The sequence below is a fragment of the Mesorhizobium sp. B2-8-9 genome, from assembly GCF_006439475.1.
Lineage (GTDB): Bacteria > Pseudomonadota > Alphaproteobacteria > Rhizobiales > Rhizobiaceae > Mesorhizobium.
In genome coordinates this window covers 54,856-112,526 of the sequence record NZ_VFTQ01000002.1, presented here as the reverse complement: position 1 = coordinate 112,526, position 57,671 = coordinate 54,856, and the positions used below count along the sequence as shown (strand labels likewise).

General features: G+C 62.6%; 45 protein-coding genes (2 of these 45 only partly in view). 22 read left to right on the top strand and 23 right to left on the bottom strand.

The genetic code is table 11. The features are described 5' to 3' along the window. The 5 genes in view from FJ423_RS02845 to FJ423_RS02825 are tightly spaced (at most 53 nt apart) and all read left to right on the top strand, a layout consistent with a single transcriptional unit that may run on beyond the window. On the top strand, positions 1 to 1,084 hold the 3' portion of the coding sequence (locus FJ423_RS02845) for a DegT/DnrJ/EryC1/StrS aminotransferase family protein (protein ID WP_095768667.1). The gene continues 53 nt to the left of window position 1, outside the view; only the last 1,084 of its 1,137 coding nucleotides appear in the window; the start codon falls outside the window, past its left edge; the stop codon is at positions 1,082 to 1,084. Beyond that, positions 1,081 to 1,770 (top strand): sugar transferase, encoded by a 690-nt coding sequence (locus FJ423_RS02840; RefSeq protein ID WP_140839033.1) that lies wholly within the window; start codon positions 1,081 to 1,083, stop codon positions 1,768 to 1,770. The genes FJ423_RS02845 and FJ423_RS02840 overlap by 4 nt, the downstream gene beginning before the upstream one ends. A 53-nt stretch (positions 1,771 to 1,823) precedes the next feature. Continuing rightward, positions 1,824 to 2,828, top strand: coding sequence for an SDR family NAD(P)-dependent oxidoreductase (locus tag FJ423_RS02835; protein WP_140839031.1), 1,005 nt, complete (start codon positions 1,824 to 1,826; stop codon positions 2,826 to 2,828). 26 nt (positions 2,829 to 2,854) lie between these two features. Next, the gene (locus FJ423_RS02830; protein ID WP_246680066.1) at positions 2,855 to 4,066 is read left to right on the top strand and encodes a hypothetical protein; all 1,212 of its coding nucleotides are present in this window, start codon (positions 2,855 to 2,857) and stop codon (positions 4,064 to 4,066) included. A gap of 15 nt (positions 4,067 to 4,081) precedes the next feature. Beyond that, on the top strand, positions 4,082 to 5,344 hold the full coding sequence (locus FJ423_RS02825; protein WP_140839027.1) for a polysaccharide biosynthesis/export family protein: 1,263 nt from the start codon (positions 4,082 to 4,084) through the stop codon (positions 5,342 to 5,344). Between the two features lie 21 nt (positions 5,345 to 5,365). Here the strand turns inward: FJ423_RS02825 and FJ423_RS02820 are convergent, their stop codons facing one another. The 9 genes from FJ423_RS02820 to FJ423_RS02780 all read right to left on the bottom strand — a co-directional run bounded on the left by FJ423_RS02820 (position 5,366) and on the right by FJ423_RS02780 (position 17,957). Next, positions 5,366 to 6,721, bottom strand: coding sequence for an HlyD family type I secretion periplasmic adaptor subunit (locus FJ423_RS02820; RefSeq protein ID WP_246680065.1), 1,356 nt, complete (start codon positions 6,719 to 6,721; stop codon positions 5,366 to 5,368). A gap of 11 nt (positions 6,722 to 6,732) precedes the next feature. Then, complete coding sequence (locus FJ423_RS02815; protein WP_140839502.1) at positions 6,733 to 8,427, bottom strand: type I secretion system permease/ATPase; 1,695 nt, start codon at positions 8,425 to 8,427, stop codon at positions 6,733 to 6,735. Between the two features lie 336 nt (positions 8,428 to 8,763). Then, on the bottom strand, positions 8,764 to 9,477 hold the full coding sequence (locus tag FJ423_RS02810; RefSeq protein ID WP_140839500.1) for a class I SAM-dependent methyltransferase: 714 nt from the start codon (positions 9,475 to 9,477) through the stop codon (positions 8,764 to 8,766). Between the two features lie 44 nt (positions 9,478 to 9,521). Then, the gene (locus FJ423_RS02805; RefSeq protein ID WP_095768673.1) at positions 9,522 to 9,788 is read right to left on the bottom strand and encodes an acyl carrier protein; all 267 of its coding nucleotides are present in this window, start codon (positions 9,786 to 9,788) and stop codon (positions 9,522 to 9,524) included. A gap of 54 nt (positions 9,789 to 9,842) precedes the next feature. Beyond that, positions 9,843 to 11,396 carry an AMP-binding protein gene (locus FJ423_RS02800; protein ID WP_181174701.1) on the bottom strand — a complete coding sequence of 518 codons (1,554 nt, stop codon included), beginning with the start codon at positions 11,394 to 11,396 and terminating at the stop codon, positions 9,843 to 9,845. Next, positions 11,393 to 13,411, bottom strand: coding sequence for an asparagine synthase (glutamine-hydrolyzing) (asnB, locus tag FJ423_RS02795; RefSeq protein WP_140839025.1), 2,019 nt, complete (start codon positions 13,409 to 13,411; stop codon positions 11,393 to 11,395). Before asnB ends, FJ423_RS02800 begins: the two co-directional genes overlap by 4 nt. A gap of 2 nt (positions 13,412 to 13,413) precedes the next feature. Beyond that, a complete protein-coding gene (gene nadE, locus FJ423_RS02790) occupies positions 13,414 to 14,397 on the bottom strand; it encodes an NAD(+) synthase (RefSeq protein WP_181174700.1) in 984 nt (327 codons plus the stop codon). After that, positions 14,394 to 17,132 carry an AMP-binding protein gene (locus FJ423_RS02785; RefSeq protein WP_181174699.1) on the bottom strand — a complete coding sequence of 913 codons (2,739 nt, stop codon included), beginning with the start codon at positions 17,130 to 17,132 and terminating at the stop codon, positions 14,394 to 14,396. The genes nadE and FJ423_RS02785 overlap by 4 nt, the downstream gene beginning before the upstream one ends. 396 nt (positions 17,133 to 17,528) lie before the next feature. Then, positions 17,529 to 17,957, bottom strand: coding sequence for a hypothetical protein (locus FJ423_RS02780; RefSeq protein WP_246680063.1), 429 nt, complete (start codon positions 17,955 to 17,957; stop codon positions 17,529 to 17,531). Positions 17,958 to 18,752: 795 nt separating this feature from the next. Here FJ423_RS02780 and FJ423_RS02770 point away from each other — a divergent pair. Beyond that, positions 18,753 to 18,935: a DUF768 domain-containing protein gene (locus FJ423_RS02770; protein WP_140839021.1), complete on the top strand. Its 183-nt coding sequence runs from the start codon at positions 18,753 to 18,755 to the stop codon at positions 18,933 to 18,935. 105 nt (positions 18,936 to 19,040) lie between these two features. Here the strand turns inward: FJ423_RS02770 and FJ423_RS02765 are convergent, their stop codons facing one another. Then, positions 19,041 to 20,372 carry a UDP-glucose/GDP-mannose dehydrogenase family protein gene (locus tag FJ423_RS02765; protein WP_140839019.1) on the bottom strand — a complete coding sequence of 444 codons (1,332 nt, stop codon included), beginning with the start codon at positions 20,370 to 20,372 and terminating at the stop codon, positions 19,041 to 19,043. 1,036 nt (positions 20,373 to 21,408) lie between these two features. Next, positions 21,409 to 22,194: an SDR family oxidoreductase gene (locus FJ423_RS02760; RefSeq protein WP_140839017.1), complete on the bottom strand. Its 786-nt coding sequence runs from the start codon at positions 22,192 to 22,194 to the stop codon at positions 21,409 to 21,411. 168 nt (positions 22,195 to 22,362) lie between these two features. Between FJ423_RS02760 and uxuA the strand changes: the two genes are divergently transcribed. From uxuA to FJ423_RS02740, 4 genes are all read left to right on the top strand, one after another. Further along, positions 22,363 to 23,547, top strand: coding sequence for a mannonate dehydratase (uxuA, locus tag FJ423_RS02755; protein ID WP_140839015.1), 1,185 nt, complete (start codon positions 22,363 to 22,365; stop codon positions 23,545 to 23,547). Positions 23,548 to 23,738: 191 nt separating this feature from the next. Continuing rightward, positions 23,739 to 24,779, top strand: a complete 1,041-nt coding sequence (locus tag FJ423_RS02750; protein WP_140839013.1) for a proline racemase family protein — start codon at positions 23,739 to 23,741, stop codon at positions 24,777 to 24,779. 221 nt (positions 24,780 to 25,000) lie between these two features. Continuing rightward, on the top strand, positions 25,001 to 25,993 hold the full coding sequence (gene ftsZ / locus FJ423_RS02745) for a cell division protein FtsZ (RefSeq protein ID WP_140839011.1): 993 nt from the start codon (positions 25,001 to 25,003) through the stop codon (positions 25,991 to 25,993). Between the two features lie 273 nt (positions 25,994 to 26,266). Then, positions 26,267 to 27,328: a maleylacetate reductase gene (locus FJ423_RS02740; RefSeq protein ID WP_140839009.1), complete on the top strand. Its 1,062-nt coding sequence runs from the start codon at positions 26,267 to 26,269 to the stop codon at positions 27,326 to 27,328. Between the two features lie 34 nt (positions 27,329 to 27,362). Here FJ423_RS02740 and FJ423_RS02735 read toward each other — a convergent pair whose 3' ends face one another. Continuing rightward, positions 27,363 to 28,859: an aldehyde dehydrogenase family protein gene (locus tag FJ423_RS02735; RefSeq protein ID WP_140839007.1), complete on the bottom strand. Its 1,497-nt coding sequence runs from the start codon at positions 28,857 to 28,859 to the stop codon at positions 27,363 to 27,365. Positions 28,860 to 29,135: 276 nt separating this feature from the next. Between FJ423_RS02735 and fghA the strand changes: the two genes are divergently transcribed. Beyond that, complete coding sequence (fghA, locus tag FJ423_RS02730; RefSeq protein WP_140839005.1) at positions 29,136 to 29,969, top strand: S-formylglutathione hydrolase; 834 nt, start codon at positions 29,136 to 29,138, stop codon at positions 29,967 to 29,969. Between the two features lies 1 nt (position 29,970). Here fghA and FJ423_RS02725 read toward each other — a convergent pair whose 3' ends face one another. Further along, entirely contained in the window at positions 29,971 to 31,083 is a 1,113-nt protein-coding gene (locus FJ423_RS02725; RefSeq protein ID WP_140839490.1) for an NAD(P)/FAD-dependent oxidoreductase, read from the bottom strand. Positions 31,084 to 31,284: 201 nt separating this feature from the next. Here FJ423_RS02725 and FJ423_RS02720 point away from each other — a divergent pair, with 201 nt between their 5' ends. From FJ423_RS02720 to FJ423_RS02710, 3 genes are all read left to right on the top strand, one after another. Then, complete coding sequence (locus FJ423_RS02720) at positions 31,285 to 32,661, top strand: aspartate aminotransferase family protein (RefSeq protein ID WP_140839003.1); 1,377 nt, start codon at positions 31,285 to 31,287, stop codon at positions 32,659 to 32,661. A gap of 141 nt (positions 32,662 to 32,802) precedes the next feature. Next, positions 32,803 to 33,255 carry a DUF2231 domain-containing protein gene (locus FJ423_RS02715; protein WP_140839001.1) on the top strand — a complete coding sequence of 151 codons (453 nt, stop codon included), beginning with the start codon at positions 32,803 to 32,805 and terminating at the stop codon, positions 33,253 to 33,255. 40 nt (positions 33,256 to 33,295) lie between these two features. After that, on the top strand, positions 33,296 to 34,588 hold the full coding sequence (locus tag FJ423_RS02710; protein ID WP_246680084.1) for a sorbosone dehydrogenase family protein: 1,293 nt from the start codon (positions 33,296 to 33,298) through the stop codon (positions 34,586 to 34,588). Positions 34,589 to 34,611: 23 nt separating this feature from the next. Here the strand turns inward: FJ423_RS02710 and FJ423_RS02705 are convergent, their stop codons facing one another. The 3 genes from FJ423_RS02705 to FJ423_RS02695 form a co-directional block, all read right to left on the bottom strand. Continuing rightward, complete coding sequence (locus FJ423_RS02705) at positions 34,612 to 35,817, bottom strand: ROK family transcriptional regulator (protein ID WP_140838997.1); 1,206 nt, start codon at positions 35,815 to 35,817, stop codon at positions 34,612 to 34,614. A gap of 139 nt (positions 35,818 to 35,956) precedes the next feature. Further along, the gene (locus FJ423_RS02700; RefSeq protein WP_140838994.1) at positions 35,957 to 37,204 is read right to left on the bottom strand and encodes an FAD-dependent oxidoreductase; all 1,248 of its coding nucleotides are present in this window, start codon (positions 37,202 to 37,204) and stop codon (positions 35,957 to 35,959) included. A gap of 4 nt (positions 37,205 to 37,208) precedes the next feature. Then, positions 37,209 to 38,597 (bottom strand): PLP-dependent aminotransferase family protein, encoded by a 1,389-nt coding sequence (locus FJ423_RS02695; protein ID WP_140838992.1) that lies wholly within the window; start codon positions 38,595 to 38,597, stop codon positions 37,209 to 37,211. Positions 38,598 to 38,881: 284 nt separating this feature from the next. On the opposite strand from FJ423_RS02695, the gene FJ423_RS02690 reads away from it, so the two are divergent. The 8 genes from FJ423_RS02690 to otsB all read left to right on the top strand — a co-directional run bounded on the left by FJ423_RS02690 (position 38,882) and on the right by otsB (position 49,351). Beyond that, a complete protein-coding gene (locus FJ423_RS02690; RefSeq protein ID WP_140838990.1) occupies positions 38,882 to 40,027 on the top strand; it encodes an ABC transporter ATP-binding protein in 1,146 nt (381 codons plus the stop codon). Next, entirely contained in the window at positions 40,024 to 41,076 is a 1,053-nt protein-coding gene (locus FJ423_RS02685; RefSeq protein WP_140838988.1) for an ABC transporter substrate-binding protein, read from the top strand. The genes FJ423_RS02690 and FJ423_RS02685 overlap by 4 nt, the downstream gene beginning before the upstream one ends. Positions 41,077 to 41,085: 9 nt before the next feature. Continuing rightward, on the top strand, positions 41,086 to 42,366 hold the full coding sequence (locus FJ423_RS02680; RefSeq protein WP_140838986.1) for an ABC transporter permease: 1,281 nt from the start codon (positions 41,086 to 41,088) through the stop codon (positions 42,364 to 42,366). 3 nt (positions 42,367 to 42,369) lie between these two features. Next, positions 42,370 to 43,182, top strand: a complete 813-nt coding sequence (locus FJ423_RS02675; protein ID WP_140838984.1) for an ABC transporter permease — start codon at positions 42,370 to 42,372, stop codon at positions 43,180 to 43,182. A 78-nt stretch (positions 43,183 to 43,260) separates the two neighbouring features. Further along, entirely contained in the window at positions 43,261 to 44,319 is a 1,059-nt protein-coding gene (locus FJ423_RS02670; protein WP_140838982.1) for a glycosyltransferase family 4 protein, read from the top strand. Positions 44,320 to 44,470: 151 nt separating this feature from the next. Next, the gene (locus FJ423_RS02665; RefSeq protein WP_095769803.1) at positions 44,471 to 46,633 is read left to right on the top strand and encodes an amylo-alpha-1,6-glucosidase; all 2,163 of its coding nucleotides are present in this window, start codon (positions 44,471 to 44,473) and stop codon (positions 46,631 to 46,633) included. Between the two features lie 148 nt (positions 46,634 to 46,781). Further along, entirely contained in the window at positions 46,782 to 48,572 is a 1,791-nt protein-coding gene (locus tag FJ423_RS02660; RefSeq protein ID WP_140838980.1) for a trehalose-6-phosphate synthase, read from the top strand. After that, positions 48,569 to 49,351, top strand: a complete 783-nt coding sequence (otsB, locus tag FJ423_RS02655) for a trehalose-phosphatase (RefSeq protein WP_140838978.1) — start codon at positions 48,569 to 48,571, stop codon at positions 49,349 to 49,351. Before FJ423_RS02660 ends, otsB begins: the two co-directional genes overlap by 4 nt. 118 nt (positions 49,352 to 49,469) lie before the next feature. Here otsB and FJ423_RS02650 read toward each other — a convergent pair whose 3' ends face one another. From FJ423_RS02650 to FJ423_RS34570, 7 genes are all read right to left on the bottom strand, one after another. Beyond that, on the bottom strand, positions 49,470 to 50,579 hold the full coding sequence (locus tag FJ423_RS02650; RefSeq protein ID WP_140838976.1) for an ABC transporter ATP-binding protein: 1,110 nt from the start codon (positions 50,577 to 50,579) through the stop codon (positions 49,470 to 49,472). Continuing rightward, on the bottom strand, positions 50,576 to 51,376 hold the full coding sequence (locus tag FJ423_RS02645) for an ABC transporter permease (RefSeq protein WP_140838974.1): 801 nt from the start codon (positions 51,374 to 51,376) through the stop codon (positions 50,576 to 50,578). The genes FJ423_RS02650 and FJ423_RS02645 overlap by 4 nt, the downstream gene beginning before the upstream one ends. 1 nt (position 51,377) lies before the next feature. Next, entirely contained in the window at positions 51,378 to 52,238 is an 861-nt protein-coding gene (locus FJ423_RS02640; protein ID WP_140838972.1) for an ABC transporter permease, read from the bottom strand. 68 nt (positions 52,239 to 52,306) lie between these two features. Beyond that, the gene (locus tag FJ423_RS02635) at positions 52,307 to 53,311 is read right to left on the bottom strand and encodes an ABC transporter substrate-binding protein (RefSeq protein ID WP_140838970.1); all 1,005 of its coding nucleotides are present in this window, start codon (positions 53,309 to 53,311) and stop codon (positions 52,307 to 52,309) included. A 61-nt stretch (positions 53,312 to 53,372) separates the two neighbouring features. After that, a complete protein-coding gene (locus FJ423_RS02630) occupies positions 53,373 to 54,848 on the bottom strand; it encodes an aldehyde dehydrogenase (protein WP_140838968.1) in 1,476 nt (491 codons plus the stop codon). Beyond that, positions 54,845 to 55,897, bottom strand: a complete 1,053-nt coding sequence (locus FJ423_RS02625; protein ID WP_140838966.1) for an LLM class flavin-dependent oxidoreductase — start codon at positions 55,895 to 55,897, stop codon at positions 54,845 to 54,847. Before FJ423_RS02625 ends, FJ423_RS02630 begins: the two co-directional genes overlap by 4 nt. Positions 55,898 to 55,902: 5 nt before the next feature. After that, positions 55,903 to 57,671: the 3' portion of an alpha/beta fold hydrolase gene (locus FJ423_RS34570; RefSeq protein WP_140838963.1), read on the bottom strand. Its footprint extends 40 nt past the window's final position; only the last 1,769 of its 1,809 coding nucleotides appear in the window; the start codon falls outside the window, past its right edge; it ends in the stop codon at positions 55,903 to 55,905.

Here is a 57,671-nt window from a genome sequence, read left to right as displayed (position 1 = left end):
AAAGGTCATTGATAGCAGCTGGTTGACCATGGGCGAGCAGGTTCGATTGTTCGAAGAGTCGTTTGCCCGCATGCATGGCGCGGACGATTGCGTTGCGGTGAGTTCCTGTACCGCGGCGCTTCATCTCATTTTGCACGGACTTGGCATTGGTCCGGGCGATGAGGTGCTGGTTCCGTCGCTAACTTTCGTGGCGACCGCGAACTCAGTGCTCTATGTCGGTGCAACTCCCGTCTTTGTCGATATTGAGTCAGCCGACTTGCCGTTGATGTCGCTTGCGGAAGCCGAGGCTCGATGCACGCCGCGAACGAAGGCCATTATTCTCGTTCACTTCGCCGGGTATCTGGCCAATCGAGAACAATGGCAAAGGTTCGCTCGTGTTCGGGGACTGCACATCATTGAAGACGCGGCGCATGCTCCTGGCTTGAGAGAAGTAGGGACCTTCGGCGTTGCCGCGGCCTTCAGCTTCTACGGCAACAAGAACATGACAACCGCCGAGGGCGGCGCCGTAATCGCCCAAGACCATGAACTGCTCGAAAGGATTCGCCAAGCGCGCGGGCACGGGATGACCACCGGCACACACCAGCGGCTGAACAGCCGCACGCCGCAGTATGACGTCACCATGCTTGGGTTCAATTATCGTATGGACGAGATGCGGGCCGCAATCGGACTTGTCCAGTTAGGAAACTTGCAAGAATGGAACGAAGTAAGGCGTATCCTCGTCGTCCTTTATCGGCGACTCATTGCAATGCACTGCCCGGCAATAATCGTTCCATTCAGTGAATCGCGGCGATCGGCGCACCACATCATGCCGATACTTTTACCGCGATATGCCGACAGGCAAGCCGTTATCGACGAACTGCGCAACCAGGGAATCCAAACAACGATCCACTATCCGCCCGTGCACCGGATGACGCTGTACCGCGAGCTTTTTCCCGGGACCCAATTGCCGCGAACAGAAGACTTTGCTCAGCGGGAGCTGACGATTCCACTTCACCCGCAGATGACCTCAGCGGTGGTCGAAGCGGTTGTGGAGGCTCTGGCAACTGCGGTGAACGGCTGTACCAAAGCAGGAACGGCCGCATGAATGCGACAGATCAATCCCTCCACCGACACTACGTTGCAGTCTCGGCCCATGGGTCTGTGCGGCGTTTGATCGACATTGCCATTGCGAGCGTTGCTGCGGTCTTGTTTGCGCCACTGATGCTGCTGATCGCCATCGCCCTTCTGGCCGAGGGCGGTAGGCCGGTTTTGTTTGCACAAACCCGCTTGGGCGCCGGGGCTCAGCCTTTTCGCATGTACAAGTTCCGCAAGTTCGATGTGCGATGCGATCCCCACGGCCTCGCGCTGACGGTCGCCGACGACAAGCGCATGACAACGATAGGGCGCGTGCTCGCCGCGACAAAGTTCGATGAATTGCCGCAACTGTGGAATGTAATCATAGGCGACATGGCAATCATTGGACCGCGGCCGGAGAGCCTGGCGTTCGCCGACTGTTTCCACGGCGGCGCCGAGGCTGTTTTGCAGTACAAGCCTGGGTTACTCGGTCCGAGCCAGGTTCTCTTCCGCAACGAAGCGAATTTCTATCCGAAGTTCACGGATCCGGTGCAGTACTATCGCGAGACCCTGTTTCCCGCCAAGGCCATGATCGACCTTTCCTATTATCCGCAGCGAACTCTGGTGGCTGACGCCGTCTGGATGGCTCGCGGTTTTCTAGCCGTTGTCGGCCGGGTACCGCCGTCGCCGATCGCGACTAAAGCGCATTCGGGCTGACACTCCGGTGAGTGTCACCGTCAGAGTGGACATGGCAAGAGGGACGATTGGTCATGGACTACAAAGGCAAAAAGGTACTGGTCACGGGCGCCGATGGATTTATCGGATCGCATCTCACCGAGGCGCTGGTCCGCAATGGAGCGGATGTCACAGCATTGGCGCTCTACAATTCGTTCGACAGTCACGGCTGGCTTGACGATTTGCCGGACAACATCCGAGCCCACCTGAAATCCGTGCGTGGCGACGTGCGCGACAGCGCGTTCCTGAACAGGATCATGCGCGGCCAAGCTGTGGTTTTCCATCTGGCTGCTCTCATCGCGATTCCATATTCGTATGCGGCTGCCCAGTCATACGTGGAAACCAATGTCATGGGCACGATGAATGTTCTCGAGGCAGCGCGTCAGTGGGACACGGAACGCGTCGTGCACACCTCGACCAGCGAGGTTTACGGCACGGCGCTGACCATGCCTATCAAGGAGTCTCATCCGCTGCAGGGCCAGTCTCCATATTCGGCATCGAAGATCGGTGCCGACATGATGGCCGAAGCCTACGCCAGGTCATTTGACGTTCCCGTCGTAACTCTGCGGCCATTCAATACCTACGGCCCACGCCAGAGCGAGAGGGCGATAGTGCCGACCATAATCAGGCAGGCCCTCGACAAGAACTGTTCGGCTATCATGGTCGGGGATACGAGCCCTATCCGCGATCTAACCTTTGTTGAAGACACGGCGGCAGCATTCCTGACCGCAGGCGTGGCGGAACTCAAATTCGGCCATGCCTACAATGCCGGAAGCCAGCGTGCCGCGACGATCGCGGAAGTCCTGGACCTGGTGGTCGAGTTGAGCGGATCGAAGAAGCCTGTCTATCGAGATGAAAGCCGCTTGCGCCCACAGAACTCCGAGGTTCGCGCGTTGCTTGCAGACTCGACGCAATTCGAAACGCAGACCGGGTGGCGAGCCCGTACCAATCTGCGAGATGGGTTGGAGCGCACCATATCATGGTGGAAAGCGCGTCTTAGCGAGGGGCGGGTGCGCCGGGAAATGGGCTACATGACATGACTTGTCGTCGCCGGCATGTGTTGTCGATGATCTTCGCTGTCGCGTGGCTTGGTCCGCATGCTGCCGCAAGCCAGGCGGGCAATACGTCAACGCACTTTGTTGCGACGCCGGCGATGCAGTTGCCGGACTATCTGCGTCCTACGGTCGATCCCGCGTTTGGGGAAACATTCACCCGGATCACAAAATCCGGGCCGCTTGGAAATGGGGTCGCGTGTATAAAAGATTATTGCAGCCACCGTTATTCCAGCGCCCAAGCCTGGAATGCGGACCAGAGCCTTCTCGTTATAACCAACGGCTGCAACGGGATGTGCTTTTTCGACGGACACACATTCCTACCGCTGCTGATGCGCGATCGATCGGGCGAATGTGAGTGGCATCCCCAAAATGCGGATCTGATGATCTGCGTTCGAGGCCAGCGAATATCGACCTGGGCGCCGCGGACCAATCACGAGGATGTGCTGTTCGATTCAAAGGACTATCGGGATCTGCACTTCGGACCAGGCAAAGGCAACCCGAGCCGAGACGGTAATCGCCTGGCAGTGCGTGCACGTCGATCGGACGGTGCCGAGGTCGTCTTCGCGTACGATCTCAAGCAGCATAGCAAGTTTGCCGATATCGCACTTGGGCGGCTTGCTGGGGTCAATGAGAACTGTTCGATCTCTCCTCTGGGCGAAAATATTCTCTGCATCCAGGCACTGGCGGACGGCACCGAACAGTCGTTTATATTTTCGATCGACGGCGCTCCAGGCCAGCAGTGGACAGAGCATCATCGGCCGGGGCATGGCGACATGACGGTCGACGCCGATGGGAGCGAGATCTACGTCGGCATCAGCAAATCCTATCCGGACAGCTATCAGGTGATCAAACGCCGGCTGTCTGACGGGAAAGTAACTTCGCTTATGAAATACGGCGAGGCCTCGCATGCTTCTCTGCGTGCTTTGAACAAACCTGGCTGGGTGTTCCTGAGCTACGGCGGCGACCCGAATGTGGTTTCGGCGCGTCCGGAAATGGCACCCTATGCACGAGAGGTTATCGCGCTGCGCCTCGATGGCAGCGGAGAGGTTCGGCGCATAGCGCAAACGCGCAGCGTTGATTTCGACTACCGCAGCGAGACCCATGCCTCGCCGTCGCCCGATGGCTCGCAGGTAATCTGGTCCAGCAACTGGGGTGTGCCCGGCGGACCTGTTTATGATTTCGTCACCCGCGTCGACTGGTCGGAAGAGGCGAAGTCGAACTGAATGGAGATGTCACCGATGGCATTCATGAACCGAAATCTTCTTGCAGCGATAGGTGTGCTGGCTGCGGTTGATGCTGCCTCCGCGGCGGACGACCGGTCAGCCTACCATCTCTCCCCCGGCGACATCGTCGAAATAGGAATCTCTTCGATACCGGAACGAACTCAACGTGCGGTAATCCAGATGGACGGTACGATTGCGCTTCCCCAAGTCGGGAAGATATCCATCGGCGGTCTGACGCCTGCCGAGCTGCAGGCCCGCATGGAAACGATCTTGCCTACCAAGATATTTCAGCAGCGTTTGCCCGATGGGCGAGAGCAGATGATCGTTGTCCAACCTGGCGACGTGACCGCGATAGTCGCGGAATATCGCCCGATCTACGTGACTGGCGAGGTGCTCACTCCCGGCCAGCAGGCATATCGGCCTCTCATGACGGTGAGACAGGCGATTGCTGTGTCTGGCGGTCTCAGCCTTCTGCGCTCACGCGTAAATCAGACCGGTCCTGACCCGGTTGATCTGCAGCGCGACTATGAATCGCTTTGGGGGGAATACACCCGCGACTATTACCACAGTGCTCGCATTCGCGCCGAACTGCAGGATCAGCCAAGTTTCGATACCAAGCCCCCCCAAGGGTCGCCATTGTCTGCCGCCTTCAGCTCGGCCATTGCCGACGCCGAAAGAGAGGCGCTGAAGATCTCTCTCGATAACTTCCAGCAGGAACAAAGCTACGTTGATCAGGGCGCAAAGGATGCCGCGGCGCAGATCGACGTTCTGACCAAGCGCCAGCAGGTCGAGAGCGACGGGGTCAAGGCGGATGAGGATGACCTGGCTCGGGTGACGAAATTGTTTCAAGCAGGCAATCTGACCAACGCCAGGCTGTCTGACGTCAGGCGCTCCGCGCTTCTCTCTTCCAATGGGCAGCTTCAGACATCGGTCGAGCTCATGCGGGCGCGACGCCAGCAGGAAGATTATCTCAGGCAACGCGAGCGCAATGAAAACCTGCGAAGGATCGGTTTGCTGACCGAGTTGAAGGATACCGATGTCCGTCTTGCCGATACCACCGCAAGGCTCCACGCCACCAGCCAGAAATTACAGCCCGCTGGCGCGTCCGCTCTGCCGTTGCCGGTAAGCGGAGAAGCCATTCAGACCCAGATCACCATCGTGCGCAAGATTGGTGAAGAATGGCGCAAACAACTCGTCGAAGAAGATTCAGAAGTGCTTCCGGGAGATACGATCGAGGTGAGGTTCAGCAGCGATCTGGGACGTGCAGCAAGCCAGTAGGGGGCCGCGTTTGCGGTCCCGCTATTGCTTGAAGGCCCGGGAAATCTGATCGGTCAATGGCTTAAGCAAATACGACCAGACGCTGCGCTCCTCGGTGCTTATGTGAACTTCGGCAGGCATGCCTGGCTTTAGGATTTTCTCGCCCTTCAGGCAGGTGGCCTGGTTGTCGACGTGGATGCGAGCCGAAAAATAGGAAAGCTGGCGTTCCTGATCCTTGATCAGATCTGCAGAGATACGCTTCACCGAACCCTCGCAGACGGGTGTCGTTCCGACGTCGAAAGAGGGAAAGCGGATTGATACCCGCTGCCCGGGCTGGACATCATCCATCCGGGTCGGCGGAATGAGCGCATCCACGACAAGGTTGTCGGTGTCGGGTACAACCACCATGAGCACCTCCCCCGGTCCAACTACGCCTCCGACGGTGTGGATAGAGGATTCTTGTACCGTCCCGGTCTGGGGAGATCGGATATCCGTCCTTGCGAGCTCGTCGTCCGCCACTATCTTGCGCTCTTCGAGCTCTGTGCGCTTTGCTTCGTTTTCGCGGAGCTCGCTTGTCACGTCGCTGCGCATCTGCTCGTCGAGCTGAAGCACCTGCAAGTCCGTTTCACTGATGTGGGCTTGCACCTCAGCGATTGCTGCAACAAGCCGCCCCGACTCACCGCGAGCACGAGCCTCTTCCAGGCTGACATTGCTCAGTCGCTCCTTGGACACCAATTTCTTGGAGTAAAGAGCTTGGACGTCGGCAAGGCTGCGGGTAAGGAGATCCAAGGAGTCGTTCGTCGCGGCAAGCTGAGCCTTGAGACCGTCAATCTGATGCCGAAGTTGCATCGAGCGGCTCTGCAACTGTGCCTTTTGGCCAGCCAATGCCGTAGCCCGGCTTTCAAACAAGGCACGTTCCCCGTTGACAAGAGCAGCCACCCGCGGGTCGCTCATTCTCACGCGCAGACTGGGTGGAATCTGCATTTCCGGCAGCCCTTGCCGCTCTGCCTCGAGCCTGGCCAGGCGGATGGTGACCCGGTCGAGATCTTCACTGACGATCTGCAGGTTTGAGCGTGTGAGCGTGTCGTCAAGCCTGACCAACACGGCGCCGGCACGCACATGATCACCATCCTGGGCGAAGATCCCACCGATGGTGCCGCCGGTCCGATGCTGGACCTTCTTTACACTGCTTTCGACCACAACGGTCGCTGGCGCGATCACAGCGCCGGCGATCTTGGTTAGTCCCAACCACGTCCCTCCGCCAACGAGCAGAAAGGCGGTGGTTGCCAAGCCCAGAGCCAGGTTGGCACGGATGCCATCCGGATCATTGATCAGCCTGGTTCCGAGCCAACGACTTGCGTCGTCGACACGAGCATAAGAAATAGTCGCGTCAGACACGGAATAAGACCTCAAGCGTTGCCGGCATTTTTTTGCAGCGGAACGACTGCCGGCTGGGGGAAGGGGCGGACGACATTCGAGAGAACATCTTCTCGCGGGCCAAATGCGTGGACCATCCCGTTCGACATGACCAGTACCTGATCGATATTGACGAGCGCAGAAGGGCGATGCGCCACGACGATTACGATACCGCCACGCTGGCGCACCGCCAGGATCGCCCCCGCCAACGCAACATCGCCGTCTGAATCCAAGTTGGAATTCGGTTCGTCGAGCACGACGAGAAACGGATCGCCGTAAAGTGCCCTGGCCAATCCGACCAGTTGCCTCTGCCCGGCCGACAGGGCCGTCCCGCCTTCGCCGATTCGTGTTTGGAACCCCTGAGGCAATCGCATGATCATCTTGTCGACACCCGCCGCTCGAGCGGCTGCCATGACGCCTTTTGGGTCGCTCTGGCCACCAAATCTCGAAATGTTGTCGGCAACCGTTCCATCGAACAGTTCGACATCCTGCGGCAAATAGCCGATATGAGCACCGAGCAGTTCCGAACTCCACTGATCGAGAGCAGCGTCGTCCAATCGAACCGTTCCCCGAATTGGCTTCCATACTCCGACCAGGGCACGCACCAGCGTTGTCTTCCCGGAACCGCTAGGGCCGACGACTGCCATCCCAGCGCCGCTCGCCAGGCGAAAGCTTACATTTAGAACCGTAGGCCGTTGTGCGCCTGGGGGGGCTATCGTCAACTCCTCGACGGAGAGTTGCCCCCGCGGGCTGGGAAGCTCCATAGGAGCGCTTTGGCTACCGAAAGCATCCAGCGCTGCAGTCAAGTCGGAATAGCTTCGGCGCGCGGCCAGAAATCCTCTCCAGTTTGCGATCGCGGCGTCGACCGGCGCCAAAGAGCGGCCAAGCAATATCGAAGACGCGATGATCACACCCGGGGAAGCGTCCCCCCCGATCACCAGATAAGCGCCCAGCCCGAGTACACTCGATTGCAAGGCCATCCTGAGTGTCTTCGACAATGATCCGGTTCCGCCCACGATGTCGGAGAGCCGTTCCTGGTTCTTGAGATAGGCATGGCTGACTTCTCCCCAGCGTCGGCCAAGCCTGGCGGAGAGACCCATCGCCTGAACGACTTCCGCGTTGCGGCGGCCGGCATCGGCAAGGACGCGTTGCGCGACCAGTGTTTCGGAAGTTCGGGCTGCGGGGCCGCGGCCGGCAATTTCTGCGACCACGGTCAAAAGCACGACAACAACGGCGCCGACGGTTGCCAGTAGCCCAAGGGAAGGGTGCAACAGGTAGATGACCACCATGTAAAACGGCATCCACGGGGCGTCGAAAAAAACCGTCGGCCCCAGGCCGGAGAGAAAGCCGCGCAGCTGGTCCAAGTCGCGAAGCGGCTGCACCCGGTTCGCGTCCTGCCCGGCGACCAGGGGCACCGACAGCGATATGGTGAAGGCCTTCTGCTGCAGATTTCTGTACAGGCGATTGCCGATTCGAACCAGCAAGCGAAGCCGCACGAAATCGAGCAGCCCGTATATGGCATAGAGGCCCAGCATGCCGACCGTAAATCCCACGAGCGTCGGAACGCTCTGCGAGGGAAGCACACGGTCATACACCTGCAGCATGTAGACGGAGCCGGTCAGGGCTAGAATGTTTATCACCGCCGAAAAGAGACCAATGCCAACCAGCCCGGACCAACAACCCGACATGGCTGAGAGCAAATGTTGCGTACGATGTTCCCTCACGACGCGCGATCTCTCACTCGAGATTGTCGCACGGCCTCGTGGACGCTGTCAGCGTAGGACAAGATCTTACCTTTCGTTGTGACCCGCCCACCCCGAACATTACATCAAGCTAACATTCGTCAAATTTTATCAAAATGCAGCAAAATCGTGACGCTCAGACGCTAAATCGTGAATCGCCACGAACAAGCTGGGGATAACCGACCCTGGAAAGCGAGCGTTTATTGACCATTTGAAGGTCGACGGGGTTTGCCCTTTGTCGGATCACGTTTTGATGTCTGTTGGATGAGGAAAGTGACCTGATCAGACATTCGACGCGCGTGGTTCATCGGGGTTCTTCATATGGGCGACAACGACACGGCCCTCGCCAGCTTCGTTCGAGATCGTGCCAATATTCTCGTAGGCCTTTGCGCGGTTGAGCAGACTCACGACTTGCCGGTCCTGGCCAAGGCCAACCTCGAACAGCAGCATGCCACCTGGCCGCAGGTATTGCGGCGCGTCTCTTATCACCCGCATGTGGATGCTCAGGCCGTAAGGGCCAGCCGCAAACGCCTCGCGCGGCTCGAGCTCGGTCAAGTGAGAGCGGTCGCCCTCGAGCCGCTTTTCCGAGATGTATGGCGGGTTGCAGACGATCATGTCGATCCTGCCGACAAGTTCCGGGCCGGAGAGAGGCTCAAACAGGTCGCCCTGCAGCACCGAAACGCGCCCTGCCAATCCATGATGGTCGACGTTGCGGCGCGCGGCTTTAACGCACCCATCCGTTAGGTCGCTCGCCCAGATCCGCGCGGTGGGGGCATAGTGCGCTATGGCGCATGCCAGATTGCCGGCGCCGCAGCACATATCGATAACGCGGGGTTCTGCAGTCCTCAACTGATCCAAGGCGCCGAGGGCGGCTGTGCCCAGCAGTTCCGTCTCCGGGCGTGGCACAAGCGCGCCAGGTTCCACGAGCAACTCCAGCCCCATGAAGATGGTGCGCCCTTTGCTGTAGGCATCCTCGACGCTGATTTCTTGGCTCACGACAACCCGCTTTTCCAATGCTGTCGTTCGGGAGACAGCTATGATCAGTTCTTTTTTCGGATGACGTATTGTGCAATCCCTTGGATGGAATCGAGGTTCTCAGGCAGAAGCTCGCTGTCTTCGACGACGATGCCAAAGGTTTCCTCAATGAATCCGATGACTTCCAGGACTCCCGTCGAGTCGACGATACCTTGGTCGAGCAGGGACGTATTGTTTTCCAGAGCCTCAGCGTCAGCAACATAGAAGTTGGACGCCAGAAACCCCCGAATTTTCTCGCTGTAAGTCTCTATCCTGTCTTCGCTGGACAACATTTTGCTTCCCCGGTTAAAACAAGAAAATTGACGCCAAGTCTCGCGGAAAACGCCTCATGACAAAGCCGTCTTCTTAAGTTTTCCCGTATCTGTCATCGGCAGGCTGGGTACAATGACAATTGATTTTGGGACCATGAAATTTTCCAGGCGCCTCTGACATTCCTTCTGCAGTTGTTTCTCGTCGATGGACCTTCCTTGCTCCATCACGACGAACGCCTTCACCGCCTGCCCAAGAAGTTCGTCCGGAACGCCTATCACGGCGGCCTCCCGCACCCCTGGAATGCCAACAAGCGCGTTCTCAACCTCTTTGGGCGCGACCTTCTCGCCACGGGATTTGATGATCTCATCGCCACGACCTACGAAATAAAGGTACCCTTCCGCGTCGATCCGGCAGTAGTCGCCGGTGTAGAGGACCTGTTCACCGGGCAGAGGACCAGGTTTAAGCTTCCTTGCGGTCGCCTCTGGCTTGCCCCAGTATCCCTTCATCACGGTCGCGCCGCGGATGACGAGCTGGCCGACGACGTCGGGGCCGACCCGCTTGTCGTCGTCGTCGACGATCCACATTTCCGTGTTCGGGATGGCTATCCCGACGCTCGACGGCTTTCGTTCAAGGTCCTCTGGCGGCAGGTAGGTGCAGCGCTTGCACTCGGTGAGCCCGTACATTGAATAGATGCGCGCGCTCGGAAAAAGGTCCTGGAGCATGAGAATATGCTTCAACGGCAGGGCGGCCGCGGTATTCGTAACATAGCGGATGCTCGAAAAATCCTGATCCTTCAGCGATTTGAGCTCCGAGAGCGCCGCAAAAATAGTAGGCACGCCGGGGAAACCTGTGACCCGTTCTTGCTTGATCAGTCCAAGGATCTGCGCTGCAAAAGCAAACGAGCGTTCAAGCACCAGACGGGCGCCAGTGCGGAACGCCATGATCATCTGGTACAGGCCGTAATCGAATGCCAAGGGCAGGACATTGAGGATCACTTCGTCTTCGCCGAGCTCAAGATACGATGCGATCGAGGTGCAAGCCGCCATCATGTTTGTGTGCGTCAGCATCACGCCCTTGGGCTCGCCGGTAGAACCTGACGTGTAGATTATGGCGGCGAGATCAATGTCGATGCATCGGCGCGCCGGTGCCTCCCCGTTGCCGGCAATCGCAACATCCCAGCGAACCGCATGAGGCAGTTGCATCAACTCGGCGTCATCTATAGGCCCGGAGACAATCATCCGGCGCAGTGACGGGCAGTTGCGGGCCGGCTCACTGAAGACCGAGGTCAGATGGTTGTCCGTTATCAGCGCGGCTGGCAGGCAATCGTTGAGCAGGTAATGAAGCTTGTCGCTCTTGGTCAGCGGATTGACGATGCACACCACGGCATTCGCCTTGAGCACGGCCCAGAAGCCGACGACCGTCTCGACGGTGTTGTCGGCGAAGATCATCACGCGATCGCCGCGCGTCACTCCGGCGTCAGCCAGGTGTTGCGCAACGTTGTTGGCACGAGTCTCGATCTCGGCATAGGTCACGCGTTGCCCGCCGCAGACCAGCGCCACCTTGTCACCCAGCCGGTCGGCCGAGTGCCTGAGATAGTCGTGCAACAGCGGTATGGCTCCATGCATCATGCCAACACCTCTTCCTTGATCTCATGGTCAACGTCGACGCTGAGCTCGATCTTCTGCCTGCCGATGGGGCGGCTTGCGATAAACTGCTGGTGAAGAAGCTGGGTGGAGAGCACGCCCACCAGCGCCATGTTGTCGGAATTGGAAAGATCTTGGTCCACGGTCCTGGCTCGACACTTGCCCAGCAGGCGCGCGACCGACTCCGCATCGAAGACATTTGCGTCGCGCAACGCTCTTTCCGAAAGTGCCTCGCGCACATAGGCTGGTGCATTGTCGGCAACGAAGCATTGAGCGTTCGGCGCCCTGTAGGGCTGTTTCTTGCGGGCGATGATTTCCGGCGGCAGGATCGGCTCGGCCACCCGCTTCAGCACATGCTTCTCGTCCAGAATGCGCAGCTTGTATTTGGCTGGAAGCGAGTTCGCGAGTTTTACAACGTCATCGTCGAGGAAGGGGAAGCGCCCTTCGACAGAGTTGCCCATCAGCATTCGGTCTCCCTGCGAGGAGAGCAGATAGCCGGACATCAAAGTCTGGATTTCGATATACTGGTCCTGTGCCAGAGAGTCCCAGCGCGAAAATTCGTCGGGCAGGCGCGCAAGGAACGCGGCGGCCGCGTTGTACGGTTCCGTCTCGGCTTTCATGTCGGCAGAAAACAACCGCTTGAGAGCGCTGGTCGTGCGCCAACGGGTACCATGTGCGAAGCCTGGCGCATCATGGGCATGGATATCATGTCCGAAGAACTGACGCGCCATTGCTTGCTGATGCACCGGGGAACGAGTGAGATAGGGGTACAAGCGTTCCAGCAACCGCGCGCGTCTCGTCGAGGATGGTTGATGCCCCCAGAAGCGGCGCACCTTCCCTTCCCGGAACAGGTCGTAGCCAGCGAACATTTCATCCGCGCCTTCGCCCGTCAGCACGACCTTGATTCCGTGCTCGCGTACCAATCTTGAAAGCAGAAGCAGTGGCGCCGGCGCGGTCCTCAGGATCGGACGTTCGGTGTGGTAGATCACCTCTGGAAAGACATCGGCGATATCGCTGCGAGAAACCGTCACCTCGTGGTGCTCGCTGCCGGTCGAGCCTGCCACCAATCGCTGGTAGCTGGTCTCGTCATATTCAGCATCGGCAAACCGCAGCGAAAACGTCTGGAAGCGGTCACCGGCGATGCGGCTTGCCATCATGGCGACAAGTGAGCTGTCGAGTCCGCCAGACAGGTAGCAGCCGACAGGCACATCCGCCTGGTCGATCCGCAGCGCCGTCGCCGACTGCAGAGCCTCGCGCACTTCGTCCACGGCGTCATCGAGCGACCCTGGGAATTCTCGGCGTTCGTCGAACGCCTCGGGATAGCTGGGTTTCCAGAATGCCTGCTCACGAACGGTTCCGTTCTCATAGACCCGAATGTGGCCAGGCTTGAGTTCCCGGACCCCCTTGAATACGCCTTGCGGCGGGACCACCGTCCAGAGAGTGAACGTCTGATCAATGCCGGCTGGATCGAAGGCTCGCGGCAAAGCCGCGTCAGCCGCGAAAATGGCCTTCACTTCGCTGGAAAAATAGAGGCGCCCAGCGTGCTCGCAAAAATGCAAGGGGCATATGCCGAACCGATCGCGCGATAGCACGAGGCGGCCGGCCAGCGAATCCCAGATCGCGATTGCCCATTGCCCGTTCATCCGCTCAAAAGCGGAGTCGCCCCATTCGCGATATGCATGAACTGCCACTTCGGTGTCGCTGCGGGTGCGGAAGCGATGACCGAGCGCGACCAGCTTCTCGCGAAGCTCAACGTAATTGAAAATCTCGCCGTTGAAGACAATCCAGGTCTTGCCGCTCGTGTCGGCAAGCGGCTGTTGCCCATTCGAAAGGTCAACAATTGAAAGGCGTGCGTGGGCCAGCCCCGCGCGATTGTCGCGGTAGAGGCCGTGTTCGTCCGGACCGCGATGCACGAGCGACCCCGCCATGCGCAGAAGCGCCTCGCGTGAAGGCCGCGCCGCGGTAGCGTCCAGTGCCACGATTCCGGCTATGCCGCACACGCTCAGCCCTCGTCCATCTCGACGGCGGGCAGGGGTCTCGCGTGAAGATAACGCGCTGCGCGCCGCTTGCTTTCAATGTCCTTGAAGACTTTCTGAACCTGGTCGGGAGTGAGGCCGGCGACCGCTGCGATCTCGTTGGCAGAAATGCCGTGGTTCAGGCCATAGAGACACAAATCCGTCAGGTGATATGGCAATGCGAAATAGAACTCCTCCTGGCTTTGCGCCATGGAGAACGTATCCGTGGTTGGCGGCCTGCGCCGCACCTCAGGGTCTATCCCGAGATACTCCGCGAGTTGATAGACTTGCGTCTTGTAGAGGTGGACGATCGGCAGCACGTCGGCGATTCCATCGCCCTGTTTGACGAAAAAGCCTTGGTCGTGCTCCAGCCGGTTTGGCGTGCCTGCCACCGCGTAGTTGAGACGGTCCGCGTGATAATACTCCGTCATCTTTCGCACGCGTTGCTTGTAGTTGGTGGCGGCGACGATCTGCAGATAGGTTGCGGGTGGCAGTCTGACCGTGTCGACTTTGCCATCCGGATCCTCGACCGTCAGCCTGGTAATGTTGATGCCGTTGCTTTCCAGAACCGACGCCATCACCAGCTTGCACTTCCAGCCTTGACCGTAGGCGGGAACGACGGTCCGTATCGCCTCGATCTGACGTGAATAGGCACCGATGCCCTCCAGGGCAGGCGTGATGTCTTCAACGATCGAATCGATACCAAGTTGCGATGCAACCGTTCGGCCAAGCCGCAGCGAGTCGCCGGAAGAATGGGATTCCGGCATGAATAGGCCGAGGACCTTATCTTTCCCGAACGCGCCGACGCAGAGTGCTGCGACAACGGAGCTGTCGATGCCCCCAGAGAGGCCGACAACGACGCCTCGGCGCCGGAGTGTACCAAAGACCTGTCGACGCAAGGCTTCTACGATGCGATCGACCTCGGCACGAGCGTCGAGCACCAGGGCATCCTTGCCAAACCCGGAGATCACGTCGATGACCGTTCCTCCCCCTGGCGAGATTCTTCTGGCAGATAAGTTCGGGCCACGGCCGCCTCGATGAGCGGTCGGTTGAAGGCCACGTTAGGCTCCGAGACCATGTCGATGTGGGTGCCAATGATTGGAATCACATCCAGGTCTGCGAAAGCATTGTCCCACCCGATGGCGCGAGGCATTCCAGGACGGGCGCAGCGAAATAGGGTACCGGTGATCGGCAGTCGGGGTCTTGGCGTCTGGAGCCACTGAAAAAACGCTTTGGCCCTCAAAACTTCCTGAAGCTCCAGCTTGGCCCTAAAGCTGGTCGCGTTGAATTTCTCCTGGGCATAGCGATCAAGCAAGCGGGCCAGTTGCATCTCGTAGCCCATTCGGACCACGACCTTTGCAAGGGCGCGGCAAGCCATTCTGTAGGCGGTAATACGATTGGTTCGGATTCGATGAATTGTGCGGACGACCGTCTCTCGGTAAGTGCTCCGTTCACCGAGCAGGCTGGTGTCGAGGATGCCCAGAAACTTCACATTTCGCCCGACAGCCAGCAGCCTTGAAGCAACTTCAAAAGCAACGACGCCGCCAAGCGAATGGCCGAGAAGTCGTACGTTACCTTCAGGCTGGGCGCGGCGTATCTGGTCGAGCGCGGCCTCGGCCATATCCGCGACCGAGTTTTTTCCCTGCAGTATCATTGCCAGGGCGGGATACCTGATCGGGACAACCCGGGCGGTTCTACCCATGGAGGCCGCGAAGGCGGCAAGGCTAGGGCCATAGCCGACGGACCCGGGGAGCAGGAAGAGAATTGGCGGATGCTCTTTGCGCGAGCTGGCCTGCTCGTTACCTGCTTTCGCGGCCGCGACGGCCTTCACCATTTCGTCGAAATTCATTCCGACGGTGAAAGGTTCAAGGTCGATCTCCAGGCCGAGGACGCTTTCGATCTCCATGACACAATGCAGCAGCTTCAGCGAATCGCCGCCGGCGTCATCCCAACGTCCCGCGGCAACGCGCGTGTTCAGAATCTTGGTCCAGGCACGTTGCACGATCTGCTGGATAGTCCGTTCGGGTCCTGTATTCGGAGCCTGGACAATGCGGTCCTGCCTCACGCTTGCGCCGTCCAACTCGGCAAGCCTCGCCATGTCGACCTTCCCGCCCGGCAGGCGTGGAATTTCGGCAATGGCGTGCAGTCTCAACGGGCATAGAGGCGGCGGCAGTGTCGTTCGGGCAAGATGGCGGAGATCGTCCGCGAAGTTGGAAGTGGCCGGCCCGCGAGGTACGGCGAAGGCGATGAGTTCCGTTGACGCCGTCACAATCGCTACAGCGTCCTCAACGGAAGGCGCGCCACGCAAAACCCGCTCCAGCTCCGCGGGCTCAACGCGTCGGCCATTGATTTTTATCTGACGTCCCTTGCGACCCATGATCTGTAGCAGGCCATGGTTGTCCAGTTGGACGAGATCACCCGTTTCAAAGATGCGGACGGACGGGTTCTCGGGGTCTGCAGCCACGGGCACGACGACGCCGTTCTCCCAATGGCCAAGCAAGACATACGGACTTTTTATGACAAGCTCTCCAGTCCCGCCGGGCGGCACCGGGCGTCCTTGCTCGTCGATAATCGCGAAACTGATCCCTGGAAGGAGCCATCCGACGGGAACCGAGGCAGCCTGCTCCGGCCAATCGGTCGGTACAAACCATTGTGATCCTGTCGTCTCGGTTGACGAGTAGCCGATCTGCACCAGGCAGTTGCTTGAAACGGCGTCGCGTAGCAGCTTGATGTCAGACCATGACACCTTTTCGCCGCCGATCCGAGCCACCCTGAGACTGCGGAATGCGTCTTCTGATTTGTTCGCCATGAGCGCCCGCAGGAGAGCCGGCACCAGGTAAGTGACAGTCACTCCCTCGGCTTGCATCCGGTGTAAAACCGCGCGCAAGCCTACGGCTTCGACCTCAAGAAGATGCAATGTGGCGCCGGTAAGAAGGGCGGCGAGCACCTCTCGACACCCAGCGATAGTGGCCGGTCCCGTAAGAGGCAGGAATACATCCTGCGCATTGATGTGACAGGCATTTACATATTGCTGAACACGCCATAGCAGGCTGCGTTGACTGTTAACGATGCCTTTTGGCCGACCTGTACTGCCTGAAGTGTAAAGGACGATCGCGGCGGCATCCACGGATACCGGATGGAGCTGGGGAACGCGATCGCTCTTTGGTTCGCCGCGGGGCGAGACATTTATCCAGCCGACAGCTCGCGGCAGGCCCGTGGGTCGGACATCTCCATCCCCTATGATGGTCGATAACCGCGCCTCGGACACGATCGCATTGATCCTGGTATCCGGATCCCTCGTATTCAGGGGTACCAAAGGCCGCCCTGCGGCCATGCTCGCCAGCATCGCCAACGGAAAGAAGGCCGTATTCGCAAGAAGAATACCGACGGCGTTTTCGGCGGGAGTGATGGCGAGGATGCGGCTAGCCAGTGCTTCGACAGCCGAGACGAGTTCCGAATAAGTGAAGCGGTTGGTTGCGTCGGTAATCGCCAGCTTTTCGGGATGCTGACTGGCCACATTTTTCAAATGATCGACAATGGCGACATCGGCATAATCAGCGTCCATCCGCTGATAGGGGCGCAAGACAGGGCCGCCTTGGTCGAGAGCGTATTCCGGGACATTCGTCCATTTGTTATTTGCCGCCGATTGAGAATCCGTCCGCGGATATTCAATCGCGAGTTCCGATCCTGAGTAGGCTGGTGACATGACGGGCTCACGCTATGGATAGCGTCAGTTATCGCCGCCCGCCCAAACCATTTCATCGATCATTCTGATGATGCTGGCGACGCTAGAGGTGTACATCGAAAAATTTCGCGCCCGCCTTATGGCGGCGGGGCGTCAGACTAAAGAACAGCCGTGCGAGATGGAGAGCTGATGCCGCGGCGCGGGCCGGGGCAGATTTGCATTCTGAATGGCTCGTCTAGCGCCGCGGTCTGTGTTTGCCAAAAGGCACGTCGCGCTCAGCCACTCGCTACACGATATCCACCGAGAAAATTTTGAAGATAGTTACAGCGCGCAGCGCGCGATCGACTCGGTTGCTGTCCTTCGGACGGTCCTTTGGAAATACCGCAGTCTATACGACCGGTTTTGCATCGACGGCACTTAGCGAGTTCCGCCGGCGATCCTGTTTGTCCACGCGGCGATGGCCAGTCCGCAGATCGCGCCTGCAAAATCAGCAATCCAGTCGAACATGTCCGTGTCCCGCGCCACCAGCGGGGTGGCCTGAAGAACCTCGATCGCCGCCCCTACAAAAAGGACCAATACAACCAGCCTCAATTTTTGCTTGGGCCAACCGAGACCGCCGAGGACCCCCAAAGTCGTGAAGGCGACCGCATGATTGAGCTTGTCGTGACTGAACGTGAAACCCATGCCCAGCATATCGAGAATACCGCCGGGCAGCAGAGCTAATAAAACAATTGCCACCAACGCGAATGGAAAGGTCATTCTCGCCACCAGCGAGCAGGTGTCCGTTGCCGGCAAACGCGTCAGTCCTTCAATCGAGCCTGCTGAAGCTTTCTCAAGTCGCGGCAATTAACCTCATCAATTCTCCCGCTTAGAACCTCCGCCATGCCGGCGCATCGGCTAAATGAATGAGGGCCGCGGAGGTGGAAGCTCATTCGGTCTAATAACACCGGGATATGCCTGCGTTGCCGCAGCGGACCCGATCATCCGCTATGTGAAAAGGTTCACCTAGCCAGGCGTTTAGTTGCGCTATGTACGAGAGGAGAGTCGCAACGGTTTGGGGAACACGGCGTCTGGAGCAGCGGGTGGCAGCGGCTAGCCGCCGGGCCTAGCCAGCAAGGTTTTCGCAATCTCGCCAGAACGAACATATCCGTTCGGACTAATTGTGGGCGAACATGCGAACGAACCAGGTGGGTATCTAAATTTGCTACCCAGTGCGTGCTCTCGGGGTGGCAGGTGTGCGAGCTGGCGCGGAGATAGTCGTGGAAGAAACGGCTGTCGACAATCACTTCACCCTACCAGGGGAGTGTCACTTGGAACGAGGAAGCCGCCTTCTAGCAGGTCCAGAGCGTCCAGCGCTTCTTCGACCCGCAAATGCGCCAAAGGAATTCCGTCAACGAGCAAAACTTTTTGGTCGCCTACGTCGTAGACCTCCCAAAGCCTGTCGATCCCCCGCCGGATGGCGTGCCGTCGTTCCATGCGCGGACAATATGAGCCATATGCGAGTTTGAATAGGGAACGATCCCGGCGGTGACAAATTATAGCGTGGATAAACTGGTCAAGCTTGGTTGCACTTAATCATGGATACAACCCTGGAATGGTTTTACAGTGAGTGAACGAGGCCTGAAATTCCTTCAGGAGTGGATGGATAGCAATCTGCCGCATCATTCATCATCTGACACGATCTTAGCGCAAGAGCTTGCAAGGCGACTAACCAGCGACGCAAAAAAGGCTGGAATTCGATCCGAAGAGATCTCGGAGGAGGTCGGCAGCATCTTCTCAACGATGATCGAGGCGCTTGGAAGCAGGGATCCCGTGCCGGATTGAGAGCAGAACGTGGGCTGCGCAACCGAAGAAGCGCTCCGGCCCACAACGATAGGAACTACAGCTGCCCTGTCGGACATGTTGAAGTAAGATGCCTGGTTGGCGCCCTCATGCCGCCATCCTGCCGATCGAGAAATATTCGATGCCGTAGCGCGCGATCACCTTGGGATCGTAGAGATTGCGGCCGTCGAAGATGACCGGCGTGGTCAGCGCATCCTTGAGCGCGTCGAAGGACGGCGCGCGGAAGCTCTTCCATTCGGTGCAGATCAAAAGCGCGTCGGCGCCGCGCAGTGCCGCTTCCTTGGTGCCGCACAAAAGCAGATCGTCGCGCAGGCCGTAGATCGCCTGGCACTCCTGCATCGCCTCGGGATCGTAGGCCTGCACCTTGGCGCCGGCCGCCCACAACGCCTCCATCAGCGTGCGCGCCGGCGCCTCGCGCATGTCGTCGGTGTTGGGCTTGAAGGCCAGCCCCCAGACGGCAAAGGTCTTGCCCCTGAGCGCGCCCTTGAAATAGTGGTTGACCTTGTCGAACAGGACCGACTTCTGCGCATTGTTGCGCTCCTCGACGGCGCGCAGCAGCTTGGCGTCGAACTTGACGCCCTCGGCGGTCTTGATCAGCGCGCGCACATCCTTCGGGAAGCACGAGCCGCCATAGCCGAGGCCGGGATAGATGAAGTGGTAGCCGATGCGCGGATCCGAGCCGATGCCCTTGCGCACCTCCTCGATGTCGGCGCCCAGCTGCTCAGCGAGATTGGCCATCTCGTTCATGAAGCTGATCTTGGTCGCCAGCATGCAGTTGGCGGCATATTTGGTGAATTCGGCGCTGCGCACATCCATCACGATCATCTTCTCGTGGTTGCGGTTGAACGGCGCGTAGAGCTCGCGCATCACCATCTCGGTGTCCTCGCTGGAGGTGCCGACGATGATGCGGTCCGGCTTCATGCAATCGGCGACCGCCGAGCCTTCCTTGAGGAATTCGGGGTTCGAGGCGACGTCGAAGGCGAGATCCTCGCGGCCGCGCCTCTTCAGCGTTTCGGCGATCCTGGCCTTCACCTTCTCGCAAGTGCCGACCGGCACGGTCGACTTGCCGACGACGATCTTGGCGCTGTCCATCTCTCGGCCGATGGTCTCGGCGACGGCCAGCACATATTTCAGGTCGGCCGAGCCATCCTCGCCGGGCGGCGTGCCGACCGCGATCATCTGGATCTGGCCATGCCTGACCGCCGCCGCCGCGTCGGTGGTGAAGCGGATGCGGCCGGCCGCGTGGTTTTCCCTGACGAGAGCCTCCAGGCCCGGCTCGAAAATCGGCACCAAGCCCTGGTTGAGCCGCTCCACCTTCTTCTCGTCGATATCGATGCACACCACCTCATGGCCGACCTCGGCCAGCACAGCGGCCTGGACGAGACCGACATAGCCAATCCCAAATACCGTCAAATTCATTTGGTTCTATCCTGTCAAAGGCCGGGCCGCGGGCCGGTAAACTGGATATGCCGAAAAGGTGGGCTGTTCGACAACACTCCCCGTCATATCCGCTCTTGAGACGCTGCCGACCAGAGCGGCCCGACAGTCCGCCGTTTTGGGGTGGATCGGGATGAACCGCCGGGCCTAACCGACTTTAAAAAAGTCGGCTGGCGGCCTCTATATCAACTCTGGCTAATGGTTACGCCCTTTGAACGAAGGACGTCGGGCAGCTCTTCTACTGCTCGGAGTGCTGCACCATCAGGAGAGGCAATGCTTCCCATGATTAAAATTCGGCGTAACAAAGAGCCCGTGACCGAAGCCGACGGGCCGCTACTGGGTGCCCAGGAATGCGCAAACTGGCAATGTGTGCGGCAAGCGATTTGGCAACGAGGGAGAGCCTGCGCTGTTGCGCGAACAGCTGTGCTTGTCCGTCAGTCGGACCCTGCGTGAGACCAACGTCCTACCCGGCAACTCATAGGTCCCGGCCACGAAACATCTTCCAGAGAAGTCCATTGGTGGGTGCTGGCGAGCATAGTCTCTTCATTGCCAGTTCGTGGATGCCCACCATCACCTGCGATGGGGGATCTGCATCAATCGGGGGTGTTTTGATTGCCGATCCCAGAGAGCTTAAATCACGAATATCTCAGATTTGATTGTCCAAGATGCGAGCATCCAATCATCCGCAAGGGCTCATGGTTCAAGGTCATTGCCACTTTCAGATGCCCCCGCTGCAACACGACGCTGCGGCTAGGATATCCTGAAAAGTTACGCATTTTCGAGACCCACAGGCATCTGACAGACGGACCACCGCCAGCCGGAGCCAGCGGGTGAAGGCGGTTGGCGTCGGTCGGCAGCGCCGACTCGTGGCCTGATCCGACAGTCGGGGTGCAGCAACAGCAACGCTGACGCGCCACGGCGTGGCAAGGTCGTCGACTAGATCGGCGACGTGCGCATAGAGCCGGGAACGCTCCTCTTTGGCGCGACTCCCGGTAAAGGCCAAGATCGATCTTCATGGTCACTTCACGCCGATGCCGGCGGTCAGGCCGCCATCTATCTTGTAATCCGCGCCGGTGCAAAAGCCGGCCTTGGAAGAGCACAAAAAGGCGATCAGCTCCGCCACTTCCTCGGGCTCGCCGATGCGGCCGAGCGGATGGGCCGCGCCGAAGCGCGTGTAGGCTTCCTCGACGTCGGCATCGCTGCCGTTGTCGCCGCGCGCGGCTTTCTCAAGAATCGGCGTGCGGATCGAGCCGGGGCTGACCGAATTGACCCGGATGCCGGCTGCCGCATAGTCGAGCGCCAGCGAACGCGTCAGCGTGTGGATGGCGCCCTTGGTGGTGGCATAGGCGGCGACGTTCTGCTGGCAGGCGAAACCCTGCACCGAGGCGACGTTGACGATGGCGCCGCCGCCGCGCTTGATCATTTCCGGAATGCCGAAATGGGCGGTCAGATAGATCGAGCCGACATTGACCGTCATCGCCTTGTTCCAGGTTTCCCAGTCGGTCGTCGTCGCGGTTCCATAGGGATGGACCGCCGCCGAATTGACGATCACGTCGAGGCCGCCGAAACGCTCGACGCCGGCCGCGATGGCCCCGCGGACCTGGTCCGGCACGGAGACGTCGGTGTCCACTACCAGCGCGCCGGCCCCGGAGCTTTCCAACTGCGCTCGCATCGCGGCATTGGCCGAACGGTCGATGCCGCAGGCGACGATCGCAGCGCCCCCGGCGGCGAGGCGCCTGGCAGTTGCGAGACCGATCCCGGTCGTTCCGGTCACCAGCGCGACCTTGCCGTCAAAATCCTTCATTGCTGAACTCCTTTGGTCACGTCTCGGAAGCCGGTTCTTTCGGCAGGAAACGCAGGGCGAAATCGAGATGGCGGCTCATCAGATAGGCGTAAGCCAGCCTGTCGCTGGCCTATTTGACTCTCGTTGTCGTCCAACAATAAGTTGCCCACCTCGCGGAGGAAAGCGGCAATGGAACAGTGCTGGCGCTGGTATGGCCCGGACGATCCGGTAACACTCGATCATGTCAAGCAGGCGGGTGCGACAGGCGTGGTCTCGGCCCTGCACGACATCTATGACGGGCGTGTCTGGCCGCTGGAAAACATCCTCGAGCGCAAGCGCATCATCGAGGCGGCGGGGCTGACCTGGTCGGTGGTCGAGAGCATTCCGGTCCACAACTCGATCAAGATCGGTTCGCCGGAGCGGCTCCGCTATGTCGGTTTCTACAAGGACACGATCCGCGCCCTGGCGAAGGCCGGTATCGCGACGATCTGCTACAATTTCATGCCGGTGGTCGACTGGACGCGGACGGATCTGGCCTATCGCCTGCCGACGACGGGTTACGCGCTGCGCTTCGATGCGATCGATTTCGCGGCCTACGATCTGTTCGTGCTGAAGCGCCGGAATGCCGAGGCCGGCTACACGCCTGCCCGCATCGCCGAGGCGGAAGCGCGGCTGAAGGAGCTCGGCGACGAGAAGATCGACAGGATCGAGCGCAATCTCATCGCCGGCCTGCCCGCCACCGAGCGCGCCTATAACCGCGACAGCTTTCGCGAGGCCCTGGCTGACTATGATGCAATCGGACCGAAGGAATTGCGCGAGAACCTGGCCTGGTTCCTGCGCGAGATCATTCCAGTGGCCGAGGAGGAGGGGGTGCGCATGTGCATCCATCCCGACGATCCGCCATTCTCGCTCTACGGCCTCCCGCGCATCGTCTCGACCGCCGAGGATGCGCGCTTCATCCTCGATGCCGTCGACAGCCCGGCCAACGGGTTGACGTTCTGCACCGGCTCCTACGGCACGCGCGCCGACAACGACATTGTCGCCATGGTCAAGGAGTTCGCCGAGCGCATCCATTTCGTCCATCTGCGCAACGTCACCATCGAGGATGATGGCTCCTTCTACGAAGCCGAGCATCTCGAAGGTGGCACCGACATGGCACATGTCGTCCTCGCGCTGATGCAGGAGGAGGCGCGCCGCCGCAAGGAAGGCCGCGCTGACTGGCGCATTCCGATGCGGCCGGACCATGGGCACCTCCTCGCCGACGACATCGGCAAGACAAGGATCAATCCGGGCTATTCGCTGATCGGCCGGCTCAAGGGCCTCGCCGAACTGCGCGGCATCATGCGCGCCGTCGAGCGGTTCGGGCTGGCTTGATTTCCAAACGGGCTCGCTTCGCACCCGGCCCTTGAAATCCGCAAGGACATAATGGCGCCGCCAAGGGGGGATGGGTATCCTTCGGGCCGCCATCGGCAGGCAGCTCAAGCGCGCGTGTGAGGTCGGGGTTGCGGCGCCGATCCGCCGGAACATGAAACAGGCCGATAGTCACGGCGGACGGGGAGAAAGCAATGCGCACCAAAACCAGCATCCGCGTCGTCGGCTGCCATGCCGAGGGCGAGATCGGCGATGTCATCGTGGGCGGCGTGCTGCCGCCGGCAGGCCGCACGATGATGGAAAAGATGATCACGATGGAACGCGATCACGACCATATAAGGCGCATGTTGATCTGCGAGCCGCGCGGCAGCGTTGCCCGTCATGTCAATCTCCTGGTGCCCTCGACGCGCGAGGATTGCGCCGCAGGCGCCATCATCATGGAACCAACCGAATATCCGCCGATGTCCGGCTCCAACACGATCTGCGTCGCCACGGTGCTGCTCGAGACCGGCATGGTGCCGATGCAGGAGCCGGAGACGCGGTTCAAGCTCGATATGCCCGGCGGCGTCATCGAGGTGCGCGCCGAATGCAGCGACGGCAAATGCCTGTCGATCACCTTCCGCAACGCGCCAGCCTTCGCCGAGCGCCTCGATGCCGACATCGAGGTGGAAGGGCTCGGCACGATCAAGGCCGATATCGCCTATGGCGGCATGTTCTACGCGATTATCGATGCGCCCGCGCTCGGCTTCTCGGTCACGCCCGACGAGGCGCGCGACTTGGCCGTGGTCGGCGAGAAAGTCCGCCGCGCGGCGCGCGAGCAGCTCGATGTCGCGCATCCGCAGTTCGACAATGTGCGCGGTGTGTCCATCGTGCAATTCGCCATGCCGTTCCAAGGACCGGGCAACGTCACGCGCAACACCTGCATCGTCTCGCCCGGACGCTCGGACCGCAGCCCGACCGGAACCGGCACCTCGGCCCGCATGGCGGTGCTGCAGGCGCGGGGCCAGATGAAGGAAGGCGAGGTGCTGATCCATGAATCGATCATCGGCTCGCGATTCACCGGCAAGATCCTCGAACTCACCGAAGTCGCCGGGCGCAAAGCGATCGTGCCGCAGATCACGGGCAGGGCCTGGATCACGGGCGAGCACAACTACTATGTCGATCCGACGGATCCGTATCCGCAAGGCTACGTGCTGTCGGACACCTGGGGCACCTCGACTTCGGTGACGCAATAGAATTTCCTCCACCGGCGTCGGCTCGGATCACACGAGGGCCCGCGCTTTCCATCTCTCGGCAGGGGCATTCGCGCCTGGATAGATGTGAGCGGACCTTGCAGGGAGGCGTCTCCTCTGATTCCCTGCGCTTGGTGGGGATCGCCTGATTCGCGTGCTTGTCGTTCCGGTCCCGCATGGTCTTGGGGCAGGGCAGCAGGTGCTTTGGTAGAAAGATGAAAAAAATGACCGCCAAGCCGGAAATCCTGGAGATGAGGCCCAAGATCACCGTCGTCGGGGTCGGCGGCGCCGGCGGCAACGCCGTCAACAACATGATCGCCGAAGGGCTGCAGGGCGTCGAGTTCGTCGTCGCCAACACCGACGCGCAGGCGCTCACCATGTCGAAGTCGTCGCGGCTGATCCAGTTGGGCGCGCATGTGACCGAGGGCCTGGGCGCCGGATCGCTGCCCCAGGTCGGCAGCGCCGCCGCGGAGGAATCCATCGACGAGATCATGGATCACCTGGCGGGAACGCATATGTGCTTCATCACCGCCGGCATGGGAGGCGGCACCGGGACCGGCGCGGCGCCGGTGATCGCGCGTGCCGCGCGCGATGCCGGCATCCTGACGGTGGCCGTCGTCACCAAGCCTTTCGTCTTCGAAGGCAAGCGCAGGACCCAGGCGGCCGAGGAAGGCATAGAGCGCCTGCGCGAGAGCGCCGACACCGTGATCGTCATCCCGAACCAGAACCTCTTCAGGGTCGCCGACGCCAAAACCACCTTCGCCGATGCATTCGCCATGGCGGACCGCGTTCTCTACGCGGGTGTCGGCTGCATCACCGATCTCATCGTCAAGGAAGGCCTGATCAACCTCGATTTCGCCGACGTGAAGTCGGTGATGCGGGACATGGGCCGGGCGATGATGGGAACCGGCGAAGCTTCCGGGGAGGGACGCGCCAAGATCGCGGCCGAGGCGGCGATCGCCAATCCGCTCCTCGATGAGGCCTCCATGTCGGGCGCCAGAGGGCTGCTCGTATCGATCTGCGGCGGCATGGACATGACGTTGTTCGAGGTCGACGAAGCCGCGACACGGATAAGGGAAGAAGTCGACGCCGATGCCGACATCATCGTCGGCGCCATCTTCGACCACGCACTGGCGGGAAAGTTCCGCGTGTCCGTCGTCGCGACCGGTCTGCGCAAGAGCGCGGACATCGCGCAGTTCGAGCAGCGGATCGCCTGATCTCACGGCGATCTCGCGGCGGCGCTTGTTTCCCGACGGCACGACGCAATCGGTCAATATCCGCTTCCGGCCGCGAACAATCCCGGACCGCGCATGCTGCCGGTCAGCGCGCGCCTCTTCGTCGCAAGCCGTCACGACGGCATCCGGCTAGTGTTTGTCCATATTGGACACTAATTGACCGATCCGTCCAATGCCGCCAATGTCTGGCAAAGCGTCGGCATCAATCCCTTCCTGCTGCGCGTCGAGAATCGCGGCTGACGGAGGAGAGGCTCGATGAAAAGCTTCGTCTATAACGGCCAGCCGGCACGCGTCATTTTCGGATCTGGCACCATCGCAAGATTGCCGGAAGAGATCGACCGGCTCGGGCTGAAACGCGTGCTCGTGCTGGCAACGCCGCCGCGCGAGGCTGATGCCAGGCGTCTTGCCGGATCGCTGGGCGGCACCGCTGCCGGCGTCTATGCCAAGGCGACGATGCATACGCCGGTGTCGGTGACCGAGGACGCGCTGCGGGTCGTGAAGGAACTCCAGGCCGACGGCCTGGTTGCGGTGGGCGGCGGCTCCACGACGGGCCTCGCCAAGGCGATCGCCTTGCGCACCGACCTGCCGCAGATCGTGATGCCGACGACCTATGCCGGCTCGGAAATGACGCCGATCCTCGGCGAGACGAAGGATGGCGTGAAGGTTACCCAGTCGAGCCCGAAGGTGCTGCCGGAAGTGGTGATCTACGACGTCGACCTGACGATGACGCTTCCTGCTTGCTTGTCGGGAACAAGCGGCATGAACGCCATCGCCCATGCGGTCGAGGCGCTCTATGCCAGGGAAAGCAACCCGGTGATAAATCTGATGGCCGTTGAGGCCATCGGCGCGTTGGTGCGCGCCTTACCGGTCATCGCCGGGAGCCCGCATGACTGCGACGCTCGCTCCGAGGCGCTTTACGGCGCCTGGCTCTGCGGCATCTGCCTCGGCTCGGTCGGCATGGCGCTGCACCACAAGCTCTGCCACACGCTCGGCGGCAGTTTCGACCTGCCGCATGCGGAGACCCATACGATCGTGCTGCCGCATGCGCTGGCCTATAACGCACCCGCGGTTCCGGCCGTCATGGAAACCCTGCGGGCCGTGCTGAAGGCGGACGATCCTGCCATGGCTCTCTACGATCTCGCCGGCCGGATCGGCGCTAAACGCGCTCTATCCGAGATAGGCATGCCGCCAGACGGGATCGACATCGCGGCGGACCGCGCGCTGGCCAATCCGTACTGGAATCCGCGGGCGCTGGAGCGGGAACCGATCCGGGCTCTTATCGCGCGCGCCTATGCCGGCGAGCCGCCGCAGGCCTGAGAAACCGAGCGTCCCAGGCGGCCGCACCTGAATATCAATCTGTCTGGATCCAGACCGCCTTCGTCTCAAGGTATTCGTGCAGATGCTCGATGCCGCCTTCGCGGCCGTAGCCGGACATCTTCATGCCGCCGAACGGCACGGCCGGGTCGATGGCGTGATACATGTTGACCCAGACCGAGCCGGCCTTGACGCGACGTGCGAGCTTGTGCGCGGCGCCGAGATTGGTGGTGAAGATGCCGGCCGCGAGGCCGTAAGGCGTCGCGTTGGCACGCGCGACAACCTCATCCAGCGTGTCGAAGGGCATCGCGGAGATGACCGGCCCGAAAATTTCTTCGCGCGCGATCGTCATCTTGTCCGACACTGCGCCGAAGACGGTCGGGGCGATGAAGTTGCCGCCGTCATAGAGCTCGCCCGTCAGCCGCGAGCCGCCGGCGACCAGTTTGGCGCCTTCGTCGCTGCCCGCCTTGATGTAGCTCTCCACCTTGCCGGCCTGCCTGGCATTGATCAGCGGCCCGATTTCCGTCTCCGCCTCGATGCCGTGGCCGACGCGAAGCTTGCCGGCAAACTCGGCGACCCGGCGCACGAACTCGTCATGGATCTCGCGCGCCACGAACAGGCGCGAGCCGGCAATGCAGATCTGGCCCGAATGCACAAACACCGCCATCGCCGCGACCGGGACGGCCTTATCGATATCGGCGTCGCGGCAGACGATGATCGGCGACTTGCCGCCGAGCTCGAGCGAGATGCGCTTGAGGTTGGCGACGCCGGCGCGGGCGATCGCCTGGCCGGTCAGCGTCGAGCCGGTGAAGACGATCTTGTTGACATCCGGGTGCTCGGCAAGGCGCGCGCCGGCCTCGGCGCCGGTCCCGGTGACGATGTTGACGACGCCGTCTGGAACGCCGGCCTCCTGCATCAGCCGCGCGATCAAGAGCGGCGTCAGCGATGCCTCCTCCGACGGCTTCAGCACGATGGTGCAGCCGGTTGCCAGAGCCGGCGCGATCTTCCAGATCGAGGCGGCAGTGGGCGCATTCCAGGGAATGATCGCGCCGACGACGCCGACCGGCTCGCGCCGGGTGAAGGTGACGATCTCGCCGGGGATGGAATTGTCGATCGTCTCGCCGTGCAGCGCGGTCGCCATGCCGCCATAGAAGCGCAGCATGCCGATGACCCGGCGCCGGTTGGCCAGCGTGCGGGTGATCGGCAATCCCATGTCGAGCGTGTCGGAGACGCTGAGCTCTTCCCAATGCTTCTCGAACAGGTCGGCGATCCGCAGAAGCACGCATTGCCGCTCATAAGGCGAGAATTTCGACCAGGGGCCCTCGAAGGCCGCGCGTGCCGCGGCAACCGCAGCGTCGATATCGGCGGCTCCGCCGCGCGGCACCGTCGCCAGCACTTCGCCCGTCGCCGGGTTCAGCGCCTGCATCTGCTGGCCGGATTGCGCCGCGACCCACTTGCCGCCGATGAACATCGGCCGGAATTCGCCATGGTAGAGCATGGCGGCCTTCGCCCTCGGGTCGAAGTTCAGCGTCATTGTCTCCTCCTCATGAATTCCGACGCGACTATTACTCCCGCGGCCGACGACCTCAAACAAGGAAAGCCAAAAGGGCGTTCAGATAATCGGACGTGCAACGCGCGTCTTCCCCTCGGCGATGCATCGATGGGCGGCGGCACAGGCCGCTGTTGCTCCGGCGGGGCTAACTAGCGCCGGGCCTGTTCCATCGCCCGACCGTTTTGCGAAGCGTGTGGTTGCGTAGGCTCCGGCCGGCGGTTATGCCGGATTGAGATTTTCCCGCGAGAGGCAGGGCTGATGAAGGTCGTTTCCATCTCCAAATCGCATGGCGGAATCCAGGGCGTCTATTCGCACGCTTCCGAAGGCTGCGCCTGCGACATGACCTTTGCGGTATTCGTACCGCCGCAAGCCAAGGACGGGCGGCTCCCGGTCCTGTGGTACCTGTCGGGCCTCACCTGCACGCACGCAAATGTCATGGACAAGGGCGAGTACCGGCGGATGGCGTCCGAGCTCGGGCTGGTCGTCGTGTGTCCCGACACCAGCCCGCGCGGACCCGACGTTCCGGACGAAAAGGACAATTGGCAGTTCGGCTGCGGCGCCGGCTTCTATCTCGACGCGACGCAAGAGCCCTATGCGAAGAACTACCGGATGTATTCCTATATCGCCGAGGAATTGCCGGCGCTCGTCGCCGCTAACTTCCCCGCCGACATGTCACGCCAGGCCATCTTCGGCCATTCGATGGGCGGACATGGCGCGCTGACGATCGCGCTCAAGAATCCGCAGCGCTACCGGAGCTGCTCGGCCTTCGCGCCGATCGTGCAGCCGTCGACGGCCGGGTGGTCGCGGCCGGCTTTCGAAAAATATCTCGGATCGGACGAAAAGATCTGGCGCGCCTATGACGCGACGCTGTTGATCGAGGACGGCAAGCGATATCCGGAATTCCTGATGGACCAGGGTACGGCGGACGGCTTCCTGCAGGATGGCCTCCGCCCATGGCTGCTCGAAGAGTCCTGCAAGAAGGCAGGGATCGACCTCACCCTGCGCATGCAGGAAGGCTACGACCATTCCTACAACTTCATCTCGACCTTCATGGACGATCATCTGAAGTGGCATGCAGCGCGGCTTGCGTGATCTACGACGCGACGATGCGCACCACATGGTCGGCGATCGCCAGGCTGGAGGTCAGGCCGGGACTTTCGATGCCGAAGAGGTTGACCAGGCCGTCGATGCCATGCGTTGCGGCACCCTGGATCACGAAGTCGCTGTTGGCGTCGCCCGGGCCTGACAGTTTCGGCCGGATGCCGCTATAGGCTGCCTGCAGGCTGTCGTCGGCCAGATCGGGCCAGTATTTGCGGATTTGGGCATAGAAGCGCTCGCCGCGCGCCGGATCGACGCGATAGTCGATTGTGTCCGTCCACTCGACATCAGGCCCGAAACGGGCGGTGCCGGCAAGGTCGAGGGTCAGATGGACGCCGAGGCCGCCAGGCTCGGGCACGGGATAGACCAGATGTGAAAACGGCGCCCGCCCGGCAATCGAGAAATAATTGCCCTTGGCGTAGCGAAGCGCCGGCAGGAATTGCCGGCCGAAGCCTTCGATCGAGCCGGCAAGCGCGACCGCGCCGAGACCGGCCGCATTGATGAAGCGCGGTGCGGCAATCTCGAATTCTCCGCCGCTCGCGGAATCCATCGTCCGCAGCACGATGCGGCCGGGCTCGACGCGGCCGGAGACGATGCGGGTGTTGAGCGAGAGCATTGCGCCGCTCCCCTCGGCATCGCCGAGCAGGGCAAGCATCAGCCCGTGACTGTCGACAATGCCGGTCGAGGGCGAGAGTAGTGCTGCGGTGCAATGCAGCGCCGGCTCCAGCGCTTGCGCCTCCTCGGCGGTGAGGAAGCGCAGGTCATCGACACCGCAGGCCGCGGCGTTGGCGCGAATGGCGGCCAGCACCGGTTCCTGCGTCTCGTCGGTCGCAACAATCAGCTTGCCGCAGCGGCGATGAGGGACCGAATGGTCGGCGCAGTAGCGATAGAGCATATCGCGTCCCGCGACGCAGAGCCGGGCTTTCAGCGAACCCTGCGGGTAATAGATGCCGGCGTGGATGACTTCGGAGTTGCGCGAACTTGTTTCGGTGCCGATGGTGTCCGCCGCTTCGACGATCAGGGTTTCGAGGCCAAGCGCCGCCAATTTGCGCGCAATCGCCAGACCGATCACGCCGGCGCCCCCGATGATGCAATCGACCTGCTCCACGTCCTGATCCTGCTGCGTCACTTATATCATTGCCGAGACAGGCCGAAGCTTGTTGGCGCTATCGATCCCGACGTCGCGGCTCTTGCGATCAGCCGGCGCGATGAGGCATCAACCGCCACAATGCAAGGCGGAATCTTCGGACTTTTCGATCAGAGGAGCGGTCCTATTCCGCTTTGACGCCTGCACACAGGAGCCATCACGATGGACGCCACACCGAATTCGCCTGAAGCCCGCGACATCCGCTATCACATGCATGGCTATACCAACGCCCGCAAGCATCAGGAAACCGGTCCGCTGATCATCGAAAAGGGCGACGGCATCTATGTCGAGGACATTGCCGGCAACCGCTACATCGAGGCGATGGCGGGCCTGTGGAGCGTCGCCGTCGGTTTCTCGGAAAAGCGGCTGGTCGAAGCGGCGACAAAACAGATGTCGAAGCTGCCCTTCTATCACGACTTCGGCTCCAAGGCGCATTCGCCGCTGATCGATCTCGCGGAGAAGCTGGTGCAGATGGCGCCGGTGCCGATGAACAAGGCCTATTTCACCAATTCCGGCTCCGAGGCCAACGACACCGCGATCAAGATGATCTGGTATCGATCGAACGCGCTTGGACAGCCGGCGCGCAAGAAGATCATCAGCCGCAAGCGCGGCTATCATGGCGTCACCATCGCGTCGGCAAGCCTGACCGGCCTGCCCAACAACCATCTCTCCTTCGACCTGCCGATCGCCAACATCCTGCACACGTCGACGCCGCACCACTGGCGCGAGGCGGAGCCTGACGAGAACGAGGAACAGTTTTCCGCGCGGCTCGCCGGCGATTTGGAAAAGCTCATCCTTGCCGAGGGTCCCGAAACGATCGCCGCCTTCATCGGCGAGCCGATCATGGGCGCCGGCGGCGTCGTCGTGCCGCCTGCCGGCTATTGGGAGAAGATCCAGGCGGTGCTGGCGAAATACGACATCCTGCTGGTGGCAGACGAGGTGATCTGTGGTTTCGGCCGCACCGGCGAGATGTTCGGCTCGCAGACCTTCGGCATCAAGCCCGACATCATGGTGCTGTCGAAGCAGATCTCGTCCTCCTACCTGCCGATCTCGGCGCTGCTGATCAACGATCGTGTGTTCGAGCCGATCGCCGACGAGAGCGACCGCATCGGCACGTTCGGCCACGGCTTCACCGGCGGCGGTCATCCGGTCGCAGCCGCCGTCGCGCTGGAGAACATCAAGCTGATCGAGGAGCGCGACCTGGTCGGCAATGCGCGCAAGGTCGGCGCGCATCTGCAGGCGCGACTCAGCCAACTCGCCTCGCATCCGCTGGTAGGCGAGGTGCGCGGCGTCGGTCTCATCGCCGCCGTCGAGCTCGTCGCCGACAAGGCAACCAAGGCTCCCTGGGGCAAGCCGGCAGCGCTCGGCGCGCTGGTCAATGGCTTGCTGCAGCGGAACGGCGTCATCTCGCGCAATATGGGCGACGCGATCGCCTTCTGTCCGCCGTTGATCATCACCGAGGCGCAGGTCGACGCCTTGGTCGATGCGTTTGAGCGCTCGCTCGACGAGGCGATACCGCAGGTCCACCCGCGGAGCTGACCAAGCCGCGAAGGCCTAGCCAGCGGTAGCCTGCGGGCTGACAATCGGACGTTCACCTTCCGGTGAGCGCGAGAATTCCGGCGGAACATTCGCCTTTTTGCGCTGTTACATCCAAGCTGCAGCGCGGAAAGGAGCTTCCGCATGGAAAATCCGCAATCCACGGCGAGCATTGCCGGCCATCCCATCCATCCCATGCTTGTCACCATCCCGATCGCCTGTTTCGTCGGGACCTTGCTCACCGATATTGCCTACTGGCGGACAGCGGAAATGACCTGGGCCAATTTCTCGGCCTGGCTGCTGACCGTGGGTGTCATTGTCGCCATCCTGGCCGCCATTGCAGGACTTACCGACTTTCTTGGGGACCGCAAGATACGCGCTCAGCCGATCGCATGGCTGCACATGGGAGGTAACCTCGTCGTGCTCGTGCTGTCCTTCTTCAACATGCTCGTCCACACGCGCGATGCCTGGACGTCCGTGGTGCCGACCGGGCTGATCTTGTCGGCGCTGGTGGTGATTATCTTGATCTTCACCGGCTGGCTCGGCTGGGCTCTGGTCTATCGCCATCATGTAGGAGTGGCCGATGAGGCGACTTGACAGCGCAATCAAATGGACGACCGCGGCGCTTTGCTGCGCAATGGCCCTGGGCGTTGCCGGCTGCAGCGATGACAACACCGACCCGAACGCACAGATCGGCCCGAATCCGAAACTGCCGGAGATAACGCAATACCTATTCCCGCCGATGCATCTTGCCTCGGTGGTCGGCTGGAAGAACGATGAAAAGCCGACGGTCGCGCAAGGCCTGCAGATCGAGGCGATGGCCAAGGGGCTTCAGCATCCGCGTTCGGTTTACATGCTGCCCAATGGCGACATCCTGGTGGTGGAGTCCAAGGCCCCGAAAGAAGCGTCGGTCAAGCGGCCGAAGGACATCGTCATGGGTCTGGTCGAAAGCTGGGTCACCTCTGGCGGCGACACCGGCCCGAGCAACCGCATCACGATCTTGCGCGACACCAATGGCGACGGCAAGCCGGATTACCAGGGCGTGTTTCTCGACCATCTCAACGCGCCCTTCGGCGTGGCGCTGGTCGGCAACGACTTCTATGTCGCCAACACCGATGCCATCATGCGCTATCCCTATCAGCCGGGCGACACGAAGATCACGGCGCCGGGCAAGGTGCTGACGGAACTGCCGGGCGGGCCGATCGATCACCACTGGACGAAGAGCCTGGTGGCGAGCCCAGACGGTTCGCTGCTCTATGTCGGCGTCGGCTCGAACTCCAACATCACCGAGAACGGCATCCAGGCCGAGAAGGACCGCGCTGCGATCTGGGAGGTCGACCGCGCCACCGGCCGCTCGCGCATTTTCGCCAGCGGGCTGCGCAATCCCAACGGCCTGACGTTCGAACCTGAAAGCAAGGCGCTTTGGACGGTTGTCAACGAGCGCGACGAGCTCGGGCCGAACCTGGTGCCGGATTACATGACCTCGGTGAAGGACGGCGCCTTCTATGGCTGGCCCTACAGCTACTATGGCCAGCATGTCGATCCGCGCGTGATGCCGCAGCGGCCGGACATGGTGGCGAAGGCCATCCCGCCGGACTACGCGCTGAGCTCGCATGTCGCGCCGCTCGGGCTTGCCTTCTATACCGCGAACAACCTGCCGCAATCCTATCGCGGCGGCGCCTTTGTCGGCGAGCATGGCAGCTGGAACCGCTCCCGCTTCAACGGCTACAAGGTCGTCTTCGTGCCGTTCAGCGGCGGGCATCCCAACGGCATGGCGCAGGATGTCGTCACCGGCTTCCTCAACGACAAGGGCGAGGCGAGGGGCCGCCCGGTCGGTGTTGCCGTTGATAAGTCCGGCGCGCTGCTGATCGCCGACGATGTCGGCAACACGGTGTGGCGGGTGACCGCTGCGGCACCCGGCTCCTCGTAGGAACCTGGCTCAACGCCGACGTATCAGCCCAACGGCTTCTGCAGCACGTCGAATTGCGGGTTGGTTTCCGAGAAGATCGGCAGGGCCGCGGCGCCGAGGACGGATGTGTCCTTTCCCGCGGCGCCGACCACGACGCGCGGCGTGGTACGGGCGCTGGTCGAGCTCACCGAGAGATGGAGCGGTTCCAGCCGGCCGGCCAGTGCCTCGATCACCGGCAGCGGCATGAAGCCGCCGAGCACGACGGTCTCGGGATCGAGCGCCATTTCAAGGACGTCGATCGCCTGCCGCAATGGCTCGACCGCCTCGGCGAGCCATGCTTCGAAGCGGCTGTCGCCGCTTGCCAAAAGCTCTTCCAGCAGGTCGGGTGAGGCATGGTCCGGATCCGGCAGGTCGAGCCTGTCATAGGCGGCGCGCAGCGAGACGTAGCGCTCCAGGCAGCCGCGCTTGCCGCAATCGCAGGGCAGGCCGCCCGGCCGCACGATGATGTGGCCGATCTCGCCGGCATTGTGGCGGCTGCCCTTGTAGAGATGGCCGTCGAGGAAGAGGCCGGCGCCGAGGCCTGTTCCGATGAAGAGATAGACGAAGCTGTCGAGCTTGCGGGCAACGCCATAAAGCCGCTCGCCTACTGCCGCCGCTGTGGCGTCGTTCTCGACGATCACGGCGATGCCGGTCAGGCGCTCCAGTTCTTCGGCTACCGGAAAGTCCTGCCAGCCTGGAAGGGCGGTCGGGCCGACCGAAGTCATGCCTTCGACGCCGAACGGCCCGGGCATCGCCATCCCTATGCCGAGCAGTCTGGTGCGGTCCAGCCGGCTGCTTGCGATCAGGTCGCTCGAGATCGCGGCTAGCAGCGGCATGGCCTGCGTGGGGGTTGGGCGGTCGACATCTCTCTCGATGCGCGCGCGCACGGTGCCGGAGAGATCGGTGACGACGCCGACGGCCAGCTGGTGGTCGAGCTGCAGGCCGATCGAATAACCGCCATCGGGGTTGATCGAGTAGGGGACGGCGGGTTGGCCGCGCGCGCCTTTCAGCGTTGCTTCAGGTTGCAGCAGCCCGGCCGCTTCCAATTCCTCGACGATGTTGGAAATGGTCTGCGACGACAGCGCCGTCAGCCTCGCGATCGCCGCCCGCGACAGCGCGCCGTTGATGCGGATCGCTTCGATCACCACACGCCGGTTGTGCGATTTCGCCTGCTCGAGATTGGTGCCGGAGATGGCTTTCTTGGGGATCATGAGATAGTTACCAGCCGCGGCAACCCTAGAATGGCACTTTGGAAAATCAAGTTGATTTGATTATAGGCCGGCCGAAAGCTTAGGCCGCTCCACAGGCTCGCATTTCGACATATCGGAATCGATTGCCAGGCTCGCCCGTTCAGCCGAAACGCGCCGCGGAAAAATCGGCGGCCGAAGGCAGGGATCGGCCGGCGATTAAGCTGGCGACCCAGCGTGCTGTCACCGGGGCCAGCGTCAGCCCCAGATGGCCATGGCCGAAGGCATAGATCACATCAGGCGATTTCGTCGAGGGTCCGATCACCGGGCGAGAGTCCGGCAGCGACGGCCTGAAGCCCAGCCATTGCGACGAAGGCTTGCCGATGTCGGGGAAAAACTGCCGCACGCCGCGACCGAGCAGCGCCAGCCGGCGCGGATTGGGCGGCGCATTGAGCCCGCCGAGCTCGACAGTGCCGGCAACCCGGAGCCTGCCGTCCATCGGCGTCATATAGAAGCCGAGATCGACCGGGCAGACCGGGCGGTTGAGCAAAGGTGCCGTGGTCGGAAACTCCAGATGGTAGCCGCGCTCGGTGTCCAGTGGGATGCGGTCGCCGGCCTGCGCCGCGAGCGGGCCGGATCGCGCGCCAGCCGCAATCACCACTTTTTGCGCCGCGATGACAAGCCCTGGGCCGCTCAGCCGCACGCCGCCGGCACCCGCTGCGAGGCGGGTCACGCTCGCGCGCATGAATTGAGCGCTCTTGGCGGCAGCGGCTGCCGCCAGCCGCGCCATCACCGTCCTGGGATCGCTGACATTGATCGAATCCGGGAAGTAGAGGCCTTTGGCCTCGAACGCCGCGAGCCGCGGCTCCAGCGCGGCCACCTCATCGGCGGTCAGAACCTGCTGATGGACGCCGAGTTCGGCCCGCAAGGCCCGTCCGCCCTCGGAGGCGGCAAAATCGCTGTCGCGGCGGTAGACATAGAGGCAGCCGTTTCGGCGCATCAGATCCTGAAGCCCGGCCTCCTGCACCATTTCGCCCCAGGCCGGCAGGGCTTCTGCGAGCAGGCCGGCTAGCGCCAGCGCATTGGCTCGGGTTGCCGCCGGCAGCGATTGGCGAACAAAGCGAACCAGCCATGGCGCGAGCTGGAAAAGTGCTGCCCAGCGCAGCGAGAACGGGCTGTCGGGATCGAGCAGCAGTTTCGGCAGCGCGCGCAGCACACCAGGATTACCGACCGGCATGCAGGCATATTCGGCGATCGTGCCGGCATTGCCGAACGAAGCGCCCGAGCCGGGCTCGTTCGGGTCGATGACCAGGACCTCGCGTCCTTCGCCGGCAAGGCGCAAGGCCGTAGCCAGCCCGACGATGCCGGCGCCGATGATGGCGATCTCGACTGATTTCGGCGCGGAGGTCATGGCCTCAGACGAAGCCCGGCAATTGCAGATGGCCAGCGGCGAGCAGCTCGGCCATGATGGTCAGCGCCGAACGCAGGTCCTCCTGCGATCGCGCCGCGCCGACATTGATGCGCACGCCGTGCTGCACCGGCTCGCGCCCGACGGCGAAAGCGTCGCCCGGCAGCACGGCGACGCCGCGCTCCAGGCAGGTGCGGGCAAAGCCGGCGCCACGCCAGGGCTCGGGCAGGCGCAGCCAGGCATGCGTCGAGATCGGGTTGCTTTGAATGTCGAAACGGCCGAGGATTTCGCTCAAGATCGCCTGGCGCTGGCGCAACTCCTGCTTCTGGATGTCGATGATGCGGGCGGCAGCCCCTTCCTCGATCAGCCTGGCGCCGATCATCGCCGTGAGCGGGCTGATGCTCCAGCAATTGATGCGGAGCGCCGCGGCGACCTGGCCGGCGATCGGGCGCGGGGCGATGACGAAGCCGAGGCGCAGGCCGGGCGCTAGGCATTTCGACAATGCGCCGAGATGGATCGTCAGCTCTGGCTCGAGGCTGGCGAAGGAGGGCGGCGGATCGTCGGCCAATGGACGGTAGACGTCGTCCTCGATGATCAGCACGTTGTGACGGCGTGCGACGGCCGCCAATTCATGCCGCCGCTCCTCGCTCAGCGTGATCGTCGTCGGATTGTGCAGTGTCGGCACCAGAAAAACGGCACGGGGGCGGAGCTGAACGCAAGCTGCCTCGAAGGCATCCGGACGCATGCCGCCGCGATCCATCGCGACGCCACGCAGATCGAGACCATGGACGCGACACAGCGCGTTGATGCCCTGATAGGTCACCTCGTCGGCAAGTATCACTTCGCCATCCCTGGTGACGGCGCCGAGCACGCAGTCGAGGCCGTGTTGGGCGCCGGCTGCGAGCACGACGCGGCCGGGATCGCCATCGCCGGCGACCGATTTCAGCCAATCGGCGACCGCGGCACGGCCCCAAAGCGGCCCCTCTGGCGGATGATAATCCTGCAGCGAGGCGTAGTGACGATCCTTGGAAAGGCGCGGCATCAGCGCCGCGACGGCGTCGAGATAGGCTGACGTGGGCGGCCTGTTGACGGAAAGATCGACGATACCGCTCTGGTCGCTCGGCGCCGACACGAATCCCGGACGCTCGACAATGTCGCGGGCGGCGACCGTGGTGCCGCGCCCGGGCCGCGCCTCGAGCAAGCCTTGCTCCTGCAAGGTGGACAGTGCCCGCGTCACGGTCGTGACATTGATGCCCAATGCACGGGCGATCTCGCGTTGCGTCGGCAGCCGGTCGCCGACGGCAAGCGTGCCGTCGGCAATGCGTTCGGCGATCGCGTCGGCAAGACGGCGATAGACCGGACTTTCATCCTCGGTGAGGCGAAGATTTTCGAGCATGAGGGATTCGAACTGTGGCTGACGTCTCACTTGTCGGGCATCTAGCATAAGACAACGATCCATACAATAGAGATTGTACGGCACTCAATCCGATCAAAATTATCACACAACGTCGCATTTTTGCGCTTGACGGTGAAAGTTGTACGCATCTATGGTCACTTTCAGCCTTATTGTGTGACCATACAAGCCGGACGCTTCCTGTTCAGCGGGCCGGTTCCGGGAGGACGAGGCATGGATCGCAAGCAGCAGACCGAATCGCCTCGCGGCAGCCGGGAAGGCGCGCGATGAGCGCCGGCCAGACCGTCGTGTCGGCAAGCGCCAACCAAGGCTTTGTCGAATTCGCCGACGTCGAGAAGTCCTATGACGGACGCAGCTTCGCGGTGACGCGGATGAACCTTGCCGTCGCGCGCGGCGAGTTCCTGACGCTGCTCGGCCCATCCGGCTCCGGCAAGACCACCACGCTCAATATGCTCGCCGGCTTCGAGCGACCGACGCATGGCACGATCACGCTAGAGGGCCAGCCGGTCGATCGGCTGCCGCCTTACCAGCGCAATATCGGCATGGTGTTTCAGAACTATGCGCTGTTCCCGCATATGACGGTAGAGGAGAATGTCGGCTTTCCGCTTTCCGTCCGCCAGGTGAGCAAGGCTGACATCGCGGCCCGTGTGGGTCGCGCGCTCGACATGGTGCGGCTGAAGCAATTCGGCGACCGCCGCCCGACGCAGCTTTCCGGCGGCCAGCAGCAGCGCGTGGCGCTGGCTCGCGCGCTGGTCTTTCAGCCGAACCTGGTGCTGATGGACGAGCCGCTCGGCGCGCTCGACAAGAAATTGCGCGAGCATATGCAGCTCGAAATCAAGCAGATCCACACCATGCTCGGCGTCACCATCGTCTATGTCACGCACGACCAGAGCGAGGCGCTGACGATGTCGGACCGCGTCGCGGTGTTCAACAATGGCGGCATCGCCCAATTGGGCTCGCCAGACGATCTCTACAACACCCCGCAAAGCTCATTCGTGGCGAGCTTCATCGGCGAGAACAACACGCTGGAAGGCGTGGTCGAACGCGTCTCGGGTGGAGAGTGCCGCGTCAGGCTGAATGGCGGCGGCGAGATCACCGCGCTGGCGGTCGGGGTGACGCAAGGCGCCGCCTGCCACGTCGCCGTCCGGCCCGAGCGGCTCAGCCTGTCGGCTGCCGCCAGTGGCGGCAACGCGCTGGCGGCGACCGTCGATGGGCGCATCTATCTCGGCGATCACCTGCGCCTGCTGGCGAGGCTCGCCAACGACCAGGTGCTGACCGTCAAGGTCGGCCCCGAAGCGACGATGGCGAACGGCGAGACCGTGACGGTCTCCTGCGCGCCCAACGATTGCCGCGCCTTCCCGGCCGATGCCGGAACGGGCGGCGCCATTCCAAAACAGGGGAAAATGCAATGACACAGTTGAGAACACGCCTATTCGCGCTCGCGGCCGCCACAGCCTGCATGGCTATGACCGGCGCCGCCTTCGCAGACGAATTGTCGATCATGGCGAGCGGCGGCGCCTGGCAGGACGCGCAGCGCAAGGCCTGGTTCGAGCCGTTCAGCAAGGAGACCGGCGCGAAAATCCTGGAGCAGGAGTATCTCGGCGATCTCGGCAAGGTCAAAGCGATGGTTGAGACCGGCAATGTGCCGATCGACTTGGTGACGGTCGAGACCGCGACGGTGCTGCAGGGTTGCGACGCCGGCATCCTCGAGCGGCTCGACTATTCCAAGATCGGGCCGCGCGACAAATTCATCGAAGGCTCGGCGCTGGATTGTGGAGTCGGTCTCGATGCTTACGGCGATATCCTTGCTTATGACCCCACCGTGCTGAAGGAAGCTCCGACCTCGGTCCTCGACCTCTTCGACACGACGAAATTCCCGGGAAAGCGCGCCATGCGCAAGTTCCCGGCGCAGAACCTCGAATGGGCGCTGATGGCGGACGGCGTCGCACCCGCCGAGGTCTATAAGGTGCTGGCCACGCCGGAAGGCGTTGACCGTGCGTTCAAGAAGCTCGACACAATCAAGAAGGATATCGTCTGGTGGGACGCCGGCGCGCAGCCGGCACAGCTTCTCGCTTCCAAGGAAGTGGTGATGACCACCGCCTGGAACGGCCGCATCCAGAACGCGATCGACACCGACAAGAAGCCGTTCAAGATCGTCTGGAACAACCAGATCCTCGAATACGACATGATCAGCATTCCGAAGGGCGCGCGCAATCCGGAGCTTGCCTACAAATATCTCGCGTATATCAGCAAGCCCGAGAACAACGCCAAGCTCGCAAGCTACATCACCTATGGGCCGGTGCGCACCGACGCGGCTTCCTTCGTCGCACCCGACGCGCTGCCGAAGCTACCCAATGCTCCCGATCATCTCGCCGGCGCCTATCTCGTCGCCGACACCGAGTTCTGGGGCGACTATGGCGAGGACCTTGTCAAGCGCTTCAACGCCTGGCTTGCTCAGTAGGAAGGCGGGATGTCGGCGTTCCAGCCCAGCGAAATCGACCGGCCGACGCTGGCCCGCGACCGGTCAGCCGCCGACGCGGATCTGAAATCCGTGTCGGCAGCGCTCCGCCGCGCCGAACTCGGCGACCGGATGCGCTCGTTGCTTCTGGCAGCGCCGCTGCTCGTCCTTCTGGCCTTAAGTTTCGGTATTCCGATCGTGCTGCTTTTGTCGCGCGCGGTCTATGACCCGACCATCGCGGACGCACTGCCCAAGACGACCGCGGCCCTGGCCGGCTGGAACGGCCAGGGCCTTCCCGGCGACGACGCCTTCGCCGCGTTGGCGGCGGACCTCAAGGAAAACCAGGCCAAGGGCACGGCCTATGAACTGGCCAAGAGCCTGAACGCGCGGCTGCCTGGGGCCCGCAGCCAGGTGTTGAAGACGGTGCGCAAGCTCGAAAGCGCCGATGGCCAGGCCGCGCTCGACGCCATGAAATCGGTGCCGTTCTGGTCGGCGCCATCGACCTGGCCGGCGATCCGGAGCGGCACAAGCAGCCTCACCTCGTTCTACCTGCTCAGCGCGCTCGACCTGCGCTGGAACGCCGATGGCGGCATCGAGCGGGAGCCACCCGAGCAGGCGATCTTCATCCAGGTGTTCCTGCGCACCTTCTTCGTCGCGGCGTCGGTGACGTTAGCAACGTTGATCCTCGGCTTTCCGCTCGCCTATCTCATCGCCAACGTGCCGAAGGGGCTAGCCGCCATCCTGATCGTCGCGGTGCTGTTGCCGTTCTGGACATCGATCCTGGTGCGTACCGCGGCCTGGACGGTGCTTTTGCAGAAGTTCGGCCTGGTTAATGATTTCCTGCTCCTGATCGGCGTCACCAGCGACCGGCTAGACCTGATGTACAGCCGCGTCGGCCTGATCATCGCCATGACGCATATCCAGCTGCCGTTCACGTTGCTGCCGATCTACAGCGTCATGCGCACCATTCCGGCCTCGCAGATGAAGGCCGCCTACTCGCTAGGCGCCAGGCCTTTCACCGCCTTCCGTCGCGTCTATATCCCACAGGTGTTCCCTGGCGTAATGGCCGGTTGCATGCTCACCTTCATCCTGTGCCTGGGCTACTACATCACGCCGGCGCTGATAGGCGGGGCAAGCGACCAGTTGATCAGCAATTTCATTGCCAACTACGTCAATGTCGAACTGAACTGGGAGATGGCGGCGGCGCTGTCCCTCATCCTGCTCGTCTTCACCTTGGCGCTGTTCGGCATTTTTGCCCGCGTCCTCGGCCTCGACCGCCTGAAGCTGGTGTAGCCCATGCTGCTCTCTCCCTATCCCACAACAGGCGAACGCATCCGCATCACGCTGCTGTGGATTTGGTGCGGGCTGGTCATCCTGTTCCTGTTGGTGCCGATCCTCATCCCGGTGCCGCTCTCCTTCAACAGCGGCGCCTTCTTCATCTTCCCGCTGGAGGGCATCTCGACGCGTTGGTACGAGGTCGTGCTCGGCACCCAGCGCTGGCAGTCGGCGATCGGCAATAGCCTGATCATCGCCCTCGGGACGACGGTGATCGCGACGACGCTCGGGACACTAACGGCGATCGCGCTTTCCGACGAGAAGTTTCCGGGTCGGCGCATTATCATGCCGCTGCTTCTTTCGCCGCTGATCGTGCCAGTGGTGATCACAGCCGTCGGTTCCTATCTATTCTACGCCCGCGTTGGGCTCGCCAGCACTTATGCCGGCATCATCCTGGCGCATACCGCCTTGGCCAGCCCCTTCGTGGTGGTGACGGTAGGCGCTAGCCTGACCGGCTTCGACCGCAACCTGATGCGAGCCGCGGCGATCTCCGGCGCCAAACCCCTGACGTCGTTCTTCCGCGTCATGCTGCCGCTGATCCTGCCCGGCGTGCTTTCGGGCGCGGCCTTCGCCTTCGTCACCTCCTTCGACGAAGTGGTCGTCGTGCAGTTCCTGGCCAGCGCCAGCCAGCGCACCATGCCGCTCGAGATGTTCATCGGCCTGCGCGAAAAACTCTCGCCCGCCATCACTGCCGCGGCGACCCTAATGATGGCGCTATCCATCCTGCTTTTGCTGGTGGCGAACATTTTGGCACGGCGCAGCCGTAAGTCCTGAGGCTAACCCGCAACCAATTGGGCAGGAACGATCTCGCGGCTGACGCATTTTGCCTCGCGTCAACAACTGAGGGACCAGATGCGCATAGCCCATGTCGCGCCGCTTTATGAAGCCGTGCCGCCGAAACTTTACGGCGGCACGGAACGGATCGTCTTCTACATCACCCAAGCACTCGTCGAGCTCGGGCATGACGTCACGCTGTTCGCGAGCGGTGACAGCGAGACATCGGCGCGACTGGTGCCAGGCCGCGACCAGGCGATACGCCTCGATCCGCGGCCGAAGAAATCGGAAATCGCCGCTCATCTGGCGATGCTCGCCGATGTGCGCGAACGCGCCGGCGAATTCGACGTCATTCATTTCCATCTCAGCCATTTCCTGCATTTTCCGTTCTTCGAGCAGATCGCGGGTCGCACGGTGACGACGCCGCATGGCAGGCTCGACTATGTCGACCTGGCGCCTGCCTACAAACGTTTCCCGCGTTTCCCCATGATCTCGATCTCGCACAGCCAGAAGCGCGGTTTGCCGGATGCGAACTGGCTGGCCACGATCCATCACGGACTGCCGCTCGATGCCTACCGGCCGACCTATGAACCACATGGGGAAGAGCCGTATCTCGCTTTCCTCGGCCGCCTGTCGCGCGACAAGCGGCCGGACCGCGCCATCGAGATCGCGCGCCGGTCCGGGTTGAAGCTGAAGCTGGCGGCCAAGATCGGCGACGACGACCGCGCCTATTTCCGCGATAATATCGAGGCGCTCATCGATGGCGACCGTATCGACTATGTCGGCGAGATCACGGAAGACGAGAAGGCCGAATTCCTGGGCAACGCGGCAGGCCTGCTGTTCCCGATCGACTGGCCGGAACCGTTCGGCCTCGTCGCGATCGAGGCCATGGCTTGCGGCACACCGGTGATCGCCTGGGACAACGGCGCCCTGCCGGAGATCGTCGACAATGGCGTCACCGGCTTCGTCGTGGACAATGCCGACGATGCGGTCGCATCGATGCCCGCGCTTCTCGAACTCGACCGGCGACAGGTGAGGGCGGTCTTCGAGAAAAGGTTCTCGGCGACAAGAATGGCGCGCGACTACCTTTCTGCCTATATGCGTCTGACCGGCATGCCGGAGGCCAGGGCCTCCTGACCGACTGCCTAGAGCCGGATGATTTCAGGTCTGTTCGACCTGAAATCTGAATCCGGCTCCAAATCAAAGAGATAGAGCATGATGTCGTCCGAAAACCGCCTCACACTTTTCGGCATCATGCTCTAGGGTGGGGCAACCGAAGAGGTGACGAATGACGGAGCTCGACGAGCGCAAGCTCGATCCTGCCGTGGCTCTTTCCTCGCTCGACGAGACGGCGCCGCGAGAACCGCACCGGCTTTTTGCCCTCAAGCAGGGCGACTGCTTCGCCGTCGCCGACGCCTATGGCGACATCAGGGGTTCGGGCGACGGGTTTTTCCGCGACGACACGCGCGTGCTGTCCGAATTCCGGCTGACCATCGGCGGCAGGCCGATGTCGCTGCTCGGTGCATCGCTCAGCCAGGACAATGTGCTGTTCACGTCCAACCTGACCAACCTGCCTATTCAAAGCGCTGCCGGCCGCGATATGCCGCAGGGCGCGATCCATATCGAGCGCGTCAGGCTGATCTGGCAGGACAGGCTGTTCGAGCGCATCACGCTTTCCAACTACAGCCGCGAGCATTCCACCATAACCGCGTCGCTGCATTTCGCCGCCGACTTTCGCGACATGTTCGAGGTGCGCGGCTCGACCCGGGTGAAGCGGGGCACCACGCATATCGCCAAGACCGACAAGACCACGGTCCTGCTCGGCTATGACGGCCTGGACGGCTTGCCGCGACTTTCGGCAATCTCCTTTTCGCAGGCGCCAGACCAGTTGAGCGACAATCGCGCCGATTTCCTCATCGCCGTAACCAAGCGCAGCCGAAAGGTGCTTTATGTCGAGGTCGGCCCCGCGATCGCCGACCCGCCCGATCGCGACCGCTTCCGCGCCGCGGCGGCGCGCGCGCGGTTCGGCATGCGCGCCAAGCGCAGGCACGGCGCCACGGTGCACAGCTCGGGGCGCGTGTTCAACGATTGGGTCGAGCGCGCCCGCGCCGACGTGGCGCTGCTTACCACCGAGCTTCCGACCGGCCCCTATCCCTATGCCGGCATCCCGTGGTTTTCGACCGCGTTCGGGCGCGACGGCGTGATCTCAAGCCTGCAGATGCTTTGGCTCAATCCCGGCCTGGCGCGCGGGGTGCTTGCTTTTCTGGCCGAGCACCAGGCGACCGAAACGTCGCCCTTTTCGGATTCGCAGCCCGGCAAGATCATGCATGAGACGCGCAAGGGCGAGATGGCGGCGCTGCGCGAGCTTCCTTTCGGCCGCTATTACGGAGGCGTCGACACCACGCCGCTCTATATCCATCTGGCTTCCGCCTATGCCGACCGCACCGGCGACATGGCCTTCATCGACAAGCTTTGGCCTTCGCTGAAAGCCGCTGCCGACTGGACAGAGGAGGCGAGCCGCGCCACCGGTTTCGTCACCTACCAGCGCGCCGCCGAGTCAGGCCTCGCCAACCAGGGGTGGAAGGACAGCTTCGATTCGGTCTTCCACGCCGATGGGCGCATCCCAAAGGGGCCGATCGCGCTGGTCGAGGTGCAGGGCTATGTCTTTGCCGCCTTCCGCGGCATGGCGGCGCTCGCACGCCGCCGCGGCGAATTCGCCGACGCCGAGCACTGGGAGGGCCGCGCCGAGGAAATGCGGATCGCCGTGGAACGCGATTTCTGGCTGGACGACCTGAATTTCTACGCCTTGGCCATCGATGGCGAGGGCCAGCCCTGCAAGGTTCGAACGACAAATGCCGGGCACCTGCTTTTTGTCGGGCTGCCGCAGCCCGACCGCGCCAAGCTGGTCGCCGAGCAACTGCTGTCGGCCGCCTTCCATTCCGGCTGGGGGCTGCGGACGCTCGCCGACGATGCGGTTTTCTTCAACCCGATGTCCTACCACAACGGCTCGATTTGGCCGCACGACACTGCGCTTTGCGGCGTGGGCCTCGCTCGCTACGGCGAACGCGACAGCGTTGTGCGGCTGATGAGCGGCACTTTCGAATCGGCCGTTCATTTCAATATGCGGCTGCCCGAATTGTTCTGCGGTTTCGCCCGGGCGCCGGGCGAAGCGCCGATCGCCTATCCGGTGGCCTGCCTGCCGCAAGCCTGGTCGGCAGGCTCAACCTTCATGCTGATGCAGGCCTGTCTGGGCCTGGAAATCGATGGCTGGAAAGGCGAATTGCATGTCACGCGCCCGAGGCTGCCGATCGGTATCGACACCCTGATGCTCCGGCATCTGAGTGTCGGGGACAAGGTCGTCGATGTGACCTTCCAGCGGGTCGGCGACCGTGTCGCCGCCTTCCTTTCCGATCGTCATGAAGGCCAGGTGCCGCTTATCGTGCGGACTTAGAAGAAGGCGTCGCAAGCCCGCGTTCAACAACCGAAAAATGTCGGAACCCATGGCCGGCTTGTGCGTTGCACAGGTGGACCGGTCTGCCGTCCGCAGCCGGCAAGAACGAAAATAATGAGCGGACAGCCGGAGGCAGCCTGGCATTTCAATGACACAATATAGCGTTCTGTTACTGGTCCTTATTCTCGCAAGCCTTGGACTTTCCGCATTCGCGATTTTCATTTCGATATCCCGGTACCGCCGCAATCACCCGAGGATTTCGGCTGTGGCCGGCCCCGGCGACGACTTCGCCACAGAGGCCGCGCGCAAGGTGCTGCGCGAATTCGAAAAGAACGGGCAGTCGGTCGACGCGGCCCTGGTCACATGGTCGCCGGAGACGTTGCGCAAGATCCTCGCTGACGAGTTGCCGGATGCGCAGGTCATCATCGTCTCCAATCGCGAGCCTTATATCCACAACGAAACCAGGAACGGCGACGTCGAGCTTGTCGTGCCGGCGAGCGGACTGGTCTCGGCGCTGGAACCGATCACGCGCGCTTGCGGCGGCACCTGGATCGCCTATGGCGGCGGCACTGCCGACCGGACGGTGGTGGACAGGAACGACCGGGTGCAGGTGCCGCCCGGCAATCCTTCCTACACACTGCGCCGCGTCTGGCTGAGCGACGACGAATATCAGGGCTATTATCTTGGCTTCGCCAATGAGGGCCTGTGGCCGCTCTGCCATATCGCGTTCACGCGCCCGATCTTCCGCGAATCCGACTGGGAGGCCTATGAGGCCGTCAACCGCAAATTCGCCGAGACGGTGGTTGCCGAAGCGCGAAACGAGCGGCCGATCGTGCTGGTCCAGGACTATCACTTCGCGCTTCTGCCGCGCATGATCCGCGAGCGCCTGCCGGAGGCGATCGTCATCACCTTCTGGCACATACCGTGGCCGAACTCGGAAGTGTTCAGCATCTGCCCGTGGCGCGAGCGCATCCTCGACGGCCTGCTCGGCAGCTCGATCGTGGGCTTCCACACCCAGTTCCATGCCAACAACTTCACCGAAAGCGTCGACCGTTTCATGGAAAGCCGGATCGAGCGAGCCGACGCGGCCATTTCCTATGGCGGCCAGGTGACGCTCGTGCATTCCTATCCGATCTCGATCGAGTGGCCGGTCGAGCTGCTGAAAACTCTTCCGAGCGTCGAGGAGTGCCGGGCGCGCGTGCGCAAGCGGTTCAGAATTCCAACTGGCGCCAAGCTTTGCGTCGGCGTCGAACGGCTCGACTACACCAAAGGCATCCTCGATCGCTTCCATGCGCTTGAGGAACTGTTCATCCGTCATCCAGAAACGATCGGCAACGTCGTATTCCTGCAGATCGCTGCACCAAGCCGGGGCACGCTGCCTGCCTACAAGCAGCTTCACGAAGAATGCCTGCGCTATGCCGACGAGCTCAACCAGCGCTACGGCAACAAATCCTATCAGCCGGTCGTCATGGTGGCCGAGCACCATTCGCAAGCCGCGGTCTATGAGCTTTATCGCGCCGCCGACATCTGCCTCGTGACCAGCCTGCATGACGGCATGAATCTCGTCGCCAAGGAGTTCGTGGCGTCGCGCGACGACGAGCAGGGCGTGCTGCTGCTCAGCACCTTCGCGGGCGCCTCGCGCGAATTGCTGGAGGCGCTGATCGTCAACCCGTACGACGCGGCGATGATGAGCGAGGCGATGCTGCAGGCGATGACCATGGGGCCGGACGAGCAGCACGAGCGCATGCGGCGCATGCGCGACATCGTGCGCGACAACAATGTCTATCGTTGGGCCGGCAGCATGCTGCTCGACGCGGCGCGGCTCAGGAAGCGCGGCGACCTCGACCGGGTCACGGCCCTATACGACCGGCCGGCAGGTCCCACCGGCGACAATGTCGTTTCCATGTTCGAACGCAAGCAGGCAGTCGGATTCCGATGAATAGTCAGGCAGACCTTACCCCGCCGCTTCCCGAAGGCCGGTGGGCGCTTTTCCTCGACATCGACGGCACCTTGCTGGAGCACGCGGCGCATCCCGACAGCGTGTCGGTCAGCGCCGAGTTGCGGCAATTGCTGCAGACGATCGAACGGCGGCTGGACGGGGCGCTCGCCTTCATCACCGGCCGCTCGATAGCAGCCGTCGACCATCTGTTCGACCCGTTGAAATTGCGAATTGCCGGCCTCTACGGGCTGGAGCACAGACTTCGGCCGGACGGAAAGATCGAAGCCGCCGACGAACCGGCGGATATGGCGGCACTTGCCGACGAGATCGAACTGGAGCTGGCAAGCAAGGCCGTCTATGTCGAGCGCAAGGGCCCGGTGCTCGCCATCCACACGAGAGCCGCGCCGCAGCTTCTGGCGAGGGCGACGGAGCTGGTCGAGGCGGCGCTCGCGCGCTTGCCGCAGGGCTACCGCGTGATCGCCGGCAATGCCGGCGTCGAGCTGATGCCGCTCGAAGCCGCCAAGGGCGCTGCGATCCGGCGCTTCATGCAGCTCGATCCTTTCACCGGCAGGCGCCCGGTGTTCCTCGGCGACGACACGTCCGACGAGAACGGCTTCGACACGGTCAATGCCGCGGGCGGAATCTCGATCCGCGTGAAGCCGCAGGACGAGACGGCTGCCCGCTTCGTCATCGAGGATGTTGCAAGCGCGATCGCCTGGCTAGAAGCCAATTTCGGCGAGCCGGTCGCACCAACGGTGAGCCGCAACCTCGTCGCCTAAATCGGCAAAGGTGCTCCACAGCTGCTGCTGCAGGCCCGGATCATGGCGATGATCCCGTCCTTGTCGGTCTTCTTCGACTCGCGCACGCTCGCCCGGGCGTCAACTTTGATCGGGACCGTTAATACGTCACCTCCTTGCCCGGGGTTTTGCTCGAGGCAGGAAATAGGAAGGCGCCGGCAGGATCGAAGAATATCTGCCGCCTGCCCAGCGAGGCATCATGCGTTGCCGCTGCCGAAGATGTCGGCCGGATGTCGATTTCCTGTCCAGCGCTCGTGCGCGCGACAATACGCCGGCGCTCGCCGTAGAAGGCGACATCGACGATCTCGACCGAAAGCTCCGCATTGTTCGGCGAGCGCTCCAGGCGAAATGCTTCGGGCCTGATCATCAGCCTGGTTTTCTGTCCGGGCGCGAAGCTGCCATTGGCATTTATGCCGGAGACAAGCGCGCCGTCGGCGAGGCGAATGGTCGAGGCGCCGCCCACCGTTTCCAGATGCTCGGCGGCGAGGAAATTCGAGTTGCCGATAAAGCCGGCAACAAAATCGGTTGCGGGTCTAAGGTAGAGGTCTTCGCCGGTGCCGATCTGTTCGATGCGGCCATCCCTGAAGAGGGCGATGCGGTCCGACAGATGCAGCGCTTCTTCCTGATCGTGGGTGACGTAAAGGATGGTGACGCCGGTTTCGCGATGGATGCGTCGGATCTCGGCCTGGATCTCCTCGCGCAGCTTCTTGTCAAGTGCCGACAATGGTTCGTCCATCAGCAGGATCGGCGGATCATACGCCAGCGCACGGGCAAGCGCGACGCGCTGCTGCTGACCGCCCGAGAGAGCCGCGGGCAGACGCTCGGCGAAGCTTTCCAGCCGCACCAGGGAGAGCATGTCGGCGACCTTGCGCCTGACCTCGGCCTCGGGCCGGCGGCGGACGCGAAGCGGGAAGGCGACGTTTTCGGCGACGCTCAGATGCGGGAACAGCGTGTAGCGCTGAAAAACCATGCCGATGTTGCGCTTGTGCGAAGGCACTGAAAGCAGCGACTTGCCCTGCAGCAGCACGTCGCCGGAGGTCGGATCCTGGAAGCCGGCGATGGCATAGAGCGTGGTCGACTTGCCGGAACCGGACGGCCCGAGGAAGGTCAGGAATTCGCCCTTCGGAATATCCAGCGTCAAATCATGAACGGCGGTGAAGGCACCGAACGCCTTGCGCAATTTGCGGATCGAGAGAAAGGGTTGGGTCATGTCTGCAGCTTTCGGCGCAAGAGTGCCGTCACGATCATCAGGGCCAGCGTGAGCGCGACCAGCAGACTGGAGGCGGCGGCGATGACGGGGGTGAGGTCGGAGCGGAGACTCCCCCAGATCTTGACCGGCAAGGTCTGCAAAGTGGGGCTCGCCATGAAGATCGCCACCACCACCTCGTCCCATGAAGCCAGGAAGGAAAAGATCGCGGCGGAGAAGATGCCGATGCGGATCGACGGCAGAGTGATCCTGAGCTTGGCCTGCAGCGGGCTGGCGCCGCAGACGATGGCCGCATCCTCGATCGACTTGTCGAAGCCTTCCAGAGCGGTCGCGATCGGAATGATCGCGAAGGGCAGCGCCAATACGGTGTGGGCGACGACGAAGCCGATGGTGGTGCCGCCGAGGCCAAGCCGCAGGAAGAAGGCGTAGATGGCGATGGCGAAAACGACAACCGGCAGCACCATTGGCGTGAGCAGCAGCCCGCGCAGGACTTCGCGGCCGCGGAACGTGCCGCGAACCAGCGCGAAGGAGGCGAGCAGGCCGATGGTGACGGCCAGGATAGCGGTCATCGTGGCGATGCGGGCGCTCGTCAGCGCGGCCTCGATCCACGACGGATCTGCAAACAGTTCCTGATACCATTTCAATGTCCAGCCGGGCGGCGGGAAGGCAAGCCAGCGTGACGAGCCGAAGGACAGCAGCACGATGAACACCACGGGCAGCAGCAGGAAGGCGGCGACCAGCGCGGTGAAGGCGAGCAGTGCTGCCTTCAACCAGCCGAGGCGGTCATAGTCGAGCAGCATCTCAGGTGCCTCCCGCCGCGCGTTTTGACCCGACCAGGCGCAGCTGCAATGCATAAAGCGCCATGGTGACGACGAGCAGGATGAAGGCGGCAGCACTCCCCAGGCCCCAGTTGAGCAGTGACTGGATCATCTGCGCGATCATTTCAGCGAGCATCATGTTCGACGTGCCGCCGAGCAGCGCCGGCGTGACGAAATAGCCGAGCGACATGACGAAGACCATCAGGCCGCCGGCGGCGATGCCGGGCAGAGACAGCGGCAACAGGATGCGCCTGAAGGCGGCGAGCGGGCTGGCACCACAAAGGGCGGCTGCGCGCAAAGTCATCGGATCGATGGCGCGCAAGGTGCCGACCAGCGGCAGGATCATGAAGGGCAGCATGATGTAGACCATGCCGATGGTGACGCCGGTGAGATTGTTGATCAGCGGCAGTGGCTGATCGATTATGCCGGCGCCCATCAGCGCCCGGTTGATGACGCCGGTGCGCTGCAAGAGCACCATCCAGGCATAGGTGCGGGTCAAGAGGTTCGTCCACATCGAAAGGATGATGATGCCGAACAGGATCGAGCCGAGCGCCGGCGGCATGATCGCCAGCATCCAGGCGACCGGAAAACCGACGGCCACGGTGACGACGGTGACGACAAAGGCGACGAGGAAAGTGTTGAAGAACACCCGCGCATAGGTGCCGTCGCCCAGCAGCGCCGCATAGTTCTGAAGGCCTGGAGCGGGGTCGGTGACGCTGCGCAGCAGGAGCGCCAGCACCGGCACTCCGAAAAAGAGCCCGATCAGGATCAACGCCGGAAGCAGGCCGCCGAGGCCTGCCGGTATTCGAGGGCTTGCGACCCCTTGCTGTGCTTCCACCGACATGACGGTAATCCCGGATTGGGATCGGGACGGCGAGCGCCGTCCCGATCCTTGTCACGAAAGGACGGCGTCTACTTTGCCTGCCAGGCGTACCAGCGTGTGGCGATCTCGTCGCGATGCTCGGCCCAGTAGTTCATGTCGAGATTGATCTGTCCGTCGACATGCGCGTCGGGCAAGCCCTTGACCACGTCGGCGGGCATTTCGGCCTTGGCCTTGGTATTGATCGGCGCGTAGCCGCTCGCCTCGGCAAATTTCGCCTGGCCGGTCGGGCTGGTCGCGCCGGCGAGGAACTTCATGGCGCCGTCCTTGTTCTTGGCGCCCTTCGGCACCACTAGGACGTCGGCGGCGGTGAGGTTCTGGTTCCAGGACACGCCGACATCGGCGCCGTCCTTCTCGAGCGCGAAGACGCGGCCGTTCCAGAGCTGGCCGAAGGCGGCCTCGCCGGAGGCGATCAGCTGCTGCGATTCGGCGCCGCCGCCCCACCAGACGATGTCCGACTTGATGGTGTCGAGCTTCTTGAAGGCGCGGTCGAGGTCGAGCGGATAGAGCTTGTCGGCCGGCACGCCGTCGGCGAGCAGCGCGATCTCGATCACGCCCGGCGCCGACCATTTGTAAAAGGTGCGCTTGCCCGGAAACTTCTTGGTGTCGAACATGTCCGCCCAGCTTGCCGGCTCACCGGAGACGGCGCCCTTATTCCAGGCGAGCACGAAGGAATAGTAAAAGCTGCCGACGGCGTTCTCATTGCTGAAGCGGGGGTCGAGATCGGCCTTCGGCACGACGGCGAAGTCGATCGGCTCGAGCAACCCGTCCTTGGCCGCCTTGATGGCGAAATCCATCTCGACGTCGACGACGTCCCAGGTGACGTTCTTGGCGTCGACCATCGCCTTCAGCTTGCCGTAGTCGGTCGGTCCGTCCTGCAGCACCTTGATGCCCGAAGAGGCGGTGAAAGGCTCGGCCCAGGATTTGGTCTGGGCTTCCTGCGTCGTCCCGCCCCAGCTGGTGAACACCATTTCATCGGCCTTCGCGGCCGTGGTCGCCATCAGTCCGGCAAGGATGCCGGCGAAAATCAGTTTCATGTCGTTCTCCTCTGATTGGTTGTTCCGTTTCTTGTTCTTGTCTGCACCTCGCCGTGCCTTCTCAGCGCATGACGAACGGATCGGGGATCGGGTCGTCGGAGGTGCGTATCCACACCGATTTCGAGCGCGTGTAATCGCGGATGGCGTCGATGCCGCCTTCGCGACCGAGACCCGAAAGGCCGTAGCCGCCGAAGGGGACCAGCGGCGAGACGGCCCGGTAGGTGTTGACCCAGACGACGCCGGCATGGACGCCGCGGGCCATGCGATGCGCCTTAGCCAGATTTGAGGTGAAGACACCGGAAGCGAGCCCGAATGGCGTGTCGTTGGCTAAAGCCAGCGCTTCAGCCTCGCTGTCGAAGGCAAGCACACTCAGCACCGGACCGAACAGCTCTTCGCGCACGCAGGCGAGAGTCTGGTCCTGCGCCTCTATGATGGTCGGCGCGTAGTAGTATCCGTCGGCCTTGCCCTTCGGCCGCGCGCCGCCGGTGACCAGTCGGCCGCCTGCCGCCACGCTCTCCGCCACAATCGCCTCGATCCTTTCGCGCTGGCCCGCCGTCGCCAGCGGACCCATCTCGGTCGCGGGATCCTGCGGGTCGCCGATGACGATGGCTTCCGCCTTGCGGTTCAGACGGGAAAGGAAATCGTCCTTGACCGAACGCTCGACCAGAAGCCGCGAGCCCGCGACGCAGCTCTGGCCCGTGGCGGCGAAAATACCGGCCACTACTGCATTGGCGGCGCTGTCGAGATCGGCGTCGGCGAAGACGACGACCGGGCTTTTGCCACCGAGCTCGAGCGTGGTGTAGGCGAGGTTCTCGGCAGTGTTGGCGACGATCCGGCGCGCGGTTGAAGGACCGCCGGTGAAGGCGACGCGGGCGACGAGGGGATGGCTGGTTAGGCGGTGCCCGCAATCATGGCCGAAGCCGGTGAGGATGTTGACGCTGCCGGCAGGGAAGCCGGCCTCATGGACGAGCTCGGCGAAAGCCAGCAGCGGCGCCGGCCCATCCTCGGAGGCCTTGAGAACGACGGTGCAGCCGGCTGCCAGAGCCGGGCCGAGCTTGACCGCCGACAGGAAGAGCTGCGAGTTCCACGGTACGACGGCGGCAACGACGCCGATCGGCTCGGGCCGCACCGTGACTTCCATGTCGGCCTTGTCGATCGGGATGAAGGCGCCTTCATGCTTGTCGGCCAGCCCGCCATAATAGCGGTAGTAGTCGCCGACATAGGCGATCTGCGCGCGCGTCTCGCGGATGATTTTGCCGGTGTCGCGCGTTTCCAGCTCGGCCAGGCGGCTGGCATTGGCGGCGACGAGATCGCCGAGCCTGACCAGCAGTTTTCCACGCGCCGTCGCTGTCATCGATGCCCACGGACCGGAACGTAGCGCCCGGTGCGCGGCCTCCACGGCGCGGTCGACATCGGCAACGGAAGCGGCGGGCATCGTCGCCCAGGGCAAGGCCGTTGACGGATCGATGCTGTCGAAGGTGGAGGACGCTTCGGCGAACTGGCCGTCTATGTAGTTCCTGAAGGCGGTGCTGCTCATCGCGACTGCGCCTCCTGGAAAGCCGGCATCACCTTGTCGATGAACAGCTGCAGCGATTTCTTCTTGCGCTCATGCGAAAGGCCGCTGTCGATCCAGATCGAATACTGGTCGTAGCCCTGCGCCTCGTAGGTCTTCAGCCTGGCGATCACCTCGTCGGCCTCGCCGATGACCAGGTTTTGCCGGATCTTGTCCGGCGCGTATTGGGGCATGGCCGCGATCTCTTCCTCGGTCAGCGGCTCGAGAACGCCCTGGCGGACGGGTTTCTTGTTCTGGAACCAGGCGCCGAACTGGCAGTAGAACTGCGAGAGGTCCTCGGTCAGTCGGTCGGCGTCGGCGGCATCTTCGGCCACGAAAGTGTGCATCAAGAGCATGATCTGCGGCCGCGGGATGTCCGGGTGCGCCTGGCAGGCAGCATTGAAGCGCTCTATCAGGCTCGCCACCTCGCTATCGCCGGAGGCAAGCGGCGTCACCTGCACCTGGCATCGGTTGGCGACGGCGAAATCGTGCGAATTCGGGTCGCGCGCGGCCACCCAGATCGGCGGGGAGGGTTTTTGCAAGGGCTTGGGGGAGGAGGTGGTCGGCGGGAACTGCCAGAACTCGCCGGAATGCTCGTAGTCGCCGTCCCAGAGGTCGCGGATCGCCGGTATCATCTCGCGCATGCGCTGGCCGGCGCCCCACGCATCCAGTCCCGGGAAGACGCGCTGATACTCATAGCTGTAGGCGCCGCGCGCGATGCCCAGATCCAGCCGACCGCCGGTGATGACATCGGCCATCGCCGCTTCGCCGGCGAGCTTGATCGGATGCCAGAACGGCGCGATGATCGTGCCGGTGCCAAGACGGATGGTTTTCGTCTTGGCGGCGAGATAGGCGATGTTGATGAAGGGATTCGGCGAGATGGTGAATTCCATCCCGTGATGCTCGCCAATCCAGGCCGTCTCGAAGCCGGCCTGCTCCGCCAGCAGCACCAGTTCTTCAAGTTCCGTAAGCAATTCGGAATGCGGCTTGGCGAGATCCGAGCGCTCCATATGGACGAAAAGCGAAAATTTCATCGGTCTCACCGCTGGCCGGAATGGATTGGGCCGGAATGGCTTGGCGTCGACGGCGCCGGCCTTGCGAGCGGCCGGACCTCGCCTTCGACCTCGTTGCCGACATAGACGCCGAACGTGTCTTCGGCGCGCTCGCGCGCGTAGCGGGCGAGCATCGAACGCACTGCTGGATCGGCGATCTTCAATTCGGCGATGCGTTCGATCTCGACAAACCGGATCTGGCCGTCGCCGGAGACGGGGGCGTCCACCGTCCCGCGATAGTAGACGTGCGTGCGGGCAGCGTCCGTCGCGTCGTCCCACACTGCGTAAAGGAAGCCGAGCTCGGCATCAATCGCCTTGGCGGCAAGTTTTCCCCTGAGGCTGCGGGCATCGTTCGCGGCACCGAGACCGCGACCGGCCGGCAATTGGTAGGATCCCTCGGCAGTCTCGAAGAAGAGGACGCGGCCTTCTTTCTCGAGAATCGCGCCGACCTCGGTTCCGGGGGGAGCGCTCGCCGCCAGCGCCTCCTGGCTAAGCCCCGGCGTGACATAGGCGCCCCGGCAGTAGCCGAGAGGCTGGGCACCATTGTGGCTGAAGTCATGGACGCGGCCGATGAGGATCGAATGGTCACCGGCATCGACCAATTGCTCCATGCCGCAATCGAACACCGCAACTGATCCCTCGATCAGCGGATTGCCGGTCTGCCCGGGCTGCCATGCCACGGAGGCGAATTTGTCCGCGGTCTTTGAGGCGAAGACACCGGATGCGGCTTTCTGGGCTTCCGACAGGACGTTGATGGCAAAGCCTCTCGAAGTCGAGAAGGCCTGATGCCCCAGCGCCTTCTTGGCAATGCAGACCAGCACCAGTGGCGGGTCGAGCGAGACGGAGGTGAAGGAGTTGGCGGTGAAGCCGCGCGCATCGCCAGCCTCGTCGATCGTGGTGACGATGGTGACGCCGGTCAGGAAGGAGCCGAGCGCGCGTCGAAATTCCATGGCGTCGAATGCGGGACCGGCCTCCGCGCCTGCGGAAGCACTCGACGCCTCGTCGAGAAAGTTCATTATCCGTTGAGTCACTTTTTGCGGCGAAGCGATTGTCATCATGTGCTTTTCGCCATTCAGCACCAAGCACCGCCCCGCCGGCGCAAGCCGCGCCATCGCCGCTGACATGGCGGGTGTCGAGTTGCGATCCTCCGAGCCGGTCATGAACAGCGCGGGTGCGGCAAGGTCGCCCAGGTGATCGGTGTGCGCGGTGTCGGCGCTGGCAAAGAGGCGGTAGGTGCGGGCATAGCCTTCGGCGTCGACGCTTTCGAGCGCGGCGCGGGCCGTCGCGGCCGCGTCTGAAAGAGCCGGCGGAATCGGGTTGCCGAACCAGCGGGCGATCGTGGCGGCGATGGCCGACGGATCGCCGGGCCGGCCAAGCGCTGCCGCCCGTTCGCGCACCGCCTGCGCGAGCTCGGGCGGGCGACGGAAGACGGCGTTGAGACAGACGATGGCGCTGATGCGCGACGGGGCGCGAAGCGCGATTTCCTGTGCGACAAGCGCGCCCATCGAGTGGCCGATGACAGCGACGCGGGCAAGGCCGAGATGATCAAGCAGGCGGATCGCCTGATCGGCGAAGTCCGACAGGCGGGCGTTCTCCGGCGGCAGGGGCGAAGAACCGTGGCCGAGTATGTCGATGGCGATCACGTCGAAGCGGTCCTGCATCGCGGCGATCTGGGGCTGCCAGATCGCGGCATCCATGCCGACGCCGTGGATGAGCAGGACCGGCGCGCCCGAACCGGCGCGGATGAAGCCGGTGC

Coding starts and splice junctions, on each gene's coding strand:
- FJ423_RS02660 (WP_140838980.1), top strand. CDS start 46,782: ATGACACAATATAGCGTTCTGTTACTGGTCCTTATTCTCGCAAGCCTT.
- FJ423_RS02625 (WP_140838966.1), bottom strand. CDS start 55,897: ATGAAATTTTCGCTTTTCGTCCATATGGAGCGCTCGGATCTCGCCAAG.
- FJ423_RS02735 (WP_140839007.1), bottom strand. CDS start 28,859: ATGACGCTGAACTTCGACCCGAGGGCGAAGGCCGCCATGCTCTACCAT.
- otsB (WP_140838978.1), top strand. CDS start 48,569: ATGAATAGTCAGGCAGACCTTACCCCGCCGCTTCCCGAAGGCCGGTGG.
- FJ423_RS02645 (WP_140838974.1), bottom strand. CDS start 51,376: ATGCTGCTCGACTATGACCGCCTCGGCTGGTTGAAGGCAGCACTGCTC.
- FJ423_RS02815 (WP_140839502.1), bottom strand. CDS start 8,427: ATGTCGGGTTGTTGGTCCGGGCTGGTTGGCATTGGTCTCTTTTCGGCG.
- FJ423_RS02635 (WP_140838970.1), bottom strand. CDS start 53,311: ATGAAACTGATTTTCGCCGGCATCCTTGCCGGACTGATGGCGACCACG.
- FJ423_RS02685 (WP_140838988.1), top strand. CDS start 40,024: ATGACACAGTTGAGAACACGCCTATTCGCGCTCGCGGCCGCCACAGCC.
- FJ423_RS02650 (WP_140838976.1), bottom strand. CDS start 50,579: ATGACCCAACCCTTTCTCTCGATCCGCAAATTGCGCAAGGCGTTCGGT.
- FJ423_RS02740 (WP_140839009.1), top strand. CDS start 26,267: ATGAAAAGCTTCGTCTATAACGGCCAGCCGGCACGCGTCATTTTCGGA.
- FJ423_RS02640 (WP_140838972.1), bottom strand. CDS start 52,238: ATGTCGGTGGAAGCACAGCAAGGGGTCGCAAGCCCTCGAATACCGGCA.
- FJ423_RS02750 (WP_140839013.1), top strand. CDS start 23,739: ATGCGCACCAAAACCAGCATCCGCGTCGTCGGCTGCCATGCCGAGGGC.
- FJ423_RS02825 (WP_140839027.1), top strand. CDS start 4,082: ATGGCATTCATGAACCGAAATCTTCTTGCAGCGATAGGTGTGCTGGCT.
- FJ423_RS02665 (WP_095769803.1), top strand. CDS start 44,471: ATGACGGAGCTCGACGAGCGCAAGCTCGATCCTGCCGTGGCTCTTTCC.
- FJ423_RS02785 (WP_181174699.1), bottom strand. CDS start 17,132: ATGTCACCAGCCTACTCAGGATCGGAACTCGCGATTGAATATCCGCGG.
- FJ423_RS02840 (WP_140839033.1), top strand. CDS start 1,081: ATGAATGCGACAGATCAATCCCTCCACCGACACTACGTTGCAGTCTCG.
- FJ423_RS02760 (WP_140839017.1), bottom strand. CDS start 22,194: ATGAAGGATTTTGACGGCAAGGTCGCGCTGGTGACCGGAACGACCGGG.
- FJ423_RS02680 (WP_140838986.1), top strand. CDS start 41,086: ATGTCGGCGTTCCAGCCCAGCGAAATCGACCGGCCGACGCTGGCCCGC.
- FJ423_RS02690 (WP_140838990.1), top strand. CDS start 38,882: ATGAGCGCCGGCCAGACCGTCGTGTCGGCAAGCGCCAACCAAGGCTTT.
- FJ423_RS02830 (WP_246680066.1), top strand. CDS start 2,855: ATGATCTTCGCTGTCGCGTGGCTTGGTCCGCATGCTGCCGCAAGCCAG.
- FJ423_RS02765 (WP_140839019.1), bottom strand. CDS start 20,372: ATGAATTTGACGGTATTTGGGATTGGCTATGTCGGTCTCGTCCAGGCC.
- FJ423_RS02835 (WP_140839031.1), top strand. CDS start 1,824: ATGGACTACAAAGGCAAAAAGGTACTGGTCACGGGCGCCGATGGATTT.
- FJ423_RS02670 (WP_140838982.1), top strand. CDS start 43,261: ATGCGCATAGCCCATGTCGCGCCGCTTTATGAAGCCGTGCCGCCGAAA.
- FJ423_RS02800 (WP_181174701.1), bottom strand. CDS start 11,396: ATGATGCATGGAGCCATACCGCTGTTGCACGACTATCTCAGGCACTCG.
- FJ423_RS02770 (WP_140839021.1), top strand. CDS start 18,753: ATGGATAGCAATCTGCCGCATCATTCATCATCTGACACGATCTTAGCG.
- FJ423_RS02705 (WP_140838997.1), bottom strand. CDS start 35,817: ATGATCCCCAAGAAAGCCATCTCCGGCACCAATCTCGAGCAGGCGAAA.
- uxuA (WP_140839015.1), top strand. CDS start 22,363: ATGGAACAGTGCTGGCGCTGGTATGGCCCGGACGATCCGGTAACACTC.
- FJ423_RS02715 (WP_140839001.1), top strand. CDS start 32,803: ATGGAAAATCCGCAATCCACGGCGAGCATTGCCGGCCATCCCATCCAT.
- FJ423_RS02700 (WP_140838994.1), bottom strand. CDS start 37,204: ATGACCTCCGCGCCGAAATCAGTCGAGATCGCCATCATCGGCGCCGGC.
- FJ423_RS02695 (WP_140838992.1), bottom strand. CDS start 38,597: ATGCTCGAAAATCTTCGCCTCACCGAGGATGAAAGTCCGGTCTATCGC.
- FJ423_RS02630 (WP_140838968.1), bottom strand. CDS start 54,848: ATGAGCAGCACCGCCTTCAGGAACTACATAGACGGCCAGTTCGCCGAA.
- FJ423_RS02805 (WP_095768673.1), bottom strand. CDS start 9,788: ATGTTGTCCAGCGAAGACAGGATAGAGACTTACAGCGAGAAAATTCGG.
- fghA (WP_140839005.1), top strand. CDS start 29,136: ATGAAGGTCGTTTCCATCTCCAAATCGCATGGCGGAATCCAGGGCGTC.
- FJ423_RS02675 (WP_140838984.1), top strand. CDS start 42,370: ATGCTGCTCTCTCCCTATCCCACAACAGGCGAACGCATCCGCATCACG.
- FJ423_RS02720 (WP_140839003.1), top strand. CDS start 31,285: ATGGACGCCACACCGAATTCGCCTGAAGCCCGCGACATCCGCTATCAC.
- ftsZ (WP_140839011.1), top strand. CDS start 25,001: ATGACCGCCAAGCCGGAAATCCTGGAGATGAGGCCCAAGATCACCGTC.
- FJ423_RS02710 (WP_246680084.1), top strand. CDS start 33,296: ATGGCCCTGGGCGTTGCCGGCTGCAGCGATGACAACACCGACCCGAAC.